This is a genomic window from Xenorhabdus kozodoii (assembly GCF_002632875.1).
Lineage (GTDB): Bacteria > Pseudomonadota > Gammaproteobacteria > Enterobacterales > Enterobacteriaceae > Xenorhabdus > Xenorhabdus kozodoii.
In genome coordinates this window covers 1-55,151 of the sequence record NZ_NJCX01000005.1, presented here as the reverse complement: position 1 = coordinate 55,151, position 55,151 = coordinate 1, and the positions used below count along the sequence as shown (strand labels likewise).

Sequence of the window (55,151 nt, the reverse complement as noted above, 5' to 3'; positions counted from 1 at the left end):
CGCATTTTATCTGATGTCTGCTCTCAGGGCTGAATTGCGTCAATTGGCCTGGTTTGAACAACAAGGCATTCCATTACCCAATTTAGCGGAGCTGCTTGATTTAGTGGCATTAGGCACAGTCGCCGATGTTGTTCCCCTCGATACCAATAACCGCATTCTGGTATACCAAGGACTTAATCGCATTCGAGCCGGACGCTGTTGTGCCGGGATACAGGCGCTGCTCGAAATTTCCAAACGGGAATCGACAAAACTGGTAGCCAGTGATTTGGGGTTTGCATTAGGACCCAGATTAAATGCCGCCGGTCGGCTGGATGATATGTCTGTTGGGGTGGCGTTATTGCTGACCGATGATAAGGTACAAGCCCGCCAGATTGCTTGTGAACTGGATGCACTGAACCAAACCCGTCGGGAAATTGAACAAGGCATGCAGCAAGAAGCCTTGCAGATTTGCGACAAAATCGAGCGCACTCATACTCAGCTCCCTTATGGACTGGCTATTTACCATCCCGAATGGCATCAGGGGGTCGTGGGTATTTTGGCCTCACGCATTAAAGAGCGCTTCCACCGTCCCGTTATTGCCTTTGCTCCGGTGGGCGATGGCACGTTGAAAGGCTCAGGGCGTTCCGTAAATGGTTTACATATGCGCGATGCACTTGAGCGTCTTGATACCCTGCATCCAGGGCTGATGTTGAAGTTTGGCGGACATGCGATGGCGGCGGGATTGTCGATTGAACAAGACAAATTTGACCTCTTTCAGCGCTGTTTTTCCGGGCTGGTGGCAGACTGGATGGATATCAGCCAACTTGAAGGTGTGATCTGGAGCGACGGTGAATTAGCATTGGAAGAGTTATCGCTGGACATTGCCGAAATTCTGCGTGAGGGCGGCCCATGGGGGCAGGCATTTGCGGAGCCTGTTTTTGATGGCAAATTCAAGCTATTGCAACAACGCCTCGTGGGTGAAAAGCACCTGAAAGTCATGCTTGAACCATTAAATGGCGGACCCATGTTAGATGGCATCGCATTTAACATTGATGTCAGTCGTTGGCCGGATAATAGTATCAAAACGGTAGAATTGGCCTATAAACTGGATATTAACGAATTTCGCGGTCATCGTGATGTTCAGCTTTTGATCCAGCATATTTGGCTCGATTGAATGAACTGAGATATTCGAGCGCAGCGCAGCCAACTCAGCCAATAACAAGGCGGCAATTTAAAAGATGAAGGGTATAAACCCTTCGATAGATCCGTTACAATGCACGGTTCGAAAATATCCATGCGACCATCGTTTATTCAATAATACACAACGTATAAGACACGAAATATGTTTGAAATTAATCCGGTAAAAAATCACATTCAGGACCTGTCTGAGCGGACAGCCGTTCTGAGGGGGTATCTTTGACTATGATGCCAAGAAAGAACGCCTAGAAGAAGTCAATGCTGAACTCGAACAGCCTGATGTCTGGAATGAACCGGAACGGGCACAGGCGTTGGGTAAAGAACGCTCATCACTTGAAAGCATCGTAGAAACCATCGATCAGTTGACTCAAGGGTTAGAAGATGTAAACGGCTTACTGGAATTGGCCGTTGAAGCTGATGACGAAGAAACCTTCGATGAAGCCGTCGCTGAATTGGCACAGCTCACAGAGAAATTAGGCCAACTTGAATTCCGTCGCATGTTCTCTGGCGAATATGACAACGCAAACTGCTATCTGGATCTTCAAGCGGGATCGGGGGGTACAGAGGCACAAGACTGGGCCAGCATGTTGATGCGCATGTACCTGCGTTGGGCAGAATCCAAAGGCTTCAAGACAGAGATTATTGAAGAGTCTGATGGTGACGTTGCGGGTTTGAAATCTGCCACCATCAAGATCATTGGTGAATATGCTTACGGTTGGTTGCGTACAGAAACGGGTGTTCATCGCTTGGTACGTAAAAGTCCTTTTGATTCAGGTGGTCGCCGTCATACATCATTCAGCTCTGCCTTTATCTATCCAGAAGTGGATGATGATATTGATATCGAGATCAACCCGGCTGATTTACGCATTGATGTATACCGCGCTTCTGGTGCGGGTGGTCAGCACGTTAACAAAACCGAATCGGCAGTACGTATCACCCACGTACCGACGGGTACGGTAACCCAATGTCAGACAGACCGTTCTCAGCATAAAAACAAAGACCAGGCGATGAAACAGTTGAAAGCGAAACTGTACGAACTGGAAATGCAGAAGAAGAATGCAGATAAACAAGCAATGGAAGAGAACAAATCGGACATCGGTTGGGGCAGTCAGATTCGCTCTTACGTTTTGGATGACTCCCGCATTAAAGATTTGCGTACTGGCGTAGAAACCCGCAATACACAATCTGTGCTGGATGGGGATTTGGACAAATTCATTGAAGCAAGCCTAAAAGCTGGCCTATGAGGAACTAAAATGTCGCAACAACAGCAAGGTGCTGAACAGGCTCCTGATTTAAATAACGAACTGAAAACCCGCCGTGAAAAACTGGCTGCTTTGCGCAGCAACGGCATTGCTTTCCCAAATGATTTTCGTCGCGAAAACATTTCCGCAGATCTGCATGCAACATACGATGCCAAGACTAAGGAAGAACTGGAAGCGCTTGACATTGAAGTGACGGTTGCGGGTCGCATGATGACACGTCGCATCATGGGCAAGGCATCTTTTGCCACCCTGCAAGATATGGGCGGTCGCATTCAGATCTACGTTTCCCGTGATGACTTGCCGGAAGGCATTTACAACACTCAGTTCAAGAAATGGGATTTGGGTGACATTTTAGGCGCACGCGGTAAGCTGTTCAAAACTCAAACAGGCGAACTATCCATCCACTGTACTGAGTTGCATCTGCTGACTAAGGCATTGCGCCCACTGCCGGATAAATTTCACGGCTTGGCGGATCAGGAAACTCGCTATCGCCAGCGCTATTTGGATCTGATCTCGAATGATGAATCACGCAAGACATTCCAGATCCGTTCCCGCGTGATGTCTGCATTACGCAACTTCATGACCAAAAAAGACTTCATGGAAGTTGAAACGCCAATGATGCAGGCGATCCCAGGTGGTGCAAGTGCGCGTCCATTCATTACGCACCATAACGCGCTGGATATCGACATGTACCTGCGCATTGCGCCGGAACTGTACTTGAAACGTTTGGTGGTCGGTGGTTTTGAGCGTGTTTTCGAAATCAACCGCAACTTCCGTAACGAGGGTGTCTCTCCACGCCACAATCCAGAGTTCACCATGATGGAACTCTATATGGCTTACGCGGATTACCAAGATCTGATCGTCCTGACCGAAGAACTGTTCCGTACGTTGACCCAAGAAGTGCTGGGTACAACGTGGGTGAAATACGGTGAACAGGAATTCGATTTTGGCAAGCCTTTTGTCAAGATGACCATGAAAGAAGCAATCTGCAAATATCGTCCAGAAACCAATATGGCCGATTTGGATGATATGGACAAAGCGGTTGCTATCGCGAAATCCCTGGGGATTGATGTTGAAAAAGGCTGGGGCTTGGGTCGCGTTCAGTGTGAAATCTTTGAAGAAACCGCGGAAAGCCACCTGATTCAGCCGACATTTATTACAGAATATCCGGCAGAAGTTTCTCCGCTGGCACGCCGTAACGATGACAACCCATTCATAACTGATCGTTTTGAATTCTTCATCGGTGGTCGTGAAATTGGTAACGGCTTCTCGGAGTTAAACGACGCGGAAGATCAGGCAGAACGTTTTGCAGAGCAGGTTCGCCAGAAAGATCAAGGTGACGACGAAGCGATGTTCTACGATGAAGACTACGTGACGGCACTGGAGCATGGCTTACCGCCAACAGCGGGTTTAGGAATTGGTATCGACCGCATGGTGATGCTGTTCACTAACAGCCATACCATCCGTGACGTTATTCTTTTCCCGGCAATGCGTCCTCATAAATAATCATTTTTGATTAATATCAGTGAAACGCCCTATCCGGTTAATCAGACAGGGCGTTTTTACATTCATCAAACAGGCTTAAACAACTGGCTGAAATATAGACAGATATTAACGATATACTGCTTGCTGAGATTCAGTAAGGGGTATATATTTGACGCCATCACTTCGTTGATGCGGGTGTAGCTCAATGGTAGAGCAGAAGCTTCCCAAGCTTAAGACGGGGGTTCGATTCCCCTCACCCGCTCCAAATGAACATTTCTTAAAATCCCTATTACCTTATCGTGCATTTCTTCGGATTTTGAATAACTGATAGTTTCTCTATTCAGCCTTTTTATTCGAGTACGCTGGGTTAAATTCGTGCTCTCTATACGCTGGATAAATTTTGGTCATGCTTCATCCTTATAAAGCTGGAAGCATATCACTAACTATTTAATACATGACCCAATGAATGGGTTGTTATCATAAAGCCAGAAAATAAATACAACTAAGGACTGTAATCCTAATATCTAATACAGTAACGGTATCATTATTTGTTGTGCTTTAATAAATTCAGTTACTAATGATTAAATCAACCCCAACATCAGAAACTATAAATAACTGATATTCATTTCTGATGTTGTGATGGTTTTAGACAAACGTTTTACCATTCTCCATAAGGGTACTCTTTCCCCTTGATAAAGGATTTTATTTCCTCAGAATATTCACCATAGCCATCAGGATGGTTTGTTTTATCTTGGCATACCGTCATCTTATCGCCAGAAACGGATTCACCTGTAGAGACCAACATATTATTGCCGTCATTTTTACTATAACCCCGTAACCAAGCCTTGGCGGTTCCACCTGGAGCCAGGCCAATAAATAGCGTATCACGATAGAATATGCGATCTTTAATCAAGTGCCCGGCAGAAGGTTCTCTCATCAATTTTCTGACATCGGGCGTAAAAATAAATTTTGTCTGATAGGTTTTTTTATCGATCACCGAATCCCAGCAAACCAATAATGACTGAGGTAGGGCTTCACCGTGATTTTTTACGGCACTGCTAATTCCCCCTGCCTTTTTATCCCATCTGTCTGTGCTGCTAAAGTCTGAATTGGCACCATCAGGCATAAATTTTTGTACGATATAGTCATCTTCATCCCAAAACTGGACAAAGCTGATGCTGGCGTAAAAATATTTCGGCGTAACGAATTTAAATTCCCACCTGTTATAGGGAAGTGGCTCACTGTGACGTACAATCGGCTTGTAATTCACCACACGGTTTTCTGAATATCCAAACGCCTTAGCAAGCTCTGTAATGTATATATAAGCCAATCCCCCTAATATCAGCAGGACATGTCCTATGATAATGAATAAAATTAATATCTTTCTCCTCATTTTGAAATATCCTTACCGTTTTTATCAAAAATATAGCAGAATCATATTAATATGATTCTGCTATATGAACTATTGGCGGACACATGCCACAAGGATTGGTTTAACAGGCTGCCACTCTCCCCACAGTTTGCGCTATGCCTGGGCACAGGATGCTTTGCATTTTTACCAACAATATAGGCTAAATAAGATATCAAAATCGTAAGGATGCTTTTTCTGGGTCAGGTAGTTCAACGGATTGAATATGTGACTTATATTTTTTTATATTCCGCAGGCGTCGCTGCAACCAATTTTTTGAAGTTTCTATGAAAGTGGCTTTGGTCATAAAAACCTAATTCAGTTGCTACAGACGCTATATTCATTCCTTGCTTCAAAAGTACTTTTGCTTCATTAATGCGCATTGCGATTTGCATCGCATGTGGAGTAATACCATATGCCTTTCGAAATGCGTGGATAATATGATATTCACTCAATTGAGAGTGAACAGCAATATCCTTTATCGATATATTGCTTCGGAAATTTTCACAAATATATTCATACGCCTTAGATACATTATCTTTTGGTACAAATTTCTCTAAAGGTATGGAATTGGACTGTGAAAACAGATTGGAAAAAAAAGAGATGCTTTCTTCTTCCGTTTTCATTTTGTCTTTATCAAGAATAATTGTGTTGGCTAATTCTTGAAACTGTATATAAAGTTTTGGAGAATCGGTATGATTAATTGAGAACGGAATAAAATTTGTTACTCTTTCACCTATAACCATCGATTGCACATAACCTAACCATTTGGGACATACATACAACATTTTGTAGCTCCAATTTGTATCTGGTATTGGGTTGCATGAATGAACCTCCAGAGGGTTAATGATGACAAGAGAACCTTTTTGTATTCTACGCTTAATATTACTATTGAAGTAATCACTATAACCACAATCTACAGCTCCAATGGAAAATTCTTTATGAGTGTGTTTCCCGTAACAGGCTTTCGAGTTTTTAGAAGAGCGTAGCTCAATGGGTACTGCGCTCGAACGATAGAATTTTTGCTTGGTCATTTGTGTTCATACCCTTCCAGGCGCTGTTGATGTTTTGTGAGGGATTATTAAACAGTAAGATGATTTGATATAATTACTTTCGCCAAAAAACGACCCGATCTCACCATCATGCCGCGGATCATGTTAACACAGATTTCCATTGGAATAAGTTATCTGCGTTAATGCACGGAAGTATCGTCCGCGCTCACCAATATAGTGCAGGAGTGGCTTCAGATGATGATGGGGCTATTGGCAAAAGTTGTAGAGGATGTTCAACCAAAATCCATTTGATAATCGATAGTTATGGCTTACCTGTTCAGTTCGCCAGAGTTAAACACTTTAGTGCAATAGCAACAGGATACGATAAATTTGAACGGAATTATGCCAGTATGTTGGCACTGGCATTTATCATTATCTGGTTACCAATGTGGGTTGAATGGATGATGATCTTAAAACATCAGCAGCCCTAACTTGACATAAAAAAAGTATATACGACCGTAATTGCTAACAATAAGCCCATCGTGAGATTGAAAAGCTTATAATGTTTAGGTATGTCCAAAACTGTCCTAATCGTTATTCCCAAAATAGCCCATGCTGAAAGTGATGCATAACAGACAATAAAAAAAATCGCACAAAAAAGGAGTAGTGTATTAATCTCTGCATCGTGACTATTAAAAACAGATATGCCTGCTAAAGATACAATCCATGCTTTCGGGTTAAGCCATTGGCACATTATTCCTTGTATAAGGGATGGAGCACGGGTATCTCGTTCACTCTCATCACCGATCATTGGGTTTTGCATAGCAACTTTATATGCCAGGTATAACAAGAAACAGCCTCCTATATAGGTAAGTATTTCGGTTAGATATGACACCTCATTTATAACTTGAGCTAACCCAAAGCCTAGTAAAAATAGAATCGATACAAAACCAATTGTAGCACCGGTGATATGTGGGATAGTTCGAATATATCCGCAATTGGCTCCGGTAACTGTCGCTATTATGTTTACAGGTCCTGGCGATATAGAAGTTACAAGGGCAAAAACTGCCATTGCAATTAATTGAGACATAAGATTCTACCTCCTAAAAATCAGTTACTTCTCCAGAACCATTAATAAAGCGATGTTCTTGCAAATCTATTGTAGAGTCATATATTCTTTTATTTGTACCTAAAATTATTTGTTCCACATACTCAGAGGCGAGTTCAAAAGTATCAAAAAGAAGTATGTCTAAGGGGCCTCCAATTAAGTTGGTCAGATATTTCGCTGCTGATTGACTGCTTGTTCCTTCAGGTCCAAGAGTCGCGATGGAAGTGATTTTTTGGGGAGTCCTAATCCAAAAGTTATCCGTGTTAAATATCATCTCATAATTCTCTTAAGTTAAATTGACATTAACGATATTCCTACCTAAATGTTAAATATTGCACAAAATTGTTGTTTATATACTAGTCGCCTTTCAAGATGCGTCTTATATCTCCCCGCGCAGCGGGGAGATATAAACACTCTCATTGGCTTACAAACTGCAACTTGAAGTTGGATTGGTATATAATTACGAAAGATAAGAGTCTTGAATCTATTTCAAGATATCCTGAAACAATGGGGTACATATTCAATCCGTTGAGATACATGGGATGAGATTGCTTAGTTGGTCATTTGTGGGAACAAAAAATCAACGCTGGCTCTGGTATGCCTGGGAATCCCCACCTGAAATGAATAGTGACCTATGTTTTTGGCAATCGCAGTAGAAAAGCGTTAGACACGCTACTTGCTCTCTTATCGCCCTTTACTATTTTATCGCCCTTTACTATTCGGTTTTACTGCACGGATGATTATGTTGTTTATGACAACCTTCCCGGGGAAGCTCATTTGACTGGAAATAACCATTTAATCCCTGACCAGCAAGCCTATGTGAATGTTGATATTTCCCCGCGCAGCGGGGAAATATCAGACGCCTTTTGAAAGGCGATGGGTATATAACCAGGGATACGCCTTTTAATCAATTTGTAATGAGTCAGGTATTATTTTTTATCAGCAAGCATATGGTATGAAACGGCAATACCTGCGGCCTGACCAGCAAGGGAAGGTTCATCGCTGGCTAAGTACAGCCCTGAAATATAGTGTCCATCAACAGCATATTTTCTGTATTTTTTCGCGTAGCGCTCGCCGATCCTGAGTTGGCGCCCATCGCTTAACGTAAATAATGCCTCATCAACAGCACCATTGCCCCATACTTCTAATCTTTCGATAACACTCTCATTTAGCTCAATTGAGTCCGTTTCTGATGTGACTGTGCCAAGTGTATAAGATGATCCGTTGGTAAAGGTGACCTTAATTCCCCCCACTCTGGGGGCATTCCCAATTCTTCGTACATAGCCAAGCAATGATTTTATTTTATTGTACTTACCGCCAATTAAAGCTGGCTTGAAAGGCTCTTGCATTTGGTCATCTTCGGTCAGAGCCTGAATTCTCGTTTTGTTCGTGGGACGATCAAATACCGTTGAATAACTAATGGTTTTAGGATAGAAACCACTATTAAGGCTATTATTTTGCAGATGTTCAATGGTTTCAATACACTCTAAACCGTGTAACAGGCAATATCCTCTGACGGACAATAAATTATTAGTGACGCTCGCCGCGGTTGAGGTGTTGATGGCATTATCATATTCTCTTTCATACATCGTATGAATATAGTTCCTGGCTCTGTCAACCAATTTGTCGATAAGCTGTTTTAACTCATTGACTTCAATATCGGTCAGCCCAATATCATTTTTCTTCTCGATCCCCATTTTCCAATAAGGGATCTGCAACATAACCGTGTTCGTATACATCGGCAAAATTTGATAGTTTGTTTTATTATCAAAAGACTTAAATTTCTCATCGATACTCACCAGATATCTGGCCAGGAACATATAGGCATCATGACTTTCTTGACTGCCTGGCGAGGTTTCCAACATGTATTGTACATGCTCCATTTTTCCTTTGATCTCTTGTATATCGCCATTAAGTATTCCTTTAATCGTATTTAGCTGGGCATTCTCGATCATCTGCTCGACTTTTTGGAGAATTTGCTCCCAAGTATTATCTTTCTGTTGGGGCCAAAATAATCCTAGCAGGAAGGACATTGCGGAACCTACGACGGGAATAAACCCTACGCCACCAATAATGGCATCCTTGATGAGTGAGGACATATCCCATTCATAATCGGGGGTCGATACTGAATAAGGCGCGATAAGCATGATATCAGTTTGTACAGGCAATGTTTCTTTTTCAGATACATTAATCAGAGTGGTATTCATAATTTTATTCTACCTTAATTCCTTCGTTAAATAATGTTTTATACCCGTCGTCTTTCAAGTTGCCGCTTTGTTGGCTGCGCTCATTCACCCCAGTCACAGAGTTATCTATGCTCCTGGGGGTTCATTCCCTTGCCGCCGCGCTGCATCTTGAAATCCATAGGGTATAGACTGATAGTTATGCAATGAAAATCAATTAGGTATAGATTTTATATTGTTACTTATTATATCCCGTCACAAAGGCGCGTTTATCGGTATCGTTATAAATGACGACTTTGCTGTAATATAAAGAATTGCTTGGTGATTCTAATATGCCATCTTCCCCGGCTTTGACGATGATAGAGGAATATTCGAACCATTGTGATGTGAAAGAATGGGACCAATAAAAAACGGCCCTAACTGATGAAGCCGGGCCTGAATTGGCTACATAGTAATTAGGGCGTGTTTCGGGAATAATCGGTGTATCAATCCTTGTTGCTTCAATAGAAGAGCGTGGCTCTATTGTCATATCCCTATAAGGATTGACGGTAAGAGGTTCTGATTCAGGTGTATTTGTATTGTAAGTGAGTGGGACTGGCGTTTCTCCGTTATTCGTGATGACGGTAACGGTACTGCTATTTATATTGATATTGATTGTACTCATAAGATGTTATCCTTTTTTAAAGGTTTGTTAGAATATAGCCCTGTGTTTTTATTGATATTATTGGGAATAAATCCATATATCATGACGAAATGTATTTTAAACCTATTTACATGATGTGATAAAATATAAAAAATGTAAGTTTGGGTTAAAAATTATATCGCTTATTGAAATGATGTTGTTAGTATTTTAATATGGATAATATTTATCAATGGGTATGGGTAAATAATGGCTTGTATGTTTTAAATAAGATTGTTAATTTTATTGGTGTAAAATATAAATAGTTGTTGGGTTAATGATGAAAGTTTGTTTCTATAAATAAATAATAATGTCATTCAATATAGCCCAATATCATTGGGCTAATGGTCATACTTATAGACGAACGTTAAGCGATCGTATTTTGATATATACCCGTCGTCTTTCAAGTTGCCGCTTTGTTGGCTGCGCTCATTCACCCCAGTCACAGAGTTATCTATGCTCCTGGGGGTTCATTCCCTTGCCGCCGCGCTGCATCTTGAAATCCATAGGGTATAGATCCCAGCGGTTTCCATAAATATCTTCAAAAACGACGACCATACCATATTCTTCTTGCCGAGGCTCTTCACAGAAATGGACGCCATATCATCTACGACGATAGCAACGTAACCCATACATCTTTTCTGTGTTCTCATGATATCCCTACTTTTTGGCTTAAAAAATTACAGCATGCGGGTGCCTAAATTCACATTTCTTTCTGGCTGGATAAGGACAGTACCTTGTTCGTCACAAACGGCGGCCAATACCAAAACTTCGGATTTAAATCCTGCCACCCGCCTTGGGGGAAAATTCACTACTGCCAGTATTTGCTTACCGATTAGTTGTTCTGCCGTGTAGTTTTGGCATATTTGGGCAGAGCTTTGTTTTTCGCCGATATCACTGCCAAAATCGATATAAAGTTTATAGGCGGGTTTGATGGCTTTCTCATTTTTTTCTGCTTTGATAATTTTGCCAACGCGAATGTCGAGTGACATAAAAGAATCCATTGTTGCAGGTTCGAAGTTCATATCTGTCATAGTGGTAACTCATTGTTTAAATTATGTTATCCAGAATAAAGGGAAGGTGACAGAATGGCTAGCGAAAAGTGATATCAACTGATTAGCGAACACCCCCCGCAATCAGCCTAACTTGGTGGATTTTCGGATAGTGCCTAGAAATTTTCTTTTGATGCAGCCACCAACGCAGGTAATTTGCGTCATGGCGATGGGAATCGAATAACAGGCCGACGACACTGCCGCTATGGGCAACGTTCAGGCCATAAATCCCCGTCTGTTCGGCTAAATCCCGTAGTGGGTCAAAACAGGGTTTCGGTAATAGCGATTGGCTGGCGATGGCGCTCAATGTGCAGGCTTCCCCAAGGCGATAATGATCATGGCGCTGGTTTGCGGTACAAAATTGCCGCCATGCTTGCTGGAGTAACGGGGCGTTAGCCCGCAGTTGTGAGTGATGAACCTGTTGATGATAGGCTTTTGTCAAAATGGTTTTCGGACTTTCCAGCAGCAAAATATCGATATCCGGTTGCCAATCGAAGGGAATCTGGGTCTGGGCGGTGAGATGATCGAACAGCGTTAATGGTTTGAATATCGTACTGTCCGTTGGCTCCAGTTTGACACAGAGTTGCGCCAGCTCGGTGTGTTCCAGTGACTTACCCAATAATCTGGCGGTGGCCTGGGCGGTAGCGGCAATATCCGCCGTGCTGCTGGCCATGCCTTTGGCGATCGGAATGGTCGATTGATACTCAATACGCAGGCCAAACGTGAATTCTGGCGGTTCCTGCCAGTAATCCAGCAGTAAATTGACTATCTGGCGCATACGTGGTCGCTCATGGGGTATCGGCACACCTTCACTCACGGAAACACAACTAAACCAGTCGATTGGACAGGAAATTAACTTTTCTCCCCCAAACAGCCATCCTTGGAGCAGTTCTCCGCAGGAAGCGGGGCAAGCGGCTTCAGCCACAGGTAAAAACCTGTTGCATCGCTGCGATCAGGCGCTGATTTTCCCACTCACTGCGTACCGCTATGCGATAGTAACATTCGTCCAATCCGACATAATGTTTACAATGGCGAATTAATAACCGATGCTTAAGTAAAGTGCGCCATAAATCGGGTTTATCACAGTGGAAGAACAGAAAATTAGCCGATGGTGGCCAGACAGTCAGTTCAGGGAAGGTTGAAAGCTGAGTCCAGAGATAATGTCGTTGTGATGCTAGCCATTGGTGTGTCGCCGCAATATAGTCATGCTCATCAAACAACATCTCACCCACCCGCGCGGCAAACGCATTAATTGACCACGGTTCACGTTGATTTTTTATTTCTGTAATTCCCGCTGTATTTCCGCTGACTAAATAGCCTAAACGTAACCCAGGGATGGCAAAAAATTTTGTCATTGAACGCAATATATAAAGCTGTTTTGTTGCTGCCAGTTGCGGTATCAACCCGCGGTTATCCGGTAGAAAATCAATAAAAGATTCATCGACAATCAGTGCGATCCCTTGACGCTCGCAATATTCCACCAGCGATTGCATAAACTGCGCATCTGGCATTAATCCGGTGGGATTGTTGGGCGTGGCGATAAAAACACAATCGACTTGAATTGTGGAGAGGGTATCCAGCAGGCGCAAGTCAGGTTGAAACCCGGCTGCTTTGGTTAATGGATAGTCGATAATTTTTGTGCCAATGTGCTGCAAGGCACGTCGATATTCGGCAAATCCTGGGGTAAGAAGCAACGCTCGTTTGGGCTTGAGATAACGGGTGACGGCATAAATCAGCTCTGTTGCACCATTGCCTGCGATGACCGAGGCGTCATCGCATTGATGGGCCTTTGCAATGGCCTGATGCAAATGGCGATATTCCACATCAGGATACTGTTCGATCGCGGAGAGACTATTTTTGATCAATGCTTTGACCCGTGCCGGTGCACCCAACGGGTTGATATTGGCACTGAAATCAATCAGTTCATTGGCAGGAAGGCCATATTGCTCAGCGATGCCAATGATATTGCCGCCATGTTCATGTCCCCTCATGGCATTGCTCCGTGAGGGGCACTTTCACTGTCGAAGGAGGCCGGAAAGTGGGAGGGAAGGCGAGGATTGCCCCCAGATTAACCACATCCCCAATCACAATCAGTGCGGGCGCATGCAGATTTTTCTCTTCTGCTTTTACTGCCAGGGTTTCCAGCGTACCGATAACACTTTGTTGTTTGGGATGGCTGGCGTACATGATCACCGCCGCAGGCGTGGTGGGGGATTTGCCGTATAACATCAATTGTTGGCAGATCTCCATCAGGCGGGTCATCCCCATTAGGATGATTAATGTACCTTCCAGTTGGGCGAGTATTTTCCAATCCTGTTGCTCGTTACCTTGGGAAGTATGCCCTGTCACAACATGGAAACTTGATGCGTAATGACGGTGGGTAACGGGGATGCCGGCATAGGCCAATCCACCAATTGAGGAGCTGATCCCTGGGACGACTTCAAATTTGATGCCATGCTGTGCCAGCACTTCCGCTTCTTCCCCACCGCGGCCAAACACGTAGGGATCACCGCCTTTTAGGCGCACAACCTGCTTGCCTGCCTGCGCCTGTCTGACCAGAATTTGGTTAATCTCTTCTTGTGGGATGGGGTGGTAATGATGTTCTTTTCCAACATTAATCATTTCACAATGGTCTGGCGCCTGAGCAATAAGCTCAGGATTGACGAGACGGTCGTGGACAATAACATCCGCAGATTGAATACAGTGCAACCCTTTGACGGTGATTAAACTCGCATCCCCAGGGCCGGCACCCACTAACCACACATTGCCTTTATTCATTGGATTACCTCTATGGGTTGAAAAATATGCTTATAGGGTGATAAACAATTTGTTTTTTTATTTTTATTCAAAGTAAATTCTGCTTTATATACCCGTTTACTTTCAAGATGCGTCTTATATCTCCCCGCGGCGCGAGGAGATATGAACACTCTCATTGGCTTGCAATCTGCAATCTGCAACTTGAAGTTGGACTGGTATATATTTTATTGCTTTTTTGATGGTCTTTTTCTTGTTCTTATAAATAACACCATGGCAATTTCAAGATTTTTATAATTATTACTTCAATGTGGGATAAGTAAATTTGATTTATATCAACATTCTTATTTTTAAACATTGATCATTTTTAAATTGAAATTTGTTTTCCATTGAAAATATTCACCGATCTAAAAATAACTTTATTATATCAAGGGTGATTATTTTGTTTTCATTTCAAATAAACCATTTAAATTCAATTAATTATGTATTGATGTTTGATTGTTGTTCTTATGGTGGTGTATTAATTTTTATTTTATTTAAAACAAAAATAATTTCAAAAAACAATAATCATGAACAAGATCACAAAAGTCATAAAGGCGGTTTTTATAAAGATAAAAAATGTGTATTTTGAAAATAAATGCATTTCACTGTTTTGTTTTTATACGAAATTAGTTTTTTGTTATTATTGATGGTGGTGTTATTTGTGGAATATTAATTGTTCTTTCAGTTATGCACTAAAAACCTTTTATTTGATAAATATCAATGAATGAGAATGTGAATTTCAGGTTCTAATATAAATGCAGGTTTAAAACGAATACCAATTTAAAATTAATACCCATTGTATACCAATCCAATTTTAAGTTGCCGTTTGCAAGCCAATGAGAGTGTTCATATCTCCTCGCGTCGCGGGGAGATATAAGACGCATCTTGAAAGACGACGGGTATAAAACCAATACAGGATTTAAATGTTTTGGGGTAATCACATGCGACAGAAATATGCTTTTGTCATTGCAGGTACAGGCAGCGGTTGTGGTAAGACCACCGTTGCGCTGGGCATCATGCGAGCCTTGATGAACCGTTCACTGCGGGTACAGCCATTTAAAATCGGACCGGATTATCTGGATGGTGGCTGGCACCGTGCTGTCACGGGAGTCGCTTCGCGTAATCTTGATGCGTTTATGCTCCCTGAATCCATCCTGAATGGTTTGTTTAACCAGGCCATGACTGATCAAGATATCGCCGTTATTGAAGGGGTGATGGGGTTATATGATGGCTATGGTACAGATCCCAACGATTGCAGCAGTGCGGCGATGGCAAAGCAGCTTGGTTGTCCGGTGGTTTTATTGGTGGAGGGTAAGGCGGTTTCTACATCGATTGCAGCGACGGTCATGGGATTTCAGCAATTTGATCCGGCCGTCAATATCGTGGGTGTGCTTATTAATCGCGTCAATCGGGATAGCCATTTCCAGTTACTGAAACAGGCGATCGAAGGTTATTGCGGTATTCCTGTTTTGGGGCGGCTCCCGGTTATGCCAGAGGTTAGCCTTCCATCCCGCCACCTTGGGTTGATCCCGGCGCAAGAACACGTTAGCCAGCGTGAAGCATGCTGGTCTGGCCTGGCCCAGCAGGTCGAAGCCTCAGTCGATTTAGATCAGTTGCTGGCATTAACCCAGCTATCTGCCTTGCCAAAAGGCGATATCGATTCCCTGATTGACCCCACTATGGGGCAAGGTTTGACGCTGGCGCTGGCAGAAGATGAGGCATTCCACTTTTATTACCCCGATAACCTGCTGTTATTGGAAAAAGCCGGTGTAACCATCAAACGTTTCAGCCCCTTGCATGATCACCAGTTACCGGCATGCCAGATGATCTATCTGGGGGGAGGATACCCTGAAATTTATGCCCAAACGTTATCTTCTAATGGCGCTATGCATGCAGAACTTCATCGGGCGCAGCAAAAAGGCATTCCCATTTATGCGGAATGCGGTGGCTTGATGTATCTCGGCGATGCCCTGATTGATGCCGATGGCGTGCGGCATAACATGGTGGGATTGATTGCGGGTGAAAGCCAAATGGGAGATCACCTGCAACGCTTTGGTTACTGCGAAGCGACGGCGATGTGTGATACGCCTTTGGTTGCCAAAGGCGAAACATTGCGCGGGCATGAGTTTCATTATTCAGATTTTATGACGACCCAGACGCCGGTTTTTCAGTGCGTCAAAGGGGCAACAGGAACATTCAAAAAAACGCAAAAAAGCTGGCTGGGCGGTTACCAGAATGGCAATACCCTGGCGAGTTATCTGCATATTCATTTTGCCCAACGCCCCCATTTACTCCAGCGCTGGCTGATGATGGCACGGAGGCGGTTATGACGGTCTTACTCTGGTTTGCGGCTTTTCTTCTGGATATGAAATGGGGTGATCCGCCTCATTGGCCGCATCCGGTGCGCTGGATAGGGCGGTTTATCAACCAAACTGAGCGGCTTATCCGCCGGATTAGCCAAACTGAAACCGGCCTGAAATGGGGCGGTGTCCTGTTGTGGCTGGCGGTCGTGGGCGGCGTCTGGCTGGCGAGCTTTTGGGTTTTGCGATTGGCCTATGCGGTGGCGTTCTGGTTGGGGTGTCTGGTTGAAATTTGGCTGATTTATACCGTGCTGGCAGGGCGAGGCTTGGGTGATGCGGCAAATGCAGTTTATCAGGCATTGCATCAGGGGGATTTGGACGCCAGCCGTGAGCAGCTTGGCAACATTGTCGGGCGGGATACCGCCCAATTACAAGCGCCACAAATCAGCCGTGCCGCGATTGAAACCGTGGCAGAAAACAGCGTGGATGGCGTGATAGCCCCGTTATTCTTCTTGATGCTGGGAGGTGCCCCACTGGCGATGGCCTATAAGGCCATCAATACCCTCGATTCAATGGTGGGCTATAAGACCCCCCGTTATCGGGCGCTGGGGATGTTTTCAGCGCGGATGGATGATGTGGCGAATTGGCTGCCGGCGCGTTTGGGCTGGCTTTTGCTGGCACTGGCCGCGAAATGGCAAGGGTTGGATTTTCGTCAGGCACTGCGCATTGGCTGGCGTGACCGCTATCAACACAGTAGCCCCAATAGTGGTTGGCCGGAAGCAGCGATGGCAGGGGCATTGGGTATCCGTCTTGGTGGGGCGAGTGTGTATTTTAACCAGCGTGTCGAGAAGCCGTGGATGGGTGATGCAAGGCGCGAAGTCACGCCTGACGATATTCCGCTCGCTGTCCAAATAATGATGGTGGCATCCGTGATGGCGCTCTTGTTGTTTGCGCTGCTGCATAGCCTGATCCGTGTGACGGGATAAGAGGGAAACAACATGAACAATTACATTCGGCAACCCCAGCAGATTGAAAAAAATAGCTTTGACATCATCAACCGGCTCATTGCCACATCGCGCCCTGATTACCGTTTTGGGGATGCGGATCAAGAAGCGGTGATCAAACGGGTGATCCATACCACGGCGGATTTTGACTGGCTGGATATTCTCTATTTTTCCCCCGCGGTCTTGCACCAGATTCGAGACGGTATCTTGCAGGGCTGTACCTTATATACCGATACGACAATGGCGCTATCTGGCATCAATAAAACGCGCTTGGCGCAATACGGCAGTGAATGTCGTTGTTATGTCAGCGATCCCCGCACTATTCAAATGGCAAACGCCCAGCAAATTACCCGTTCAATGGCCGCCGTTGATCTGGCTCTGCAAGAGCCGGGAAAGAAGATTTTTGTCTTTGGCAATGCCCCGACAGCCCTGTTTCGTTTGATGGAGCATCAAGTTGCCCCGATTGCCGTCGTGGGTGTACCCGTCGGGTTTGTGGGGGCAGAGGAATCCAAAAATGCCTTGATCAAGAGCGGATTAAGTTGCATTGCCGCAAAAGGGCGCAAGGGGGGCAGCAATATTGCCGCCGCCATTATCAACGCCATTTTGTATCGGATGCCGGAGGTCAAGCATGAATGAGATCAATGAGATAGAAGCCAGTGGCCTGGGGACGGTTTGGCATCGGGGAAAGCAGTATCGCAAGGGTTACACCACCGGATCTTGTGCTACCGCCGCGGCCAGAGTGGCGGCATTGATGATCTTGCGGCAGCAGATTATTCATCAGGTTTCGATTACCACCCCTTCTGGCGTCAGCCTGATATTGCCTGTTGAACGTCCTTTGGTTGAAGGCCAGCAGGCAGTTGCCGCCATCCGCAAAGATGGTGGCGATGATGTCGATGCAACCCACGGCATGTTGATTTTTGCCCGTGTCTCCCTGAATGACAGCGGCGTGATCACGCTGGATGGCGGTGAAGGCATTGGCCGGGTAACGCGCGTCGGGGTGGGTTTACCGATTGGCTGGGCGGCCATCAATAAAACCCCGCGGCACACCCTTGAAGAAGCGGTGCGGGAGGTGATTGGCCCACACCGTGGTGCCGATATTGTCATCTTTGCCCCTGAAGGCGAAGAGCGGGCGAAGCGAACCTATAACGACAGATTGGGTATCAAGGGGGGCATTTCGATTATCGGTACGACAGGCATTGTCACGCCGATGTCGGAAGAGAGCTGGAAGCGCTCTCTGGCGCTGGAATTGGAAGCCAAGCGTGCTAATGGATTGGATCGCATTATTTTTGTGCCGGGCAATCACGGTGAGCGTTTTGTCAGCCAGCAATTGGGTATTGATGCGGTTTATGTCGTCACCATGAGTAATTTCGTCGGCTATATGTTGCAAGAAGCGGTGCGTTTGGCGTTCCGCCATGTGGTGTTGGTCGGGCATGTCGGTAAATTGGTGAAAATCGCCGCCGGCATTTTTCATACCCACAGCCATATCGCTGATGGCCGGATGGAAACATTGATCGCCAATCTGGCCTTGATGGGCGCTCCTTTCGAACTGATCCAGGCCGTAGACCAGTGTGATACCACCGAAGCGGCTATTGAGTTAATTGCAGAACAGGGCTGGCAGGGCGTGTACCCGCAAATTGCCCAGAAAATCTGCGAACGTATTGACCAAATGCTGCGTTTCGCTAACGGCCGGCCGCAGTGTGATGCCATTTTATTCTCCTTTGATAACCAGATCCTGGGCTGCAATCGGCCTGTGGGCGAGATAGTGCAGGATTTTATGGAGGGTTGCCGATGATCACGGTTGTGGGTATTGGCCCCGGTGCCGCTGCAAACCAAACCTTGGCTGCGTTGGCTGCGATCAGGCAAGCGGAAGTGTTGGTCGGAGGAACGCGCCATCTCGCCGAATTCCCCCATTTCCGTGGTGAAACCCGTCGATTGAATGCGGACATGGCGGGCTTGATGCAGTGGCTTGAACAGAACCAGCCGCGGCAAATTGTTGTGCTGGCTTCGGGTGATCCCCTCTTTTATGGCATCGGCAAGCGGATTACTGAGCACTTTTCTGGATTGTGCGCTGGGGGGGGAAAACAAAATATCCGCATTATCTCTGGCATCAGTTCGATCCAATATTTGTGTGCCCGGATTTTGCTCGATATGAACGACATTTACCTCACCAGCAGCCACGGGCGCCGGCCCGATTTTGGGTGGCTACTTCAACACGAAAAAATTGCCATGGTAACGGATGAGGTGATTGGCCCTTACCAGATTGCGCAAGAAATTGTGGCACGGGGGCAACGGCGCCGCATGGTCATTGGTGAAAATTTATCTCAGGAACATGAGCAAATTATCTGTTTGAACGCGGAACAGGTTGTGCAACGTGGCGATAGTCATTATGGCCTGAATGTCGTGGTGATCCTCAATGAAAGATGAACTGTTTTTGCGCGGTCATCGCATCCCAATGACCAAAGAAGTGGTGAGGGCGCTGGTATTGGCGCGTCTGGAGCTGGAAAAAGCCTGCCGTTTTATCGATGTGGGTGCGGGGACTGGCAGCGTCAGTATTGAAGCGGCATTGCGCTATCCGGCCTTGGACATCCTCGCCATTGAGCGTAAGGAAGAGGCCTTGTCATTGCTGGCGGAAAATAGTCGGCATTTTGGTTGCCATCAGATCCGTATCCAGTCGGGTACTGCCCCGATGCCATTGGATAACACCGCAGATGCCATTTTCATTGGCGGAACCGGCGGGTATCTGACTGCGCTCATTGATTGGGCGTTGCGGCACCTGAATTCAGGTGGGCGTTTAGTGATGACGTTCATCCTGTTGGAAAATTTCACCCAAGCATTGTCGCACCTGAAATCCTGTCGGGTGACAGCGCTTGATGGACGTGAAATCCAGGTGGGAAAGCTGGTGGCATTAGGGCAAGGACATTATTTCAAACCCAACAATCCCACTTATTTGTTGTCCTGCCAGAAAGATGTTGGACAAGAGGAGCACTCATGAATGTTGAACAGACAGATAACGGCAGTTTTGATCCTGAAAAAGTGTGGTTTGTGGGGGCGGGACCGGGGGACAAGAGCCTGATCACCCTGAAAGGCTACCAATTATTACGCCAGGCTCAGGTCGTCATTTATGCCGGTTCACTGATTAATCGGGAATTGCTGGACTATTGTCGTGCCGATGCGCAATGCCATGACAGCGCAAGACTGACGTTGGCGGAAATCACGGAATTGATGGTGAGTGGCGTACAAGCGGGCAAGTTAGTGGTTCGCCTGCAAACGGGTGATTTGTCGCTGTTTGGCTCCCTGCGTGAACAGGTTGAAGCACTGGCCAATCACGGGATTGGTTTTGTCTCTGTGCCCGGAGTGAGTTCGTTTCTTGGCGCCGCCGCGCAGTTGGGGGTGGAGTACACCGTACCTGAAATTGCGCAAAGTTTGATTATCACCCGTATGGAAGGCAGAACGCCGATGCCGCCACGGGAAACGCTGGAGGCTTTCGCTGCCCACCAAACGTCAATGGCCATCTTCCTTTCGGTACAGAATATCGCGGAGGTTGTTACGCGTTTGGTTCAGGGGGGCTATACGCCGGAAACCCCGGTTGCCGTGGTTTACAAGGCAACCTGGCCAGATTGCCAGAAGGTGCGGGGAACCCTGGCGACGATTGCTGAACAGGTACGCAGCGCCGGTATTCGGAAGACGGCACTGATCTTGGTCGGCGCTTTTCTGGGGGAAGCGTATCACTTCTCGAAATTGTACGATGCGAGGTTCAGCCATGAATACCGTAGCGTCTGACGCGGTGTTACCCAGCACGATACTACCGAACGCAATAACGCCGAACAAAGAATATGCCTTGTTTTGCCTGACCGAAGGGGGCATGGCATTGGCTCGTCGTCTGCGCGCCCATTTGGCGATGGATTGTTTCGCTTCCCCTGAATTGCTGGAAAGTGAATTTAAGGAGGCCGATAGCGGGGTGATGGCGTTTGAAGGGAGCTTTGCCAATACGGTACGCAAGGTCTTCACGCAATACCGTGCGTTGATCATGATTGGCGCGACAGGGATCGCTATTCGGGTTATCGCGCCTCTGCTCAAGGACAAAATGACCGATCCGGCGGTGGTCGTGCTGGATGAAAAAGGGCAGTTTGCCATCAGCCTATTGTCGGGGCATATGGGCGGCGCGAATAAGCTGGCACAACGGATCGCCGATATTCTCGACGGTCAGGCGGTGATCACCACGGCAACCGACGTTAACCAGCTCTCGGCTCTGGATCTGCTGTCCCAACAACTGGATGGAAAAATGGACAATTTCCGGGACAACGTGAAAACCGTCAATCAAATGCTGGTCAATGGCAAGCGAGTGGGGATTGGGTGGCACCCCAACTTGAAGGATGAAAAAGATCGCTATGACACCCGTGGATTCCTTCCCGTCGATACCTTGGCGGCACTGCCTGAACTGGATGCCCTGGTATACGTCAGTTATGAGCGAACCCATCCGGTGCTGACCATCCCCACGTTTAAATTGGTTCCCCGCCGTATCGTGGCCGGTATCGGATGCCGGCGTGGGGTGGAAGCTGAACGGCTGGCCGCATTATTGGATCGCCATCTGGCAGAGCACAACCTTGAACCTTTGGCGCTAAGGGCGATCGGCAGCATCGAATTGAAAAAAAACGAGCCAGCGTTAACCCGATTGGCACAAGAGCGGCAAATCCCATTCCAAATTTTCTCTGTTAATCAGCTCGCCCAATGTGAACAGGCGTTCCCGGCCTCTGAATTTGTCCGAAAAACGGTGGGCGTAGGCTGTGTTTCCCAACCGGTGGCCTGGCTAATGAGCCAAGGGCATTTGGTTGGTCATACCCTGCGTGAGCAGGGCGTCACCATCACATTAGGAGTATTGCATCCATGTTAACGGTCATTGGAATTGGTCCCGGCAGCGAAGCCATGATGACGCAAGAAGCGATTGCTGCCTTGAAAGCGGCTGACATCGTGGTGGGTTATAAAACCTATACCCATTTGGTGAAGCCCTTGGTGGGCGATAAAGAAATTATCAAAACCGGCATGTGCAAAGAGATTGAACGTTGCCAGACGGCGATTGAACTCGCTGAACAGGGCAAAAATGTGGCGGTCGTGTGTAGCGGTGATGCGGGCATTTATGGCATGGCTGGCCTGATCCTGGAGTTGGTTAGCCAGCAAAAGCGCAATGTCGACGTTCGGCTGGTGGCGGGCGTAACAGCGAGTACGGCCTGTGCCGCCTTGCTTGGGGCGCCGTTGATGCATGACTTTTGCCATATCAGCTTAAGCGATCTGCTCACACCGTGGGCAGTGATTGAAAAGCGGGTACAGGCCGCGGCAGAAGCTGATTTTGTTGTTTGTTTCTACAATCCCCGCAGTCGTGGACGGGAAGGGCATCTGGCACGGGCATTTTCCCTGATGGCGCCGTGGAAATCGGCAGCAACTCCCGTCGGGGTGGTGAAAGCGGCAGGGCGCAAACATGAGGATAAGTGGCTGACGACGTTTGCGGCAATGGATTTTTCCCGCGTGGATATGCGCAGCCTGGTGATCGTGGGTAACCAGTCAACTTACCTGCGTGATGGGAAGATGATCACACCGAGGGGGTACAGGTTATGACACGGCCGCTGATCCACATTTTTGGCGGCACGAGCGATGCCCGCCAGATTTGCGTGATGATGGATATTGCCGGCATAGATTATGGCTTATCCGTGGCGACACCGGCGGGAGCGCAGCAGGCGACGGGGCTTCGCGGTGAAATTGTGATTGGCAGGATGGCAGCCGAAGAGATGGCCGACTATCTGCAAGAACGCGGGGCGAAAAGGGTGATTGATGCCTCCCATCCTTATGCCGAGCAGCTAAGCCAAAACATCGTCAGCGCTTGCCGGAAATTGGGGCTGCCTCTCATTCGTTATCTCCGTCCCAGCGATATTGATGCGGTTGAACATCCCCTTATCCACAAGGTGGCAACTCTCCAACAGGCGTGTGAAGTGGCCGCCAATTTAGCAAACCGTATTTTGCTGACCACCGGCAGTAAACAATTGGCGGATTATGTCGCTCAGTTGAAAGGAAAAACCGTGCTGGCGCGTGTATTGCCGACCGCAGACGTTTTGGCGATGTGTGAGTCTTGTGGTTTGTCCGTCGATCAAATTTTTGCCCTGAAAGGCCCATTCAGTGCCGATTTTAACCGGGCATTTTATCAGTTTTGTCGGGCGGAAGCGGTCATTACCAAAGAGTCTGGCGAGCAAGGGGGTTTTAAGGAGAAAGTGGAACCCTGCCTGTCCCTTGGGCTGCCCTGCATCGTGATCTGCCGCCCAAGGCAGCAATTTGTCGGTGAGGGGATCACTCAGGCCAATGGATTGGCAGAGATGGCACAGTTATTGGCGAATGTTAATCAATAGACCAATAAGGAAAAGCGCAATGAAAAAAGCATTATTGGTGATCAGTTTTGGCACCAGCTATCCCGAAACGCTAAGAAACAACATTGAAGCCTGTGAACAGCAATTGGCCGCCGTTTTTTCGGACAGGAAACGCTTTCGAGCCTTTACCTCCGGCATGATTATTCGCAAATTGCGTCAGCGCGATGGCATTCACATCGATACGCCCCACGATGCCCTGACCCGACTGTATCACGCCGGTTACCACGATGTGGCTGTCCAATGCCTGCATATCATTAATGGCGATGAATATGAAAAAGTGCTGCGCGAGGTTGAGAAATTCCGCCCGCGTTTTCGGCGGCTGGTATTGGGCGCCCCGTTACTGAGCCATTTTAATGACTATTTGCATTTGATGCGGGCACTGCGCCACCAGCTTCCCCGACTGGCAGAGGGGGAATGTGTCGTCTTTATGGGACACGGTACAACACACCCTGCTTTTTCTGCCTACGCCTGCCTGGATCACCTCATGAGCCATGACCATTTTCCGGCGCGGGTCGGGGCGGTTGAAAGCTATCCCGAACTTCCCCTGCTCATAGCGGGATTAAAACAGCAACAGATCCGCAAGGTTTATCTGATGCCACTGATGCTGGTGGCAGGCGATCATGCCATCAACGATATGGCTTCCAATGAAGAAACGTCCTGGAAATCACAGTTGGAGCAAGCCGGGATTGTCGCGATCCCCCGATTACAGGGATTGGGGGAGAATCCGATGATTCGGCAGATGTTTATCGATCACCTTGCCCATGCACTGCGTGATCAGGAGACAATCGAATGAACGAAACAGTAAATGCAGGAAAGCTGTATGTGATGGGCGTCGGTCCAGGTGCCAGTGACCTGATCACTGTCCGGGCAGCGCGTATTCTGTCCGGGCTTGATGTGATCTATACCCCGACGGGCAAAAAAGGGACTCAAAGTCTCGCCCACGCCATTATTGAAGAATACCTTGCGCCGAAAACCGAGGTTTGCACTTACCATTTTTTAATGAAAGCCGATCTGACAGCCAAAAAAGCGGTGTGGGATGACGTGGCACACGCGTTGAAAAATGAAGTGGCTAATGGCAGGAAAGTCGGTTTTATCACGTTGGGCGATCCGATGCTGTTTAGTACATGGGTCTTTCTCTTGCAACGGCTGGTATCGGGAGCGCGGGCTTTGCCTGCGTGGCTGGAGATTGTGCCTGGGATCACCTCATTTTCTGCCATTGCCGCAGCCAGTGCGATGCCACTGGCGATGGAAGATCAAACTCTGGCCGTCATTTCCTGTACCGCTGCCGAGGCCGTGTTAGAGCAAGCATTACTCAACCATGACTGCATTGTCCTGATGAAAGTCTATGCGCGTTTTCCCCTGATCCGTGACCTGTTGCATCGTCACAATCTGTTGGAACAGGCATTGATGATGACGGATGCCACTTTGCCGACTGAACAATGTTGGCGCGATCTCGCCACACTGCCTTTCAGTGAAAAAGAGTGGAAGTCAGCGTTGTCTTATTTTTCAACCATTCTAGTGAATAAAAACTGGCAATTATCGAGGTGAGTTATGCAACAGAGACTGACGAAATTTTCGTTATCGGGTGCCATTATTGCACTGCTTTTTGGCCTGCTTTTGGTGATGGCACCACAAGAGGTTTTTGCTATGCATGTCATGGAGGGATTTTTACCGCCCATGTGGGCGCTGGCATGGTGGCTGGCTTTTCTGCCTTGTCTGGCGATGGGACTAGTCAGGTTACGCCAAATTGTGCAGGAAGAGAGTCACCAAAAAATCTTACTGGCACTGTGTGGCGCCTTTATTTTTGTTCTTTCTGCCCTGAAAATCCCTTCCGTAACCGGAAGCTGTTCACATCCAACCGGCGTGGCGTTGGCGGTGATTTTGTTTGGTCCTTCCGTGGTGGCGGTACTCGGCGCGATTGTCCTGCTGTTTCAGGCCTTATTGCTGGCACACGGTGGTATCACGACACTGGGCGCTAACGGTATGTCGATGGCAGTGATTGGGCCATTGGTCGGATACTTGATATGGCGCTTCTCCTGCAAAATGGGAATGCGCAAAGATATCGGCGTCTTTCTCTGCGCCTTTGTGGCCGATATTGTCACTTATGCGGTGACTTCCATTCAGTTAGGTGTCGCTTTCCCGGATCCACAATTGGGGATGGGGGCGGCAATCCTCAAATTTATGGGCATTTTCTGTATGACCCAACTACCTATCGCCGTGGCTGAGGGGTTACTGACCGTCCTGATTTACGACCAGCTGGTGAAAAGACAACTCATTCAGGCTCGCAGTTTCTAAGGAGTGTGCAAGATGAAAAAGACATTGATATTACTGTCCCTGGTTGCGGCGCTATGCATTATCCCCTTTTTTATTGAGCACGGTGGGGAGTTTGGCGGGGCAGATGGTCAGGCAGAAGCGCAAATCATGGAAATCGCCCCGCATTATACGCCGTGGTTTGAATCCTTGTATCAACCTGCCAGCGGTGAAATTGAAAGCCTGTTGTTTACCTTGCAGGGCAGCCTGGGAACTGCCGTGATTTTCTACATTCTGGGTTATTATCACCGTCATCGGAAAGATCATGATCGGAATAGATAAACTCAGTTACCAGAGCCGTTGGCGAGATAAAGATCCCAGGGCGAAATTCGCCCTGTATCTGCTGTTTATGACCTTGGCAATGGGACTTTCTCCGCTATGGCAAGCGGTGTTGTTGGTTGGGCTTGCCACTTTTACCTGCTATCTGCTGCGGATCAGTTTGCGGCGCTACCTGACATGGTTGTTGATCCCGTTGGGGTTTTTGGGGGTTGGCCTGGTTGCCATTGTGTTGTCTGCCAGTTCGCAACCGGAGGATCTGCTGTGGGGGATTCGGATTGGGCAATATGGGGTTGGCATTGATCCGCAAGGGGTGCAGATAGCTAACCAAACGCTCTGGCGCAGTCTGGCTGCATTATCGGCAACATTTTGGTTCATGATAAATATGCCCTTTGAGCAGATGATCAAGTTACTTAAGTTTTGCCGCGTTCCCCATTTGTTGATCGAACAAATCCTGCTGACGTGGCGTTTTATTTTTATTTTTCTGGAAGAAGCGATAGCGATCCACCATGCGCAATCATTACGCTTTGGCTATCGCACGATGCGAACGAGTTACCGATCGCTGGCCATGTTGATCAGCATGTTATTTGCACGGGTGATCAGCCGTTATCAGCAAATGAGTGTGGCGTTGGAACTCAAGTTGTATCAAGGCGATTTTCATTTATGACGGTGAAACATGGAATGCGATCTGGCTGGATCGGAAAAACAGGGGGAGGGCAAGATGTTAGAAACGCGTGCACTGTATTTCAATTATCAGGATGAACCCGTCTTGAAAAATTTAACGCTGGATTTTAGTCGTTATCAGGTCACCGGCATTATCGGGGCGAATGGTTGTGGTAAATCAACTTTACTGATGAATCTTTCCGGCATCTTGCGTCCACAAAAAGGGGCGGTTTGGTGGAATAACGCCCCGATGGATTACAGCAAAAATGGCCTGATGGCTTTACGCCAGCGTGTTGTCACGGTGTTCCAAGATCCTGACCAGCAAATTTTTTATACCGATATCGAAAGCGATCTCGCTTTTAGTTTGCGCAACTTAGGTGTTGAGGAAACTGAGATACAGCGCAGGATCGAATATGCGTTGGCACGGGTGGATGCCCATACTTTTCGCCATAAACCGATCCAATATTTGAGTTTTGGTCAGAAAAAGCGGGTCGCTATTGCAGGGGCACTGGTGATGGAGTTTGATTACCTGTTGCTGGATGAACCCACCGCAGGGCTTGATCCCGCAGGACGCCAGCAAATGTTGGCGATTATCAGCACGATAGCGGCCGAGGGGAAACGGATCATCATTTCCAGCCACGACATAGACTTAATCTATCAAATCTGTGATGGTTTATATGTGCTGGCAAATGGGGAGATGATTAGCGCCGGCAAACCGGAAACGGTATTACTGCAAAAAACAGCACTGGAACAGGCGGGATTGGCGCAGCCGTGGCTGGTGAAAATACACCGTGAAGCCGGATTACCTCTGTGCAAGACCGAGCAGGCGCTTTTCTCTGCTCTTGCCAACCTTATTCCGAACAAAGGCGGCCAGCCTGAAACCACTCACGGTGACACAAGGGAGAAAATAGAATGACATTATCGTTGATGATCCAGGGGACGGCCTCGGATGTCGGCAAAAGTGTGCTGGTGGCAGGGTTTTGCCGGATATTTGCACAGGATGGTTACCGCTGTACTCCCTTTAAATCACAGAATATGGCGCTGAATTCTGGGATCACTGCCGATGGCAAAGAGATGGGGCGGGCCCAGATATTTCAGGCGGAAGCCGCGGGGATTGCGCCGGATGTGCGTATGAACCCGGTATTGCTGAAACCCACCAGCGATCGCAAATCCCAGGTGGTTTTTATGGGAAAAGTGCTGTGCAGTATGAATGCGGTGGAATATCACGAATATAAGCCCCAGTTGCTCCGGCAGATTTTGATGGCCTATAACGGATTGGCCGCAGAAACGGACATCATGGTCTTAGAGGGCGCGGGCAGTCCGGCAGAGATCAATTTGCGTGATCGCGATATCGTCAATATGGGAATGGCCGAATGGGTGGATGCCCCAGTCATTCTGGTGGCAGATATTGATCGTGGTGGTGTGTTTGCCGCTATCTACGGCACATTAGCCTTGCTTAAGCCGGAGGAAAAATCCCGTATCAAAGGGGTGATCATCAATAAATTTCGCGGTGATGTATCGTTGTTGCAATCCGGGATCGCCCAGATCGAAGCCTTGACGCAAGTCCCGATATTGGGGGTATTGCCGTGGCTGGATCTTGATCTGGAAGATGAAGACAGCGTGGCTTTGCAGGTGGGGAAATATAGTCAGCGGAAACAGAAAACCGAAGATGATCTGGATATTGCCGTTATCCAATACCCCCATATCGCCAATTTCACGGATTTTAATGCGCTGGCGGCTCAGCCGGATGTGCATTTGCGTTATGTCCGTGAACCCTCTGAGCTTCGGGGAGCCGATCTGGTGATTCTCCCTGGCAGCAAGAATACCTTGGGCGATTTGGCATGGCTGAAAACCCAGGGGTTTAATCAGGCCATTCTCACCGCCCAACAGGAAAATGTGCCGATTATTGGGATCTGCGGGGGTTATCAGATGTTGGGCAAGCAAATTGTGGATGGGGTGGAATCCGGCTTAACCCAAATGGCAGGTTTAGGGTTATTGGATACGGAAACCGAATTTGCCAGCGAAAAACAGACTGCACAGGTGAGGGGTGTCGTGATGCCGGCATTATCCGGTATGCTGGCATTATGCAGCGAGCAACCGATTGTGGGTTATGAGATCCACATGGGCACCACCCGGTTGGGTCAGCAAGCCACACCTTTTGCCAAAATGCACTTGCACAATGGCGAAGAAAAAATCGGGTTTGATGGTGCGGTTTCTCAGGATGGGTTGGTCATGGGAAGTTACTTGCATGGTTTGTTTGATCAAGGCACGTTTACCCGTTCACTCCTCAACCAATTACGTATAAGAAAAGGCTTCGTTCCACGGGAAAATGTGGCCTTCAATTACCGCCAGCACAAAGAGAAGCAATTCAATAAGTTGGCTGCCAGTATGCGTGAGCATCTGGATATCGCCCGAATTTATCAATTCATGCATGAGCACAAACCCAGTGGAGTGATGCCATGATTGTGGTGACCGGCGGCGCTCGCAGTGGCAAGAGTACCCACGCTGAACGTCTGCTTGCTAAACAGTGTGAACAGGTATTGTATATCGCAACGGCACAGGCGACGGATGACGAGATGACGGCACGTATTGAGCGACATAAACAGGCACGTCCGGCACATTGGCGCACCTGGGAAGGCTACCAAAATTTAGGCTCGGTGATCCGCCAGCATCGCCAATCCCAAGAGGGGGTTATACTAGAGTGTGTGACCACATTCATGGCTAACGTGTTGCTTGACTTATCGGGAGGGGCGTCACCCGATGAACTGGATTTTTCATCATTGGAGGTGGTGATCCACCATCAGATCGATGACGTGATTGATGCTTGCCTAATGTGTCCGATGCCGGTGTATTTGGTGACCAATGAGTTGGGCATGGGCATTACACCCGAAAATCGGTTGGCTCGTCATTTTGTCGATATTGCCGGACGCGTTAACCAAAAGTTAGCCCAGGCTGCGAAAGAAGTCTGGCTGGTGGTTTCAGGTATTGGAGTGAAGATCAAATGAAACTGCACCTTTTTTGGGCCATGCTACAGTTTATGACACGGTTTCCGATCCCCGAAAAATGGGCGGAGGGGGTTGATTTTCGCCAATATTGGCGCGGTGTCCCTTATTTTCCATTAATTGGCCTGATTGTGGGTGGCCTGGCAGGCCTGGCATCCCTTGCTATCAGTCAATCGGGCGGCGGGATGGATCTTGGTGCGATGGGTTATGTGTTGGTTTTGGCTTTGCTGACGGGAGGGCTACATTTAGATGGATTGGCGGACACCTGCGATGGGCTTTTCTCCTCCCGCCGGCGCGAAAAAATGCTGGAAATTATGCGCGATAGCCGGCTTGGCACTTATGGTGGTATCGGGTTAATTTTCTGCATTCTGTCTAAAACATTAGCGGTTGTTGAATTATCTTATTATCCCCCCCTCTATTTGCTGGCCTTGCTGACCTGTGCATCGATTGTCGGGCGTACTGCCGTGGTGCTTTTAATGTATGCGCAACGGGATGCCCGTGAAAGTGAAGGGATGGGAAGCAGCTATATTGGCCGAATAACCCCTTCTGCAACGGCGCTAACCCTGTTGATAGGTATTGTATTGGTGATGGTATTGGGAAACTGGCAAACCTTATCCGCAATGATGGTGTCAATGTTGGTGGTTTATGGGCTTGCTCTCTACTTCAATTATCGTCTTGGCGGACAAACCGGCGATACGCTGGGGGCGGCGATTGAGATAGGGGAAGTGGTTTTCTTATTGGCAATGGTTTGGCAATAGTTGGATAAATATGACACTACAATCATTGATTGACGCGATCCAACCCTTGGATCGGGGAAAGATGGCCAAAGCCGCGCAGCACATTGACAGTCTGGTCAAGCCATTGGGAAGTCTGGGGCGCCTTGAAGCACTGGCGATACAATTAGCCGGGATGCCAGGTATTTTGGGACTGCAAAACCTGCAAAAAGAGATCATTGTCATGTGCGCTGATCACGGTGTCTATGACGAAGGCGTGGCGATTTCACCGAAAACGGTCACGGCGATACAGGCACGCAATATCCTGAAAGGGTTAACCGGGGTTTGTGTGCTGGCGAAAAACAGCGGGACACAGGTGCTGCCCGTGGATATTGGCATTGATGGTGATCCTATCGAACACATGTTGACCCTTAAACTCGCACGGGGCTGCGGCAATATCGCCAAAGGCGCAGCGATGGCGTATGAACAAGCTGAAATGCTGTTATTGGCTAGCGCGCAACTGGCGCAACAGCGTATTGCGGCAGGCATAACCGTATTGGGGGTGGGTGAGCTGGGGGTTGCCAATACGACAGCGGCGGCCGCGGTTATCAGCGTGCTGACAGGCAGTGATCCCCATGATGTGGTTGGATTAGGTGCCAATTTGCCGCCTGAACGGTTGGTGCATAAACTGTCTATTGTCCGGCAGGCGATTGCCATCAACCAACCGGATAGCAACAACGCGATTGATGTGCTGGCAAAAGTGGGCGGATTTGAGTTGGTCGGCATGGCTGGCGTGATCCTGGGGGCGGCGGCTTGTGGCGTGCCGGTCGTCCTTGATGGCTTTTTGTCTTATGCGTCAGCATTGGCAGCCTGTCAGATATCGCCAATCGCGCGGGATTATTGCATCCCTTCCCATATGTCGGCAGAAAAAGGCGCAGCGCTGGCGCTCCAGTTTTTGCATTTACAACCCTACTTGCATTTAGCGTTGCGCCTTGGTGAAGGCAGCGGTGCGGCGATTGCCATGTCACTGATTGATGCAGCCTGCTCGATGTATTGTCATATGGGGAAACTGGCAAGCAGTGGGATCAGCTTACCTGAGGTAAAAAAGTTGCATATAAATACTTTTTCATCATAGTAAGACACTGAGTTTTATGATGAACCCTGACACTTCGCGGTGCGAGGCGTCAGGGAGTGTCCTATCATATTGAATTTTTTTTATAAAATACGGACTTGAATTCAAGATGGGATTTATTTCCAGTTAAAGCAAAACGTCTTTTTTTCACCGGTTTGTTTCATTATGGCACCTAATTTTTGTGCATCATCATTATTATAACTGACCGTATATTTATAATTGTCGCCATCGTCATTAACTGCGGCAATCCCAAGGGAATAAATTGTACCATTGACAAGGACGTAAAGGTTTTTCTTCAGTAAATTTATCACATTTTGATAATGATCTTTATTCGCGGATACTCTCAAATATAAAGTGCAGTGTTGAGCTTCTTCCCAACAGAAGTAATAGAAATATAAGATATTTTCAATATCGATTTGATTTTGGCATTTCGTTAACGCCCCGAAAGGGCGTATATTAATATCACTAAACTCATCATCGGCAAGGTATCCCCAACCTTGACTGTAATTACGATTAAACACGCTATATCCTAATATAAGATCAAAAGACAACATACAGCGTAATTCCCAATCACACGCGACCATATCTTTCGGCGCAGGAACCCAGGGTGAGATGCTTCCGTCGGTATCTGACTGCTGAATATAGATAATATCACCGGCATCGTCGTATTTTGGGATAAGGTATACATTAGCGGGCCAACTACCGCGCCCCACGAGTTTATTCAAGTATGCTTGGATCATTGCCCACGGGAATGAACCTATTGGTGCGGCGACATCATTTTCAATTTCGACTGTGGTTTTAACCTTAACTTTGAATTGATCAGGGGAAAATGAACATTTCTTATCTTCTGCCTTATTGTTTTCAGACATAAATCCCTCACTTATTATTCGTAAAAGTTCAAGATAATTTCATTTCGCAACTAAATAACCAGTTAATATTACACATGTTAGTTTTTTATCTCAAATAAATGGCATTAAATAAAATTAATACGCATTAAGTTATTGTTGTGCATTATAAAATTTTGTGAATTTAAGGAAGGGTATGGTGATTGTCAGGTAAGTTAACTGTGTGGGTAATATGAAATTTATCCCAGCCCTTACCTGATATTCATGTTTATTTGATATATACGAATCCAACGTCAAGTTGCAGGTTGCAAACCCATGAGAGTATTTATATTTCCCCGCTGCGCGGGGAAATATCAGGCGCATCTTGAAAGGCGATGGGCATATGAAATTAAATTATCGTAAAGGGATCGGTTGTTATTTAATTTTAGATAAAATTGAGGGCAACAAAATGGTGTTCTTTGCGTAAATAATCCAATGATATTTCTGGGGTTTCGATGACTTTTATAATCGGGATAGCTAAGCCAAAATCATTTTCGGCGAAGTAATCAAAAACAGATTTCCCATTACCTGTCATGGCTTTTTCTGCAATATCGGCAATTTGTCTGGCAGTTCCAGAGATAGGTTCACCGAGCAACATTGCCCCTTTGATTGCTTTGACGGGGGTCGTGACATAAACAAAGGCAACGGTTTGTTTTCTCCTGAATTTTCGGCGAAATTCGTATTTCTTTTTACCGGATAAAACGGTTTTCCAGCCGATATCATGTAAGCTTAAAACAATATAATCTTCGGGTGTGAGGTGATATTTTTTCGTGTCGATTTTCATAAGGTGATTCACTCCACCGTGATTGATTTTATGTGATTGGTATCAATCTGTTACTCTTTTTCTCAATTGATCTTTTACCACTTTACCATTGGCATTGCGCGGTAACGTTAAAAAAGTATAGCCTTTGGGACGCTTATATCGTGCTATGACGGTACAAATATAATCATCTAACGCTTGCGCCGTTATTGAGACATTTTCGTCGAGTTCAATAAAGGCATGGGGAACTTCTCCCCAGTAGGGATCGGGCTTTGCCACTACTGCGGCCGCTAACACACCGGGGTAACTGGACAGGGCATTCTCCAGTTCAAGGCTGGAAATATTTTCGCCGCCGGAAATAATGATATCTTTTTTTCTATCAATGATTTTGATATAGCCATCAGGATCGACGACCGCCAGATCACCGGTATAAAACCAGGGGTTGGTTACCTCCGGTGTCACATGACGCACAGGATCATAAGCCGCCACAATATTACCGCGGATCGCAACCTCACCCATGGTTTTGCCGTCAAAAGGAACGTCCGACTGGGTATTGGGATCAATCACGCCCACCTGCCCTTGTAAGTTAGAAACAATCCCCTGACGCATACGTTTTAAAACTTTTTCTGATCCTGATAATGCCTGCCATTCATGTTTGTTTTCACAAACCACCACCGGGCCGTAAGTTTCCGTTAACCCGTAGACATGCGTCGCATTAATCCCGACCTCATCCAGCAATGAAAATAGACTTTCTGTCGGTGGGGCGCCGGCAATCAGGCCATAAACGCGATCCCCAAAATGCTTGCCCGCTTTTTGCGTTATCTTGCCTAATGAATAGTGAATAATTGGGGCGCCACAATAGTGGGTGACGTTATTTTCCAGCATCAGTTGCATTGCTTCTTCGGCATCAAATTTCCTGATACAAACGTGTGTCCCCGCGCGAGCTGCGATTGTCCACGGAAAACACCAGCCATTGCAGTGGAACATCGGAAGCGTCCATAAAAAGATCGGGGTTCTGGGCATGTCCCAATCCAGGATATTGGAAATGGCATTTAAAAATGCACCGCGATGGGAATACACCACCAATTTAGGTTGCCCGCTGGTGCCCGACGTGGAATTGATGCTGATAGCCGCTTGTTCGTCAATTTGGATAAATGACAGTGCCTTTGAGGCGTGTTCGGTGACCAGTAATTCGTAAGGTATCATTTCATGTCCAGCCGGAGGGAGAGGAATAGCGGAACGCTCTTCATCAACAATAATTATCTTAACTGGATTATTGAAAACGACATTATTTAATAGTGAAAGATAACTTTTATCGATAATTAATATTTTGGGCTGTAATTTTTCAAAGATAAAATTTAATGTGGCGGCATCTGTTCGGGTGCTTAAAGCATTGAGAATACCGCCAGATAAAGGAACGGCAAAATGTAATTCAAGTAATTCATGAATATTGGGTAAAAGGGCTGAAACGACGCTTCCCTTATCCATCCCCATTTGCTGGAGAGAGACGGCAATCCTTTCACAACGATTGGCATATTGGCGCCAGGTCCAACGCTGTTTTCCATCAATGATGGCGATATCATTACCATTGCTTAATACTGCTCTTTTGAGAAACAAAAGCGGCGATAATGCTGTGCCGGTATATTCATTTAAGAATGAATTATCGAGAACCATACTCTTCACTCCCTATTATTATCGTTAATAAAATTGTTATGCACTTTAAAAGTAATCGCTGGCAGCAGAATAAGCAATGTCAGGTAAATTGAAGGTCGGGTTATTTTATTTCAAATTTACATGCAAATAATCTGAGTTTATTTTATACCAATCTAACTTCAAGTTGCCGTTTGCAAACCAACGAGAGTGTTTATATCTCCCCTACGCGGGGAGATATAAGACGCATCTTGAAAGGCGATTGGTATATATGCAGTTTTTGTTTATTAAACTTGATAAAGTCACCGATTGAAAATAGATTGGGGAATTCTATTTAGGATAATAAACAATACTCCCCACTAACACAAAAGGAAAAATCATGTTCAATTTAGCGGGAAAAATTGCTTTTATTTCAGGTGGAACCAAAGGTATTGGCAAGGGAATTGCCAAGGTATTGCAACAAGCGGGGGCTGTGACCATTATTGCGGGTACGGATAAAATAAAAGGTGAAGCAATAGCTAAAGAGTTGGCCGTTGATTTTATTCCCCTTGATGTGACTCACCAAGCGGCCTGTAAAAGCGTGATTGATCAGATTGTTGAAAAGTATGGCAGGCTCGATATTTTGTGTTCCAATGCCGGCATTTTTCCACAGCATTATCTTAAGGATATGACTGCGGAAGATTGGGATTTAGTGCATACCGTTAACCTTAAAGGGACATTTTTTCTGGTGCAAGCGGCATTGAATGTCATGGAAAAGCAGCGTTATGGGCGTGTTGTTATCACGTCATCAATAACGGGAGAGGTGACGGGCATTCCCGGCTATAGCCACTATGGTGCCAGTAAAGCCGGGCAATTAGGGTTTATGCGCAGCGCAGCGTTGGAATATGCGGGGCAAGGGATCACCATTAATGCAGTGATGCCCGGTATGATCATGACGGAAGGATTAACATCATTTGGTGATGAATTCCTTAGCCATGCGAAAAATATGACACCTATGCGGGCTTTGGGGACGCCGGAAGATATTGGTTATGCGGCCTGTTTTCTGGCTTCTGATGAAGCGAAATATATTACCGGGCAAACGATTGTGGTTGATGGGGGGCAGGTTTTGCCGGAATTGCCGGAAGCCTGATTATTGACAAATATTGTCGCAAGGCAGTAGAAAAAGTAAGATGTCCATCAAATAAACACAGGGAGAGGGATTTATTCTCTTCCTGATTTTTTATCGTCTCAATCAGGTAAGAAATATTATGTCACTGAATTACGAGCGTAAACCGCTTCCACTGCCAAACGGAAACACGAAAGTCTTGCTGCATTCATGTTGTGCGCCCTGTTCTGGGGAAGTCATGGAAGCGATGTTGGCATCAGGAATTGATTTCACAATATTTTTCTATAACCCGAATATCCATCCCCTGAAAGAATATGAATTGCGTAAAGATGAAAATATTCGTTTTGCGCAGCAGATGGGGATTCCTTTTATTGATGCAGATTACGATCGTGATAATTGGTTTGAACGCGCGAAAGGCATGGAAAATGAGCCTGAACGTGGTATTCGTTGCACAATGTGTTTTGATATGCGTTTCGAACGAACAGCGCTTTATGCCCATGAACATGGTTTCTCTGTGATCACCAGCTCACTGGGTATTTCACGCTGGAAAAATATGCAGCAGATCAATGAGTGTGGTGTTCGCGCCGCTTCCCGTTATCCTGACTTAATGTATTGGGAATATAACTGGCGCAAAGGGGGTGGCTCTGCGCGCATGATAGAAATCAGTAAGCGTGAAGCGTTCTATCAGCAGGAATATTGTGGTTGTATTTATTCGCTTCGGGATTCTAACCGTCATCGTCTGGCTACCGGCCGTGAAAGAATTAAATTAGGCACGGTCTTTTATTGTGCAGATAGCAAGAAAAAAGAGGGTGAATCGCATTAATTTTCAGTAAAAAAAAGCCTGCATGGAAGCAGGCTAACGTTACGGCAAATATAACAATCCCTGGTGGTGACTTCGTAGAGCTTAGTCGGATTAGCCCTAAACAGTGATGAGTCACCATGACTATAGGTGAGATGAGATACCGGCGTCCAATGGGTTGCACAGATCAATAAGGGGAGATTGATCGATAAAAACGATCAGTCAAGATTTGCCTGTTGTGAAAAGCGTGAAGTTGTCCGTCAATGAAGCGTGATTGTGGCTTTTCAGTTTGATCTAAAACACATACATCAAACTGAAAAACCGGGTTGTTTATGGCACTAATGGCGAGTCGTTAAATGGGGCATCAATCCTTGCCGTATCTGGCGCGGTTAGGTGTATAACCAAAACGTCGGCGATAGCTTTGGGTGAAATAAGATTGGCTGGAAAAACCCGATTCCAGTGAAATATCAGCAATACTCATTTCGCTATTGAGTAATAACTGATGGGCGTAAAGAATACGTTGTTCACTGATCCAAGCCTTGGGCGAGGTGCCATAAACACTGTTAAAAAGTTCCTTAAAAGAAGTCAGCCCCATACCGAACTCGCGTGCAAAGTCATTCAATTTCCATTCCTTGAGGTAATGGGCTTCCATAAATGTTTGCAGGCGTTCTACCTGACGGTTGCTTAATTTCCGCAGGATTGACATTAACAACGCGCCCTGTTTACCCAAAGAAAGCATTAATAATAACTCTTCAACTCTTAATTGAATCAACGCCTGAGGGGAATCATGCGCCAGCAAGTTAGCCAATCCGCGAATACTTTCCGTTAACAAGGGAAATGGGTTAAACGGAATCAACCGGTAAGCAGGAAATTCCCGTCGTTCTATCTTGCTTAATAATGTTCCGAAACGTTGTAAAAAACGACGTAAAAACTCCATGTGTAATGGCAACCATAATAGCTGGCAACTTGGTGTATTCGTTTTGGCAGCATAGTTTCCGGGATGGGTAAAAAGGATCTCATTTGATTTGATATGATACGTGTTTATGCAATCTTTCCACACCATTTCGCCATCAAGTAAAATATATAATCCCCGTTGTTTATGCTCCAGCGTATTGAAATCAGGCATCGTTAATTGGATAGTACAAATATTCTTTTGATTTAAGTCCGTCATCCTTTTCATTTAATATCCCTAACCTTCCCTATTGTAAGTGATCATTTTCTGATGAGTGCGTGGTGTGTTATTTTATTATTGAATGAGCGTTGGTATTATATAACTAAATAAATATTTGTGTTAGGTTTAAGTGTAATTTTTTATGCTTGTAATTATTAATGGCAATGCGAGTTTGATTTTTTAATCACAATATTTTTGTTGTGGTTTACATTATCAAAATATTGATAAATATATACGCATTAAACTTCAAGTTGCAATTTACAACACGATATGAAACCTGATTTCTCCCCGCAAAGCGGGGAGAAATCACACGCATCTTGAAGTTAGATTGGTATATAACAGTCCAACTTCAAATTGTAGATTGCAAGCCAATGTGAGTATTTATATCTCCCCGCGCCGCGGGGAGATATAAGACGCATCTTGAAAGGCGACTGGTATAGTGATATCGGTTTCTTTTTCCTTGTTGCGCGAGGAATAAGGAAGTGACCTCTAATGTTGATATCTTATTGATATATCTATTGGCTGAACTATTTAAACTATTGTGTAACAAATGATCGCAAGTGGCTTTATGGCTCTGGTAGGGTGCTTGTTTATTAATGTTTTGCATTAATTGTTAAGTAATTATTAATTTATTTGTTTTATTTATATTAAAAACAGGCAATTAAATTTATCTTTAATTGGTTTTATTATTTAATAAATATGAGATAATTCAAGGGAAAACCAGAAGATTGAACTCTGGCAGAGGCTTTATCCGTGTAATAAAGCTATAAATACCTCTGTTATAGCTTCGTAGATTGTTTTTTATACTTGTACAATGCTAGGATCTGCTGACGCAAGCTGTTTCTATTACCTGCTAGGGCATATTCACAGATATATTTGCTGATGAAATATAAGAAAAAACCAAGAAATGAGAATAATATGAAAAAGTATCGTTTTTCAGATAACGCTTTTTTATGCAGTGTATGGCTCCTTTGGGGAATTGCATTGGGACTGTATCTGTATGGCGCTCATTTTAGTTGCACCATAACAGCAATTTTATCTTTTTTAGCCTTAGTGTTTTACTTTATGAAAATTAAATTGAGAATAAACGCTATGTTTGGAAAAAAAAACACCGAGACAACTGTTGCCAGATCGGCAACCCCTGTTATTGGCATCAAGCCTGAAGAAAAAAAACTACCGGAAGCCGAGATCCGTCCCAATACCATCGTCGCAAAAAACTCTGTATTTAAGGGTGATATCGAAATGGAAGGGGATATCCAGATCTGGGGTAAAGTGATCGGTAATATTCGCGTAAAAGGCGGTGCCATCCGGATTATGCATGCCGGTAAAGTGGAAGGTGAGTTAAATGCGCCTGAAATTATCATTGATGGCCATGTTGAAGGTACGTGCTGTGCGGAAACATTGGACATCCTTGAGCATGGCGAGTTACGGGGCATTAGCCGTTGCGGTAGTATGTCAATCCGACGTGGCGGGCTGTTTTTTGGTCAATCTGAACAGGTTGAAAATAAGAAAAAATCAGAAATGGAACGTGTTGTTCCCATTAAAGATAATCAAGCAGAGAAACCAAAAGCAAAAAGCCACGCTTAAAAATTGCTGATAAAATAAAACGGCCGGGAAATGGGTATGATTTTCCGGCCGTTTTATTTTTATAACCTGATATTTCAGGGTTACAAGGAGACGTTATGGTTGTCGAATTGGAAACAGCAAGATTGACGCTTCGTGGCTGGAAAACAGAAGACAGGGAACCTTTTTTTCACCTGAGCCGCAATCCAGCAGTGATGGAATTTTTTCCTAACAGACTGACTAAAGCGCAGAGTGATACTTTTATCGATAATTGTATTCACAAGTTTGAAAAGCAGGGCGGTTGGGGATTATGGGCGGTTGAATTAAAACAGAGTGGTCAATTTATGGGCTTTGTAGGGCTGAATATCCCGAATATCGAATTTCCATTCTCGCCTGTTGTTGAAATAGGTTGGCGGCTGGATAAGCCATTTTGGGGGCAAGGCTATGCTTGTGAAGCCGCCCGTAGCATTCTTGGCTTTGCATTTACGGAAATCGGGCTGGAAGAAGTTGTCGCTTTTACCACAGCGTCCAATTACCGCTCAGAGAACGTTATGAAAAAATTGGGCATGGTCAGGGATGAAAAAACCTTTATGCACCCAGGCTTGAAAGAAAATCATCCATTGAGGGAACATGTCCTGTATCGGCTGTGTCGTTCAGATTTTGCGTGAGAATGCCTGAATGTCATCAAGGTTATCCTGATGGATAGATAACCTTGATGGTAACTTCTTATGCTATTGCCTGGATATGACCAGAGCAACGCGGCCGATGAATTTGATATCACTGATTGCGCAATCAAAAGTGACGTCGCTATCACTGACTCTAATTTTGCTGATTGGGATTTTGGCAATCTTTTTAACACTGTGCATCCCTTCAATATCCACCAGCCATAAGCCATCTTGAATATTATCTTCCTGGGTATCCAGCAGATACCATGAGGCGCTATCATCAACAACCAGCGGATTTTTGAGTTCCTTGGAAATCAATTCGTTATCCAAAATCACCGGGCTGGCCTCATTGAGCTTACCGCCCGATAATTTTACACGAGAGATGGATGGGGCAATAATATCTTCCAACCGTTCCGTTTTTTTACCGCTTTCTCCATCTGGAAACATTTCTCCCTGGCCTGTGCTCAACCACAGCAGTGAAGCGCCAGTTTCGAGATTACACTGGATGATCCAATCCGCTGGAAAACTATCACGAAGGTAGCGGTTAGCCATCGTGCTTTTGGATACGCCCAAATGGTCACTTAGGGCCTGGCGCGATTTAAATCCATACGCTCGGACAAGGCGTTCAATAGCAGGTCTTCCCCCACTATCCGCCCCCATTTTGATCTCAATATTGGTATTTTTCATTGACAGTACAGATAAGAGCTATTAGTATCCCACAAAGTTCTCAATATGAGATCTTGAGTGAGTCCGAATTGGTTAAGCTGAAAACCATTGAGGGATATTGCATCATGGAAGCCCAGATTTCAATCTTTATGCCTGATATCAAAATATTTCAGGAATGTCATTGAGGATAAGTAGAGGGTTTACGATGGCGAGAACCGTTGGAAATCACAGGGCATTGTTGAGGATCGTGTTGTAGGAAGATGTTGAGGGAAAATATGGCGAATATTGAGAAAGAAAAATTTGCCCAAATTAACCTCGGCCAGCGGCTGGAAGGATTAAATCACCTGTCGAGGATTAGGGCGACATATTGGGGGGACAATGAAAAGGAATTAATTCGGTTTTTTACTGATATGCGTGACAAAAGAGACGATTACTACGAACAGAATAAACGGGCGCTGGCGGCCATTTTCTATTTGGCGAATATCCCGCGCTCCCGCCACGATAGTGAATTCAGCCATTTTACCCAAGCGGAAAAACAGGCGCTGATCAAGGCGATGAATCATATCAAGGTCGTGGTCAGCCAGTTTCCGAAGTACCTGACACTACCGAATTAATTACCGTTTTCCAAACACATTCGTTTTCGAACATATGGCATGAGTGCGCCAGGCGCTTGTACGTCCTTAATAGGGTGAAATTGATGGATCGTGACATTACCACTTATAAACAAAACAGCGATTATTTGATACAAGCCGCAATGTTCCAGCCAAGCATACCGCAGGGTGTTTCAATGGCAGAGCGCTTGCTATGGGAAGTCAACGCGGAAGATCATCAATGGCGTCACCAATATATAGGGCAAATGCCGGATTTTCTGGCGAAGTATTTCAGCCATCGTTATATCGATATTTTTAAGCGCTCAGGCCGCCGTGATGCCAATACTTTTCTGAGAAAAGCGGTTGGGCAGAATGTCTTGCCGAGATTACAGTTGGTAAAAGAAAGATACCCGTTTAGCCATGTAATTCCCGGTATCAATGTTTCGGGGATGGCGCCTTTTCCTTTTATTGAACCACTGGAAAATGTGGCAACCCATGATCGCAAACAACTCCTGAAACTTGCTCATGACATTGCCATTTTTATTTCCGGCAATTATGAGCACTATGCTTCGCGTGTTTCCCCAAAAACCACGTCAACGTCTGACGACTGCACAGACGAGGCAGTTTCCCGTGTCGTTAAATTGTATCGACTGCTGGCAAAACTGACGTTGCAATGTGGCACGTATCCCCCTTATTGGCAGCGTTTCAATGGGGGGCGCAAGAAACCCTCCGTCGATCAACTCTGCTCTGGCATGTTGCGTATGATGTCTTCCCGCTGGTGGTATTTTCGCTTAAAGCGCCTGCGTGATATCCAGTCTGAACATATGGCCATTGCCGTAGGGCAGGTACAGCAAGCCGCTTCTCCTTATGTTTCACGCCAGGCATTGCGGGAATGGCTGGAACAAAAACGGCGCAATCGTGAATTTTTCAAACATTTTGATTTGGAAAATGAAGAGGGGGAGCGAATTTCACTGGCAGAGACGGTTGTTCATAGCAATGCCAATCCTGCGATCCGACGTTGTGAATTGATGGTCAGAATGCGTGGTTTCGAAGATATTGCCAATAAAATGAACTGCGTTGGCGAGTTTTATACCATCACGGCGCCGGCAAAATATCATGCTGTCCAGCATAAGGGTGGATTTGTCAAATCCTGGAATGGCGCGACGCCGCGCGATACCCAACGTTATTTATGCCGTGTCTGGGCAAAAATTCGGGCTGCGTTGGCACGGTCAGGGATCAATGTATTCGGTTTCCGTGTGGTGGAGCCTCATCATGACGGCACACCCCATTGGCATATGGTGTTGTTTATGTTGCCGGAGTATTTACAGCAAGTCAGAAGTCTCCTTGAACATTACGCCTGTCAGGAAGAGCAGGGAGAGTTACAGGATGATGAAGCGAAAAAAGCCCGTTTTGATTATCGGGCGATTGATCCCAGTAAAGGCAGTGCCACCGGCTATATTGCCAAGTACATTTCCAAAAATATTGATGGCTATGCGTTAGAAGAGGAAAAAGACCATGAAACCGGTGAATTCCTGCGCGATATGGCAAAATCGGTGACTGCCTGGGCGAGCCGTTGGCGTATTCGCCAATTTCAACAGATTGGTGGCGCCCCGGTTTCAGTTTGGCGCGAATTGCGTCGGCTCAGGCAAGTGCGCCTGCCTGATCACAAGATAAATTCGGTGTTGCAGGCGGCAGATGAAGGGAATTGGGTCGCTTATACCCAGGCACAAGGCGGGCCTTGGGTTTCACGTCGCGATTTAGTTATTCGCTTATCTTACAAAAATATCCCTTTTGGTAGCCCTTATGGTGAAGATGTCCAATCCATACAAGGTGTGACCTCCCCTTTTTTGTCCCAGGCCGAATTTATTTGTACGCGAATTCACCAATGGGCTATTGTGCCGAAATCAGAGCCAACAGTGGCGCCTGAACGGATTGTTTATAAAAGAGACAAAAAATTGACCTCTTGGAGTTCTGTCAATAACTGTACGGATGAACAGAAAAGTAGCAAAATAAAGCGTGATATAGACCGTAGAATTGTCATAGCAGAAAAATCAGTCAAATTGGCAAATATTTCTGCTAAAACCACCATCCATAGTGACTAACTATCAAATTTACTGACCAGAAACGGTAAAAATTACTTTAAATTTAATCTTATTACGTGTACTGTATGTATATACAGTTACTTATATGGAGGCAGATAGATCAGTGGAATCTCTTATGGAATCATTGGTAGCGCAACGTATCAATTTCATTGCTCGAATGGCGACAAGTTGCGAATGCAATCATGCGGAAGACAAAGAGCTGGCACTGGTTTGGATAGCGGAGCTATCTGCGCCTTATGAAAAAAGGGTTAACGGTTACCAGGGGAGACAGGAAAGTCATCTGTTAGGTAATGAGGTGGGTAGCAACGGAACAGAATGTTAAAGAATTCGGCTTTAATAGAGGAATAGATTTGGCAGGAGGAAAAAGATGCGAGTAGAGATACTTTTCGATAAACGCGCTAATATTTCTGAATCAGTCATGTCTTCACTGGAAAGTGAACTAAAAAAGAGAATATTACCACACTATCCTGATACAAATTTTAGAATTGAAATTAGCAGTAGCACCTCCGTAAGAGTGACAGGGACTAAAAACAGCAGTGAACATGACCATATGATGGAACTTATTCAAGAAGTTTGGGAGGATGATAGTTGGCAATTTGATTAACGCTGACATCCACCAACAGATAGCATTTCATTGTCATAAAAGATAATAGAATAGCCAGGGGCGGGAAATGATTTCCCGCCCCTGGCTTATTGGGCATTGAACAAAATGGCTCTTCATTTGTACTGCTTATCTGACAATCCCACCGCATTGAAGCATTTCACTCACTATTTGATCATAACTCTCCGTTTTACTAGCTGATTTCTGCACAGAAAAAGGAAAGAGTATGCAAGTTATCGCACAACAAAATGAAACAGTGGATGCCATTTGCTGGCGCCATTACGGCCGTACGTTGGGAATGACTGAGCGTGTATTGCAGGCAAACCCTGGATTGGCTGATTTTGGCGCCGTGTTGCCTCATGGAACGAAAGTTGAAATGCCAGAATTTATGCCTGCCGCCAGCAAACCCATTATCCAGCTTTGGGATTAAGGGGGAGGCTGAACGAGTTTGTTGGGAATGAATACCATAAAAAAGGTGCCGTTAATTGTGAGCTTAGTCATTGGCGGAAGCCTCGGCTGGTGGGGGCATCGCTCCCTGTTTCTCAGCGAACTGGCGAACGTGAAACAGCAACAGGCTACACAACTTGTTGCTATCAACCAAAAAGCCAGTTCAGAAACGTTGGCCGCTATTCAGCAAATGAAAGAGGCACAACATCGGGCGGCACAATTGGATGATTACTATTCAGGAAAATTAGCCCATGTCACCGAAGAAAACGCCGCTTTGCATGCTGACATTACTGCTGGTCATCGGCGGGGGCAAATCGCCGCCGCCAACCTTGCTACCTGTCAGCTCACCCAAAACCGAGATACCCGCCCCCGCAGCGTGGGCGATGGAACCCAAATCGAACTCACTGCAAAAGCTGGACGCACTATTTACGATATCCGAACCGGCATCCTTAGGGACCAAGCCAAATTAGACTATTTACAACAGTATGTACGTGAAGTTGTTCGGCAATGTAAAACAGAATGATCGCAGTGTATTTCAGCGCCGTTCAACTCCATATAAAAGACCAAAAGACCTTCTTTTATTCTTGGGAAGGTCTTTTTATTTTATTGATTTAAAATGATTTTTATCTGCATTTGTATGCTGCTTCCTACAAACCCAGTTTGATGTCCAGCCTGCTTTTTCATGGCATCCTTACGTCATGAACACACAACTCACTGAACTGATGCGCTTATTGCGCAACCTGATCCGAACCGGCGTCATTACCCAAGTGGATACCACCAAGGGCATGTGCCGAGTCGCGACAGGCAATCTTGAAACCAACTGGCTGCACTGGCTGACATCCAGGGCGGGGAACGCCCGCACATGGTGGGCACCCAGTGTCGGTGAGCAGGTTTTAATTCTGTCCATAGGCGGAGAGCTGACCACCGCCTTTGTATTGCCTGCGATTTTTTCAGATGAGTTTCCGGCGCCATCAACATCACCCGAAGCGACGCATATTCAGTTTCCGGATGGTGCCGTGATGGAGTATGAACCGCAATCGGGTGCCTTGACTGTAACGGGTATTAAAACCGCGACAGTGAATGCGTCGGATTCTGTCCATATTACCGCGCCGGAAATCACCTGTGTTGCCAGCACCCGAATTACGCTGGATACACCGGAAGTCATCTGTACGCAGCTAATGAGCACCGGCAACTTGATCGTGCGCAACGGCGGCAAAATGACGGGCAATATTGAACACACCGGAGGCACATTCAGTTCCAACGGCGTGGTCGTGGATTCCCATAAACACACCGGCATCAGGTCAGGCGGTGACACATCAGGAGGCCCCGTATGATGTACCTGGGCATGGATCGGCAGACGGGTCGAGAGTTGACAGATTTGTCTCATCTCCGGCAATCCGTCAGCGATATTTTATTAACCCCCGTGGGCAGCCGTATTGCGCGTCGCACCTACGGCTCTTTACTGCCTGAACTGATTGACTGGCCGCAAAATTCCGCGCTCCGACTTCAGGTCATGGCGGCAAGTTTTACCGCAATCAGCCGTTGGGAGCCACGCGTGACGTTGACCGCCATCACGATGGAAACCCTACAGGACGGCAAAATGGTGGTGGATATTACGGGTACTTATCATCAATCCGCCAAGGAATTTTCACTGTCTATTCCGGTGAGTCATTCCCGATGAGGTAATCAGTTATGCCAACAATCGATTTAAGCCAGTTGCCACCACCGGATGTGGTTGAGCCACTGGATTATGAACAACTGCTGGAAGAACGTAAAAGAGGCTTGATCTCGCTCTATCCAGCAGATCAGCAAGAAGCCATTGCGCGAACGTTGCAACTGGAATCAGAACCTTTGGTCAAGTTGCTGGAGGAGAACGTTTATCGCGAATTGCTTTTGCGTCAACGGGTTAACGAAGCTGCCAGGGCGGTGATGGTCGCCTATTCAACCGGCAACGATTTGGATCAGTTGGGCGCGAACAATAACGTTTCCCGCATGGTGTTGCGTCCTGCGGATAACTCGACCGTACCACCGACGCCCGCGGTCATGGAGTCTGATAACGACTATCGCGTGCGCATTCCACAGGCGTTTGAAGGCTTGAGCGTTGCCGGCCCGGTCGGTTCGTATGAATACCACGCCCGCAGTGCAGATGGCCGTGTTGCAGATGCCTCGGCAATCAGTCCGTCACCGGCTAACGTCACCGTGACCATAATGTCGCGGGAAGACAAGGGGGTCGCTTCCAAGGCGTTGCTGGAAATCGTCGAAAAAGCGCTGAACGATGAAAACGTACGTCCGGTGGCGGATCGCCTGAAAATCCAGTCAGCGAATATTGTGGAATATGAAATTGATGCGGTGCTGTACATCTTTCCAACCCCAGAATCAGAGCCTATCCGCAAGGCGGCAGAGCAGCGGCTGAAATACTACGTTGAAGCACAACACCGTCTGGGGCGTGACATTCGTTTGTCCGCGATTTATGCCGCCCTGCATGTGGAAGGTGTCCAGCGTGTAGAACTGAAAGCGCCGTTGAAAGACGTCGTACTGGATAAAACCCAGGCATCTTACTGCACCAAAACCATCCTGACGATGGGAGGTTCGGATGAGTGATCGCCTTCTGCCGATGGGCTCAACCCCGCTAGAACTGGCCGCGGCCAAAGCCTGTGCTGAATTGCAGAAGGTCAGGGTTCCGTTACGCGAGCTATGGAACCCGGACATTTGTCCAGCCTCACTTCTGCCTTACCTGGCCTGGGCGTGGTCAGTCGATCGCTGGGACGAAAATTGGGCTGAGAGCACCAAAAGGGACGTGATCAAAAGCTCATTGTTTCTGCATAAACATAAAGGAACGATTGGTGCGATCCGGCGCGTTGTCGAGCCACTGGGTTATCTCATCCGCGTAAAAGAGTGGTGGCAGACCAACGATGCGCCGGGCACCTTCCGGCTGGACATTGGTGTACTGGAAAACGGCATCACCCATGAAATGTTCGAGGAGCTGGAAAACCTGATTTTTGATGCGAAACCCGTGAGCCGGCATTTGATTGGGTTGGACATCAATCTCGATACACGCGGTGAATATCACTATTCAGCGGCGACTTACAGTGGTGATGAACTGACTGTTTACCCTTATTTTCCTGAACAAGTAACCGTATCCGGCTCAGAAATTGTGGGCGCGGGCGTACATATTATTGATGACATGAGGATTAGACCATGAGTACCAAATATTTTGCGCTGCTGACGCAGTTAGGCGCAGATAAGTTGGCAAATGCGGCGGCATTGGGGACTAAAATTGAAATTACCCATATGGCCGTGGGTGATGGTGGTGGTAGCTTGCCAACCCCGGATACCAAGCAAAGCAAACTGATAAATGAAAAGCGTCGTGCCGCGATTAACACGCTGAGCATCGATCCGAAAAACATCAACCAAATCATTGCAGAGCAGGTTATTCCTGAAAACGAAGGTGGCTGGTGGATCCGTGAGATCGGCTTGTTTGACAAAGATGGCATTTTGATTGCTGTAGGTAACTGCGCGGAAACCTACAAACCCCAATTGCAGGAAGGTTCCGGCCGCACCCAGACCATTCGCATGATCCTGATTGTCGGCAGCGCTGACGCGGTGACACTAAAAATTGACCCGTCTGTGATTTTGGCGACACGTGAATATGTAGATGATTCCATCCAGAAGCACGCAAATAGCCGTAACCATCCTGAGGCGACGCTGAAAGAGAAAGGATTTGTGATCCTGAGCAGCGCAGTGGACAGCCATAGCGAAACGCATGCAGCAACCCCGAAAGCGGTGAAGGCGGCATATGATTTTGCGAAGGCGGCGGATAATAATGCCAATGGCCGCGTTCCGGCAGGTCGCAAGGTGAATGGCAAGGCATTGTCGGCAGATATTGCTCTGAATTCAGGTGATGTCGGGGCGTATAACAAGCTGGAAACCGACACTCGCGTTAAAGAAGCTAAGGATGCGGCTAAGGCCGCGAATGATAATGCCAATACTCGCGTTCCTGCTACCCGCAAGGTAAATGGAAAAGCATTGTCGTCGGATATTGCGCTAAACTCAGGTGATGTCGGTGCGTACTCTAAGGGCGAAACCGATGCCAAAGTGAATGAAGCGATAAAACAGGCAAATGCCGCGAATGCTAATGCAAATACTCGCGTACCTGCTACCCGCAAGGTAAATGGAAAGGCTTTGTCGGCGGATATTGCGCTAAACTCAGCAGATGTAGGTGCGTATAACAAAGCTGAAACTGATGCCAAAGTAGGTGAGATTAGATCATTAGCTAACACCGCAAACCAAAATGCGGCTAATGCAAATAATAACGCCAATACCCGTTTGGAGAAAAACAAGAACGGGGCGGATATTCCAAACAAAAACGAGTTTGTGAAAAACCTCGGTTTAATCACAGCGGGACAGGGTTCCGATAATATGATTTTTTACGGTCCTAATGGGATGAAAATGCAGGTGTTCAACCGGACAGTCACCAGTAGTTTGAATGTGAATGGAGCCGAAAGCACTCGGATAACATATCCTGAAGCGTTTCCCGGTGGCGTGTGGGGAGTATTTTGTACCAAATCGACCTATGTGCAGGTAGCAGCGTCATGTGAGCGGGTCACGAATACCGGTTTCCAGTGCGTCACTCTAAGCGTGTCTCCCAGCGCAAAACTTTCTAATGTTGTTTTTCTGGCCGTAGGGTGGTGATATGAAATTTAATTATGCGTTTAGCCCAGCGAATAAAACATTTTATTCATATCGCTGGAAATCTGAGTTCGACGAATCAGGGACATGGCCGTCCGATGCTGTTGATGTTTTTGATGATGTTTTTCAGAAATATTCATCAAATCCACCATCGGGGATGATGTTGGGCGTTGATATCCATAACATGCCTGAGTGGGTTGAAATTCCGCCACCACCGCCGCCAACCCCAGAACAGCTACAGCAACAGGCTGAATCCCAAAAACGCCAACTATTGAAAACCGCCGGTGAGAAAATTGATATCTGTCAGGACGCCGTTGACCTCGATATGTCCACCGACGCCGAAAAATCTAAATTAACCGCTTGGCGTAAATACCGGGTGCTGCTCAATCGGGTGGATTGCACAACCGCGCCCGATATCCAATGGCCGGAGCAACCGGAGTGAATACAGGGGCGCATGCCCCTGATTGTTATTCTGGCGCTTTCGGCCAGTCAATATCTGGTGCTGCCGAACAGTCTATGCGGTTCAGTAGCACACAGTACCGTTTCCACGCTGTCAGCTCCGTTTGTTCTGCGTTCGTCGCCATTTGTAGATCGACTGCGTATTGGAGTGGGGCTATAGCATTTGATGCCTGCGTCATTAGGTGCCGCTTTTCCCGTTCAGCTTGTTGTTGCAACTCTTCTGTTGTTGGCGGAGGGATCTCGCCCCATGCGGGTAGTCCGTTATCCCCTGCTATGAGTATTTTGTCCGTGCGCGGCCTGTTTGCCATAAATTCCAGATAAACAGACTCGCCAACCTCGATACCATCATCCGGCCACGTCCCGGCGTCAATATAAAATTGTTGCCAATCAATGGGATAAAATGCGTTATTTTTTGCGCTATAAACGTACATATCTCACCTCAATATCCTATTGCGATCCACGTACATGCCAAATCGCTTTTCAAAAATGCAGATCCTGTGAAAACAGCACAACCCACCACAAACTCCGCGAGTGAGGTAGGATGCGCCAGCGCCACTTCAATATACGGTGTTGCACGGGGATCTGTACTGATAGTCACCGCGCACGCAGCTGTGGTAAATGGCCGCAAGAATTTCACTAATTGGCCATCAGTGTATGTACCACTACCCCATTGAATAATGACCCCGTTCGATTTATCCCGATACCAACCAGCACTGCCGAACAACACCTCGGTCGTCGCCGGCGGCGGGTTATTTGGACTGTAAACCCGGTTACTACCCGAATCATAAATAGCGTTGGCTGACACATAGCCAGTCACATCGACATTCCCATTGACGACGCCCCCTTTTTTAGAGTAAGCACCAATGTCATCGGGTGTGGGTTTATTTACTGGGCTGTAAACTCTCCGGCCCCCTGATTCATACACCCCTACACCGGAAATATACCCAGTAGCATTCACATCCCCGTACACAGTTCCGCCTACTTTGGGGTAAGCATTTCCCGCCCTATCCACCGTATCCGATAAACCGAGGTTTTTCAAAACTCACAGATCCTTACGATCCAAGCCAAGATCCCACTTCCTAACCCCTGAAAATCCAAAACCAATAACAAAATAAGCCACTTTAGCCTGTCAAAAAATAACCAAAAGCTAGAATTACACTGAATAATACCTAAAAGGATAAATTTTAGGCTAATTAGAGGTTAAAAAACAAACAAAATAAGGTTGTTATTTAATCAATTCAAGATTGATTCCCAGCAAACCACCTAATTTCACCAAACCAACCAAAACCGATTAAAAACAACTTAACATATTGATTATAAACAAAAATACAAAAACACCTTTGTACCCTGTACCACACACCGCCAATCGAATGATTTCCTCCGTCCAATCCGCCAATATATCAGCACACCTTAACAGGAGAGAACGCTAATATGGCACAAGATTATCATCACGGAGTCCGTGTACAGGAAATCAAAGAAGGTACACGCACCATCACCACCGTTAGCACCGCTATCGTGGGTATGGTCTGTACTGCACCTGACGCAGACGAAAAAACATTTCCATTAGACACACCAGTATTACTGACTGACGTTATGAGCGCCATTGGTAAAGCCGGTAAAGAAGGCACGCTGGCCGCATCACTGAAAGCAATCGCAGCACAGGCACAACCTGTCACTGTCGTGGTTCGTGTGGCTGAGGGCGAAACAGAAGAAAAAACCAGTAACAACATTATCGGTGACGTTACGCCAGAAGGTAAGAAAACGGGTATGAAGGCACTGCTCGCTGCGCAAAGCCAACTCGGTGTTAAACCTCGCATTCTGGGTGTTCCGGGTTTGGATTCACAAGCTGTGGCTGCTGAACTGGCCTCTATTGCCCAGCAACTGAAAGCAATGGCGTATGTCAGCGCTTATGGCTGCAAAACCATCGAAGACGTCTTCAAGTATCGCAGGAACTTTGGTCAGCGTGAACTGATGCTGATTTGGCCTGATTTCCTGAGATGGGATAAAGGTGATGTTATTGCACCTGCAACGGCTTATGCACTGGGCTTGCGCGCCAAAATTGACGAAGAGACCGGCTGGCACAAAACCCTGTCCAATGTGGGGGTTAACGGCGTAACGGGCCTGTCTGCCGATGTCTTCTGGGATCTGCAAGCGACTGGAACTGACGCTGATCTGCTGAACCAGAATCATATCACAACACTGATCCGCAAAAACGGTTTTCGTTTCTGGGGTTCACGCACTTGTGCTGGCCCTGATTCTGATGAGTCACTGTTCCAGTTCGAAAGCTACACCCGTACCGCCCAGGTTCTGGCTGACACCATGGCTGAATCTCATATGTGGGCTATCGATAAACCGCTGACGCCATCACTGGTGCGCGACATTATCGAAGGCATTAATGCCAAGTTCCGTGAACTGAAAGCCGGTGGCTACATCATTGACGGTCGTTGCTGGTATGACGACAAAATCAACGATAAGGACACCCTGAAAGCAGGTAAATTGACCATCGATTATGACTATACCCCTGTACCGCCACTGGAAAACATGATGTTACGCCAGCGCTTTACAGATAATTACCTGATGGATTTCGCGAAAAGTATCAATAAATAAGGGGCTAACTGATGGCATTACCTCGCAAACTTAAATACCTGAATTTGTTCAATGACGGCTACAACTATCAGGGGATCGTGGAAGAACTGACGCTTCCTAAATTAAGCCGCAAACTGGAAGCCTACCGCGGTGCTGGCATGAATGGTAGCGCAATGGTGGATCTGGGGCTGGATGAAGGCGCACTGGATGCGGAATTTACCCTGGGGGGCGTTGAAGCTCAACTGTACAAACAGTGGGGCATCGCGAAAGTCGATGGTGTCATGCTGCGCTTTGCTGGCTCTTTTGAGAGTGAAGATAACGGTGAAGTGGTTGCAGTCGAAGTTGTGATGCGTGGTCGTTTCCAGGAATTCGATCACGGCACTTATAAACAAGGTGATAACACCCAGACCAAAATCACTGCCAAAAACACTTATTTCAAACTGACATGGAATGGTGAGGAATTGATTGAAATCGACACCATCAACATGGTTGAGAAAGTGGGTGGGGAAGATCGTCTGGAGCAGCATCGCCGCGCTATCGGTCTTTTTTAATCGCTTCTTTTAGCCATTAACTTTTTTAAAACTTATTTCCTGCCCCATCAGTGGTTGAATTATCCCTGCTGGGACAGGCTTCTAATCGGATAAACAAGGTTGAACCATGACAGAAACACTGAATACTCAAAATGACGATCTGCGCACCATTGAATTGGAAGCACCACTGGCGCGAGGCAACGGCGAAATCACGGAAGTGATGGTACGCAAACCTAACAGTGGTGCGTTGCGCGGTGCACGTTTACAGGCACTGCTGGAGATGGATGTGGATTCTATGCTGCTTGTCCTGCCGCGTGTGACCACCCCCGCATTGACCAAAAATGACCTGATGATGATGTCACCGGGTGATCTGATTAATCTCAGTGTGGAGGTGGTCAATTTTTTGTTGCCGAAGTCGGTCAAGTCCGATTCCCAGAACGATTAACTGTTGATGAATTGGTGGCGGATATCGCCACCGTTTTTCACTGGTCCCCGGCAGTAACAGATGAAATGTCACTATCGGAACTATTGGACTGGCGACATCGGGCCATTTTAAGAAGTGGTGCAGAAAATGAGTAACATACAGTCACAGCTCAACAAGGTATTGAGTGCCGTTGGAAAGCTGACCCGTTCCTTTAAACCTTTTCAACGGCATCATAAAAAACTGGAAGTTTCAGTCGATAAAATTCATAACCAGTTTAAAAAGCTCAATAAGACCGTTGAGAGTTTAAAGCCTATCGTGGGTTATGCGCAGGAAACTGCGCGTATACGTTCAGATCTTAAAGCCTATAATCAAACTATTAAACAGTCTTTGTCTGCACGGCAAAATGCAACTGGAATAGTTCAAATCAGCGCTGCCAGCCAATCAGCCAATATTATCCAAACGACACAAAATAGTAGACAGGAAAATTCATCCAGTAAAAAAAATGAATTTAACCTTGGTGTAACGGGGAATATGACTAACAATTTTTCATTGTTAGATAAATTGGTCATTAATATTAATCCTAGGATAACCATTTTATTTGGCATGCTGAATAAAATTAATGGGGTTTTGAATTTAACTGCTGGCTTTGTCAAAGTCACATTCCAAACACTAATTAATCATGTAAAAATATTTGGCAATATTGGTATAAAAGCATTTGATTCTTTAAAAGTCAGTTTGAATATATTTTCCCTGCTGGGAGTTCAGGCATTTGTTGAGTTAAGAGCCAATCTGAACTTTTTTATGCAACTGGGGGTGCAGGCTTTTATTAAAATAAGGGGAAGTCTGAACTTTTTTATCCAGTTGGGAGTTCAGGCATTTGCTGAATTAAGAGCCAGTTTGAACTTTTTTATGCAACTGGGGGTTCAGGCTTTTATTAAAATAAGGGGAAGTCTGAACTTTTTTATCCAGTTGGGAGTTCAGGCATTTGTTGAATTAAGAGCCAGTCTGAATGCTTTTGTGCAATTAGGAATTCAGGCTCTGAATAAATTAACATCTCCTTTGGATGTCTTTGTTCAATTGGGACTAAAAGCGTTTGAAGAATTAAAAGCCAGCCTGAATTTCTTTGCACAATTGGGTATTCAGGCATTGGATAAATTAAAATCCAGTCTGGATGTCTTTGTTCAATTGGGACTGAAAGCGTTTGAAGAATTAAAAACCAGCCTGAATTTCTTTGCACAATTGGGTGTTCAGGGGCTGGATAAACTGACCGCGCCGCTGGATGTCTTTGCGCAGTTGGGAACGCAGGCGCTGGATAAATTGAAGTCCACACTGGATGCCTTTGTGCAGCTAGGCGTTCAGGGGCTGGATAAACTGACCGCGCCGCTGGATATCTTTGCGCAGTTGGGAACGCAGGCGCTGGATAAATTGAAGTCCACACTGGATGCCTTTGTGCAGTTGGGCGTTCAGGGGTTGGATAAACTGACCGCGCCGCTGGATGTCTTTGCGCAG

The 55,151-nt window shown here is 46.4% G+C and carries 60 protein-coding genes, 1 tRNA gene and 5 pseudogenes (1 of these 66 running past the window's edge); 48 read left to right on the top strand and 18 right to left on the bottom strand.

What is annotated here, in order from left to right; genetic code table 11:
* From recJ to Xkoz_RS04405, 4 genes are all read left to right on the top strand, one after another.
* On the top strand, positions 1–1,153 hold the 3' portion of the coding sequence (recJ, locus tag Xkoz_RS04420) for a single-stranded-DNA-specific exonuclease RecJ (protein ID WP_099140944.1). The gene continues 581 nt to the left of window position 1, outside the view; only the last 1,153 of its 1,734 coding nucleotides appear in the window; its start codon lies off the left edge, out of view; the stop codon is at positions 1,151–1,153.
* 168 nt (positions 1,154–1,321) lie between these two features.
* Positions 1,322–2,420 (top strand): peptide chain release factor 2 gene (prfB, locus tag Xkoz_RS04415; RefSeq protein WP_099140943.1). Its coding sequence is split into 2 segments (ribosomal slippage): positions 1,322–1,396 and positions 1,398–2,420, totalling 1,098 coding nucleotides; the frame shifts between segments, so codons are not numbered across the junction.
* A gap of 9 nt (positions 2,421–2,429) precedes the next feature.
* Entirely contained in the window at positions 2,430–3,944 is a 1,515-nt protein-coding gene (lysS, locus tag Xkoz_RS04410; protein WP_099140942.1) for a lysine--tRNA ligase, read from the top strand.
* Positions 3,945–4,114: 170 nt separating this feature from the next.
* Positions 4,115–4,188, top strand: a tRNA-Gly gene (locus tag Xkoz_RS04405).
* On the opposite strand, the pseudogene Xkoz_RS04400 reads toward Xkoz_RS04405, so the two are convergent.
* Positions 4,154–4,324, bottom strand: a pseudogene (locus tag Xkoz_RS04400) (IS1 family transposase); the annotation flags it as partial. The gene Xkoz_RS04405 and the pseudogene Xkoz_RS04400 overlap by 35 nt on opposite strands.
* Positions 4,325–4,581: 257 nt before the next feature.
* Positions 4,582–5,316: a DUF2931 family protein gene (locus Xkoz_RS04395; protein ID WP_244183391.1), complete on the bottom strand. Its 735-nt coding sequence runs from the start codon at positions 5,314–5,316 to the stop codon at positions 4,582–4,584.
* Between the two features lie 64 nt (positions 5,317–5,380).
* Here Xkoz_RS04395 and Xkoz_RS04390 point away from each other — a divergent pair.
* Positions 5,381–5,482: pseudogene (locus tag Xkoz_RS04390) on the top strand (integrase domain-containing protein); the annotation flags it as partial.
* 82 nt (positions 5,483–5,564) lie between these two features.
* Here Xkoz_RS04390 and Xkoz_RS04385 read toward each other — a convergent pair.
* The gene (locus Xkoz_RS04385; protein ID WP_099140941.1) at positions 5,565–6,365 is read right to left on the bottom strand and encodes an AraC family transcriptional regulator; all 801 of its coding nucleotides are present in this window, start codon (positions 6,363–6,365) and stop codon (positions 5,565–5,567) included.
* Between the two features lie 128 nt (positions 6,366–6,493).
* Here Xkoz_RS04385 and Xkoz_RS04380 point away from each other — a divergent pair.
* Positions 6,494–6,814, top strand: a pseudogene (locus tag Xkoz_RS04380) (hypothetical protein); the annotation flags it as partial.
* On the opposite strand, the gene Xkoz_RS04375 reads toward Xkoz_RS04380, so the two are convergent.
* Together Xkoz_RS04375 and Xkoz_RS04370 are read right to left on the bottom strand one after the other, a co-directional pair.
* The gene (locus Xkoz_RS04375; RefSeq protein ID WP_099140940.1) at positions 6,811–7,413 is read right to left on the bottom strand and encodes a LysE family translocator; all 603 of its coding nucleotides are present in this window, start codon (positions 7,411–7,413) and stop codon (positions 6,811–6,813) included. The pseudogene Xkoz_RS04380 and the gene Xkoz_RS04375 sit on opposite strands and share 4 nt — an antisense overlap.
* Before the next feature lie 13 nt (positions 7,414–7,426).
* Positions 7,427–7,705, bottom strand: coding sequence for a hypothetical protein (locus tag Xkoz_RS04370; RefSeq protein ID WP_099140939.1), 279 nt, complete (start codon positions 7,703–7,705; stop codon positions 7,427–7,429).
* A gap of 283 nt (positions 7,706–7,988) precedes the next feature.
* Here Xkoz_RS04370 and Xkoz_RS25520 point away from each other — a divergent pair.
* Positions 7,989–8,217: pseudogene (locus Xkoz_RS25520) on the top strand (IS1 family transposase); the annotation flags it as partial.
* A gap of 143 nt (positions 8,218–8,360) precedes the next feature.
* Here the strand turns inward: Xkoz_RS25520 and Xkoz_RS04360 are convergent.
* The 6 genes from Xkoz_RS04360 to cobA all read right to left on the bottom strand — a co-directional run bounded on the left by Xkoz_RS04360 (position 8,361) and on the right by cobA (position 14,123).
* The gene (locus Xkoz_RS04360; RefSeq protein ID WP_099140937.1) at positions 8,361–9,638 is read right to left on the bottom strand and encodes an insecticidal delta-endotoxin Cry8Ea1 family protein; all 1,278 of its coding nucleotides are present in this window, start codon (positions 9,636–9,638) and stop codon (positions 8,361–8,363) included.
* A 214-nt stretch (positions 9,639–9,852) separates the two neighbouring features.
* Entirely contained in the window at positions 9,853–10,278 is a 426-nt protein-coding gene (locus Xkoz_RS04355; protein ID WP_099140936.1) for a JHE-like toxin PirA, read from the bottom strand.
* Between the two features lie 695 nt (positions 10,279–10,973).
* Positions 10,974–11,327, bottom strand: coding sequence for a tRNA-binding protein (locus Xkoz_RS04345; protein ID WP_099140935.1), 354 nt, complete (start codon positions 11,325–11,327; stop codon positions 10,974–10,976).
* 82 nt (positions 11,328–11,409) lie between these two features.
* Positions 11,410–12,270: a GHMP family kinase ATP-binding protein gene (locus tag Xkoz_RS04340; protein WP_099140934.1), complete on the bottom strand. Its 861-nt coding sequence runs from the start codon at positions 12,268–12,270 to the stop codon at positions 11,410–11,412.
* Entirely contained in the window at positions 12,263–13,336 is a 1,074-nt protein-coding gene (gene cobD / locus Xkoz_RS04335; protein ID WP_099140933.1) for a threonine-phosphate decarboxylase CobD, read from the bottom strand. Before cobD ends, Xkoz_RS04340 begins: the two co-directional genes overlap by 8 nt.
* Entirely contained in the window at positions 13,323–14,123 is an 801-nt protein-coding gene (gene cobA, locus Xkoz_RS04330; RefSeq protein WP_099140932.1) for a uroporphyrinogen-III C-methyltransferase, read from the bottom strand. Before cobA ends, cobD begins: the two co-directional genes overlap by 14 nt.
* Before the next feature lie 959 nt (positions 14,124–15,082).
* Between cobA and Xkoz_RS04320 the strand changes: the two genes are divergently transcribed.
* The 20 genes from Xkoz_RS04320 to cobT are packed head-to-tail and all read left to right on the top strand — an operon-like array spanning position 15,083 to position 31,954.
* Entirely contained in the window at positions 15,083–16,471 is a 1,389-nt protein-coding gene (locus Xkoz_RS04320) for a cobyrinic acid a,c-diamide synthase CobB (RefSeq protein WP_099141117.1), read from the top strand.
* Positions 16,468–17,427 (top strand): adenosylcobinamide-phosphate synthase CbiB, encoded by a 960-nt coding sequence (cbiB, locus tag Xkoz_RS04315; RefSeq protein ID WP_099140930.1) that lies wholly within the window; start codon positions 16,468–16,470, stop codon positions 17,425–17,427. The genes Xkoz_RS04320 and cbiB overlap by 4 nt, the downstream gene beginning before the upstream one ends.
* A gap of 12 nt (positions 17,428–17,439) precedes the next feature.
* Positions 17,440–18,081 (top strand): cobalt-precorrin-8 methylmutase, encoded by a 642-nt coding sequence (locus tag Xkoz_RS04310; RefSeq protein ID WP_099140929.1) that lies wholly within the window; start codon positions 17,440–17,442, stop codon positions 18,079–18,081.
* Positions 18,074–19,237 (top strand): cobalt-precorrin-5B (C(1))-methyltransferase CbiD, encoded by a 1,164-nt coding sequence (gene cbiD, locus Xkoz_RS04305; protein ID WP_099140928.1) that lies wholly within the window; start codon positions 18,074–18,076, stop codon positions 19,235–19,237. Before Xkoz_RS04310 ends, cbiD begins: the two co-directional genes overlap by 8 nt.
* Positions 19,234–19,869, top strand: coding sequence for a cobalt-precorrin-7 (C(5))-methyltransferase (locus Xkoz_RS04300; RefSeq protein ID WP_099140927.1), 636 nt, complete (start codon positions 19,234–19,236; stop codon positions 19,867–19,869). The genes cbiD and Xkoz_RS04300 overlap by 4 nt, the downstream gene beginning before the upstream one ends.
* Entirely contained in the window at positions 19,859–20,437 is a 579-nt protein-coding gene (locus Xkoz_RS04295) for a decarboxylating cobalt-precorrin-6B (C(15))-methyltransferase (protein ID WP_099140926.1), read from the top strand. Before Xkoz_RS04300 ends, Xkoz_RS04295 begins: the two co-directional genes overlap by 11 nt.
* Entirely contained in the window at positions 20,434–21,225 is a 792-nt protein-coding gene (locus Xkoz_RS04290; protein ID WP_099140925.1) for a cobalt-precorrin-4 methyltransferase, read from the top strand. Before Xkoz_RS04295 ends, Xkoz_RS04290 begins: the two co-directional genes overlap by 4 nt.
* Positions 21,206–22,336 (top strand): cobalt-precorrin 5A hydrolase, encoded by a 1,131-nt coding sequence (gene cbiG, locus Xkoz_RS04285; RefSeq protein WP_099140924.1) that lies wholly within the window; start codon positions 21,206–21,208, stop codon positions 22,334–22,336. Before Xkoz_RS04290 ends, cbiG begins: the two co-directional genes overlap by 20 nt.
* Positions 22,330–23,055 carry a precorrin-3B C(17)-methyltransferase gene (locus Xkoz_RS04280; protein ID WP_099140923.1) on the top strand — a complete coding sequence of 242 codons (726 nt, stop codon included), beginning with the start codon at positions 22,330–22,332 and terminating at the stop codon, positions 23,053–23,055. The genes cbiG and Xkoz_RS04280 overlap by 7 nt, the downstream gene beginning before the upstream one ends.
* Complete coding sequence (locus tag Xkoz_RS04275) at positions 23,052–23,837, top strand: cobalt-precorrin-6A reductase (RefSeq protein ID WP_099140922.1); 786 nt, start codon at positions 23,052–23,054, stop codon at positions 23,835–23,837. The genes Xkoz_RS04280 and Xkoz_RS04275 overlap by 4 nt, the downstream gene beginning before the upstream one ends.
* Before the next feature lie 19 nt (positions 23,838–23,856).
* A complete protein-coding gene (gene cbiK / locus Xkoz_RS04270; protein WP_099140921.1) occupies positions 23,857–24,648 on the top strand; it encodes a sirohydrochlorin cobaltochelatase in 792 nt (263 codons plus the stop codon).
* Entirely contained in the window at positions 24,645–25,403 is a 759-nt protein-coding gene (locus Xkoz_RS04265) for a cobalt-factor II C(20)-methyltransferase (RefSeq protein ID WP_099140920.1), read from the top strand. Before cbiK ends, Xkoz_RS04265 begins: the two co-directional genes overlap by 4 nt.
* 3 nt (positions 25,404–25,406) lie before the next feature.
* Positions 25,407–26,150 (top strand): cobalt ECF transporter S component CbiM, encoded by a 744-nt coding sequence (cbiM, locus tag Xkoz_RS04260; RefSeq protein WP_099140919.1) that lies wholly within the window; start codon positions 25,407–25,409, stop codon positions 26,148–26,150.
* A gap of 12 nt (positions 26,151–26,162) precedes the next feature.
* Positions 26,163–26,447: an energy-coupling factor ABC transporter substrate-binding protein gene (locus Xkoz_RS04255; RefSeq protein WP_099140918.1), complete on the top strand. Its 285-nt coding sequence runs from the start codon at positions 26,163–26,165 to the stop codon at positions 26,445–26,447.
* Positions 26,431–27,108 (top strand): energy-coupling factor ABC transporter transmembrane protein, encoded by a 678-nt coding sequence (locus Xkoz_RS04250; RefSeq protein ID WP_099140917.1) that lies wholly within the window; start codon positions 26,431–26,433, stop codon positions 27,106–27,108. The genes Xkoz_RS04255 and Xkoz_RS04250 overlap by 17 nt, the downstream gene beginning before the upstream one ends.
* 54 nt (positions 27,109–27,162) lie before the next feature.
* Positions 27,163–28,020, top strand: a complete 858-nt coding sequence (locus Xkoz_RS04245; RefSeq protein ID WP_099141116.1) for an ATP-binding cassette domain-containing protein — start codon at positions 27,163–27,165, stop codon at positions 28,018–28,020.
* Entirely contained in the window at positions 28,017–29,567 is a 1,551-nt protein-coding gene (locus Xkoz_RS04240) for a cobyric acid synthase (RefSeq protein WP_099140916.1), read from the top strand. Before Xkoz_RS04245 ends, Xkoz_RS04240 begins: the two co-directional genes overlap by 4 nt.
* The gene (gene cobU, locus Xkoz_RS04235; protein WP_099140915.1) at positions 29,564–30,109 is read left to right on the top strand and encodes a bifunctional adenosylcobinamide kinase/adenosylcobinamide-phosphate guanylyltransferase; all 546 of its coding nucleotides are present in this window, start codon (positions 29,564–29,566) and stop codon (positions 30,107–30,109) included. The genes Xkoz_RS04240 and cobU overlap by 4 nt, the downstream gene beginning before the upstream one ends.
* Positions 30,106–30,864, top strand: coding sequence for an adenosylcobinamide-GDP ribazoletransferase (gene cobS, locus Xkoz_RS04230; RefSeq protein ID WP_099140914.1), 759 nt, complete (start codon positions 30,106–30,108; stop codon positions 30,862–30,864). Before cobU ends, cobS begins: the two co-directional genes overlap by 4 nt.
* A 10-nt stretch (positions 30,865–30,874) precedes the next feature.
* Positions 30,875–31,954: a nicotinate-nucleotide--dimethylbenzimidazole phosphoribosyltransferase gene (gene cobT / locus Xkoz_RS04225; protein ID WP_099140913.1), complete on the top strand. Its 1,080-nt coding sequence runs from the start codon at positions 30,875–30,877 to the stop codon at positions 31,952–31,954.
* A gap of 113 nt (positions 31,955–32,067) precedes the next feature.
* Here cobT and Xkoz_RS04220 read toward each other — a convergent pair whose 3' ends face one another.
* The 3 genes from Xkoz_RS04220 to Xkoz_RS04210 form a co-directional block, all read right to left on the bottom strand.
* The gene (locus Xkoz_RS04220; RefSeq protein ID WP_099140912.1) at positions 32,068–32,820 is read right to left on the bottom strand and encodes a Thoeris anti-defense Tad2 family protein; all 753 of its coding nucleotides are present in this window, start codon (positions 32,818–32,820) and stop codon (positions 32,068–32,070) included.
* Between the two features lie 400 nt (positions 32,821–33,220).
* Positions 33,221–33,619: a hypothetical protein gene (locus Xkoz_RS04215; protein ID WP_099140911.1), complete on the bottom strand. Its 399-nt coding sequence runs from the start codon at positions 33,617–33,619 to the stop codon at positions 33,221–33,223.
* A gap of 42 nt (positions 33,620–33,661) precedes the next feature.
* Positions 33,662–35,269 (bottom strand): AMP-binding protein, encoded by a 1,608-nt coding sequence (locus tag Xkoz_RS04210; protein WP_099140910.1) that lies wholly within the window; start codon positions 35,267–35,269, stop codon positions 33,662–33,664.
* Between the two features lie 355 nt (positions 35,270–35,624).
* Between Xkoz_RS04210 and Xkoz_RS04205 the strand changes: the two genes are divergently transcribed.
* Both Xkoz_RS04205 and Xkoz_RS04200 read left to right on the top strand, forming a co-directional pair.
* The gene (locus tag Xkoz_RS04205) at positions 35,625–36,374 is read left to right on the top strand and encodes an SDR family oxidoreductase (RefSeq protein WP_099140909.1); all 750 of its coding nucleotides are present in this window, start codon (positions 35,625–35,627) and stop codon (positions 36,372–36,374) included.
* Positions 36,375–36,492: 118 nt separating this feature from the next.
* The gene (locus Xkoz_RS04200; RefSeq protein ID WP_099140908.1) at positions 36,493–37,173 is read left to right on the top strand and encodes an epoxyqueuosine reductase QueH; all 681 of its coding nucleotides are present in this window, start codon (positions 36,493–36,495) and stop codon (positions 37,171–37,173) included.
* 340 nt (positions 37,174–37,513) lie between these two features.
* Here the strand turns inward: Xkoz_RS04200 and Xkoz_RS04195 are convergent, their stop codons facing one another.
* Entirely contained in the window at positions 37,514–38,329 is an 816-nt protein-coding gene (locus Xkoz_RS04195; protein ID WP_099140907.1) for a helix-turn-helix transcriptional regulator, read from the bottom strand.
* A gap of 873 nt (positions 38,330–39,202) precedes the next feature.
* Here Xkoz_RS04195 and Xkoz_RS04190 point away from each other — a divergent pair.
* Together Xkoz_RS04190 and Xkoz_RS04185 are read left to right on the top strand one after the other, a co-directional pair.
* A complete protein-coding gene (locus tag Xkoz_RS04190) occupies positions 39,203–39,907 on the top strand; it encodes a bactofilin family protein (RefSeq protein WP_244183390.1) in 705 nt (234 codons plus the stop codon).
* A gap of 95 nt (positions 39,908–40,002) precedes the next feature.
* Positions 40,003–40,551 (top strand): GNAT family N-acetyltransferase, encoded by a 549-nt coding sequence (locus Xkoz_RS04185; RefSeq protein WP_099140905.1) that lies wholly within the window; start codon positions 40,003–40,005, stop codon positions 40,549–40,551.
* A 63-nt stretch (positions 40,552–40,614) separates the two neighbouring features.
* On the opposite strand, the gene Xkoz_RS04180 is transcribed toward Xkoz_RS04185, so the two are convergent.
* Positions 40,615–41,235: a phage repressor protein CI gene (locus Xkoz_RS04180; RefSeq protein WP_099140904.1), complete on the bottom strand. Its 621-nt coding sequence runs from the start codon at positions 41,233–41,235 to the stop codon at positions 40,615–40,617.
* Positions 41,236–41,489: 254 nt separating this feature from the next.
* On the opposite strand from Xkoz_RS04180, the gene Xkoz_RS04175 reads away from it, so the two are divergent.
* The 12 genes from Xkoz_RS04175 (at position 41,490) to Xkoz_RS04120 (ending at position 50,085) form a co-directional block, all read left to right on the top strand.
* Complete coding sequence (locus Xkoz_RS04175; RefSeq protein ID WP_099140903.1) at positions 41,490–41,828, top strand: DUF5347 family protein; 339 nt, start codon at positions 41,490–41,492, stop codon at positions 41,826–41,828.
* Between the two features lie 83 nt (positions 41,829–41,911).
* Positions 41,912–43,906 carry a replication endonuclease gene (locus Xkoz_RS04170; protein WP_099140902.1) on the top strand — a complete coding sequence of 665 codons (1,995 nt, stop codon included), beginning with the start codon at positions 41,912–41,914 and terminating at the stop codon, positions 43,904–43,906.
* Positions 43,907–44,021: 115 nt separating this feature from the next.
* Positions 44,022–44,228, top strand: coding sequence for a hypothetical protein (locus tag Xkoz_RS04165; protein WP_099140901.1), 207 nt, complete (start codon positions 44,022–44,024; stop codon positions 44,226–44,228).
* Between the two features lie 45 nt (positions 44,229–44,273).
* Entirely contained in the window at positions 44,274–44,510 is a 237-nt protein-coding gene (locus Xkoz_RS04160; protein WP_099140900.1) for a DinI-like family protein, read from the top strand.
* A 223-nt stretch (positions 44,511–44,733) separates the two neighbouring features.
* Complete coding sequence (locus Xkoz_RS04155) at positions 44,734–44,937, top strand: tail protein X (protein WP_086110225.1); 204 nt, start codon at positions 44,734–44,736, stop codon at positions 44,935–44,937.
* 27 nt (positions 44,938–44,964) lie between these two features.
* Positions 44,965–45,477 (top strand): lysis system i-spanin subunit Rz, encoded by a 513-nt coding sequence (locus Xkoz_RS04150; protein ID WP_099140899.1) that lies wholly within the window; start codon positions 44,965–44,967, stop codon positions 45,475–45,477.
* 175 nt (positions 45,478–45,652) lie between these two features.
* A complete protein-coding gene (locus tag Xkoz_RS04145) occupies positions 45,653–46,288 on the top strand; it encodes a phage baseplate assembly protein V (RefSeq protein WP_099140898.1) in 636 nt (211 codons plus the stop codon).
* A complete protein-coding gene (locus Xkoz_RS04140) occupies positions 46,285–46,635 on the top strand; it encodes a GPW/gp25 family protein (RefSeq protein ID WP_099140897.1) in 351 nt (116 codons plus the stop codon). The genes Xkoz_RS04145 and Xkoz_RS04140 overlap by 4 nt, the downstream gene beginning before the upstream one ends.
* 11 nt (positions 46,636–46,646) lie before the next feature.
* Positions 46,647–47,555 carry a baseplate assembly protein gene (locus Xkoz_RS04135; protein ID WP_099140896.1) on the top strand — a complete coding sequence of 303 codons (909 nt, stop codon included), beginning with the start codon at positions 46,647–46,649 and terminating at the stop codon, positions 47,553–47,555.
* Positions 47,548–48,156, top strand: a complete 609-nt coding sequence (locus Xkoz_RS04130; protein ID WP_099140895.1) for a phage tail protein I — start codon at positions 47,548–47,550, stop codon at positions 48,154–48,156. Before Xkoz_RS04135 ends, Xkoz_RS04130 begins: the two co-directional genes overlap by 8 nt.
* Positions 48,153–49,646 carry a phage tail protein gene (locus tag Xkoz_RS04125; RefSeq protein ID WP_099140894.1) on the top strand — a complete coding sequence of 498 codons (1,494 nt, stop codon included), beginning with the start codon at positions 48,153–48,155 and terminating at the stop codon, positions 49,644–49,646. Before Xkoz_RS04130 ends, Xkoz_RS04125 begins: the two co-directional genes overlap by 4 nt.
* 1 nt (position 49,647) lies before the next feature.
* Positions 49,648–50,085 (top strand): tail fiber assembly protein, encoded by a 438-nt coding sequence (locus Xkoz_RS04120; RefSeq protein ID WP_099140893.1) that lies wholly within the window; start codon positions 49,648–49,650, stop codon positions 50,083–50,085.
* 25 nt (positions 50,086–50,110) lie between these two features.
* Here the strand turns inward: Xkoz_RS04120 and Xkoz_RS04115 are convergent, their stop codons facing one another.
* Together Xkoz_RS04115 and Xkoz_RS04110 are read right to left on the bottom strand one after the other, a co-directional pair.
* Positions 50,111–50,533, bottom strand: coding sequence for a tail fiber assembly protein (locus tag Xkoz_RS04115; protein WP_099140892.1), 423 nt, complete (start codon positions 50,531–50,533; stop codon positions 50,111–50,113).
* A gap of 8 nt (positions 50,534–50,541) precedes the next feature.
* On the bottom strand, positions 50,542–51,141 hold the full coding sequence (locus Xkoz_RS04110) for a gp53-like domain-containing protein (RefSeq protein ID WP_099140891.1): 600 nt from the start codon (positions 51,139–51,141) through the stop codon (positions 50,542–50,544).
* 392 nt (positions 51,142–51,533) lie between these two features.
* Here Xkoz_RS04110 and Xkoz_RS04105 point away from each other — a divergent pair, with 392 nt between their 5' ends.
* The 5 genes and pseudogenes from Xkoz_RS04105 to Xkoz_RS04085 form a co-directional block, all read left to right on the top strand.
* Positions 51,534–52,709 carry a phage tail sheath protein gene (locus Xkoz_RS04105; protein WP_099140890.1) on the top strand — a complete coding sequence of 392 codons (1,176 nt, stop codon included), beginning with the start codon at positions 51,534–51,536 and terminating at the stop codon, positions 52,707–52,709.
* 11 nt (positions 52,710–52,720) lie between these two features.
* The gene (locus Xkoz_RS04100) at positions 52,721–53,239 is read left to right on the top strand and encodes a phage major tail tube protein (protein ID WP_099140889.1); all 519 of its coding nucleotides are present in this window, start codon (positions 52,721–52,723) and stop codon (positions 53,237–53,239) included.
* A gap of 106 nt (positions 53,240–53,345) precedes the next feature.
* Positions 53,346–53,663 carry a phage tail assembly protein gene (locus tag Xkoz_RS04095; protein WP_074020973.1) on the top strand — a complete coding sequence of 106 codons (318 nt, stop codon included), beginning with the start codon at positions 53,346–53,348 and terminating at the stop codon, positions 53,661–53,663.
* 14 nt (positions 53,664–53,677) lie between these two features.
* Positions 53,678–53,797, top strand: coding sequence for a GpE family phage tail protein (locus Xkoz_RS04090; protein ID WP_010845423.1), 120 nt, complete (start codon positions 53,678–53,680; stop codon positions 53,795–53,797).
* A pseudogene (locus tag Xkoz_RS04085) lies at positions 53,790–55,151 on the top strand (phage tail protein); the annotation flags it as partial. The gene Xkoz_RS04090 and the pseudogene Xkoz_RS04085, both read left to right, overlap by 8 nt.

What these genes read in the sequence shown, in the direction of transcription:
- Xkoz_RS04360 (WP_099140937.1), bottom strand. Translation starts at nt 9,638, where the DNA reads ATGAATACCACTCTGATTAATGTATCTGAAAAAGAAACATTGCCTGTA.
- Xkoz_RS04395 (WP_244183391.1), bottom strand. Translation starts at nt 5,316, where the DNA reads ATGAGGAGAAAGATATTAATTTTATTCATTATCATAGGACATGTCCTG.
- cbiB (WP_099140930.1), top strand. Translation starts at nt 16,468, where the DNA reads ATGACGGTCTTACTCTGGTTTGCGGCTTTTCTTCTGGATATGAAATGG.
- Xkoz_RS04290 (WP_099140925.1), top strand. Translation starts at nt 20,434, where the DNA reads ATGAATGTTGAACAGACAGATAACGGCAGTTTTGATCCTGAAAAAGTG.
- Xkoz_RS04320 (WP_099141117.1), top strand. Translation starts at nt 15,083, where the DNA reads ATGCGACAGAAATATGCTTTTGTCATTGCAGGTACAGGCAGCGGTTGT.
- Xkoz_RS04200 (WP_099140908.1), top strand. Translation starts at nt 36,493, where the DNA reads ATGTCACTGAATTACGAGCGTAAACCGCTTCCACTGCCAAACGGAAAC.
- Xkoz_RS04375 (WP_099140940.1), bottom strand. Translation starts at nt 7,413, where the DNA reads ATGTCTCAATTAATTGCAATGGCAGTTTTTGCCCTTGTAACTTCTATA.
- Xkoz_RS04185 (WP_099140905.1), top strand. Translation starts at nt 40,003, where the DNA reads ATGGTTGTCGAATTGGAAACAGCAAGATTGACGCTTCGTGGCTGGAAA.
- Xkoz_RS04100 (WP_099140889.1), top strand. Translation starts at nt 52,721, where the DNA reads ATGGCATTACCTCGCAAACTTAAATACCTGAATTTGTTCAATGACGGC.
- Xkoz_RS04115 (WP_099140892.1), bottom strand. Translation starts at nt 50,533, where the DNA reads ATGTACGTTTATAGCGCAAAAAATAACGCATTTTATCCCATTGATTGG.
- cobD (WP_099140933.1), bottom strand. Translation starts at nt 13,336, where the DNA reads ATGAGGGGACATGAACATGGCGGCAATATCATTGGCATCGCTGAGCAA.
- Xkoz_RS04145 (WP_099140898.1), top strand. Translation starts at nt 45,653, where the DNA reads ATGAACACACAACTCACTGAACTGATGCGCTTATTGCGCAACCTGATC.
- Xkoz_RS04245 (WP_099141116.1), top strand. Translation starts at nt 27,163, where the DNA reads ATGTTAGAAACGCGTGCACTGTATTTCAATTATCAGGATGAACCCGTC.
- Xkoz_RS04125 (WP_099140894.1), top strand. Translation starts at nt 48,153, where the DNA reads ATGAGTACCAAATATTTTGCGCTGCTGACGCAGTTAGGCGCAGATAAG.
- Xkoz_RS04280 (WP_099140923.1), top strand. Translation starts at nt 22,330, where the DNA reads ATGTTAACGGTCATTGGAATTGGTCCCGGCAGCGAAGCCATGATGACG.
- cbiD (WP_099140928.1), top strand. Translation starts at nt 18,074, where the DNA reads ATGAATGAGATCAATGAGATAGAAGCCAGTGGCCTGGGGACGGTTTGG.
- Xkoz_RS04300 (WP_099140927.1), top strand. Translation starts at nt 19,234, where the DNA reads ATGATCACGGTTGTGGGTATTGGCCCCGGTGCCGCTGCAAACCAAACC.
- Xkoz_RS04215 (WP_099140911.1), bottom strand. Translation starts at nt 33,619, where the DNA reads ATGAAAATCGACACGAAAAAATATCACCTCACACCCGAAGATTATATT.
- cobS (WP_099140914.1), top strand. Translation starts at nt 30,106, where the DNA reads ATGAAACTGCACCTTTTTTGGGCCATGCTACAGTTTATGACACGGTTT.
- Xkoz_RS04105 (WP_099140890.1), top strand. Translation starts at nt 51,534, where the DNA reads ATGGCACAAGATTATCATCACGGAGTCCGTGTACAGGAAATCAAAGAA.
- Xkoz_RS04255 (WP_099140918.1), top strand. Translation starts at nt 26,163, where the DNA reads ATGAAAAAGACATTGATATTACTGTCCCTGGTTGCGGCGCTATGCATT.
- Xkoz_RS04220 (WP_099140912.1), bottom strand. Translation starts at nt 32,820, where the DNA reads ATGTCTGAAAACAATAAGGCAGAAGATAAGAAATGTTCATTTTCCCCT.
- Xkoz_RS04210 (WP_099140910.1), bottom strand. Translation starts at nt 35,269, where the DNA reads ATGGTTCTCGATAATTCATTCTTAAATGAATATACCGGCACAGCATTA.
- Xkoz_RS04120 (WP_099140893.1), top strand. Translation starts at nt 49,648, where the DNA reads ATGAAATTTAATTATGCGTTTAGCCCAGCGAATAAAACATTTTATTCA.
- Xkoz_RS04190 (WP_244183390.1), top strand. Translation starts at nt 39,203, where the DNA reads ATGAAATATAAGAAAAAACCAAGAAATGAGAATAATATGAAAAAGTAT.
- lysS (WP_099140942.1), top strand. Translation starts at nt 2,430, where the DNA reads ATGTCGCAACAACAGCAAGGTGCTGAACAGGCTCCTGATTTAAATAAC.
- Xkoz_RS04155 (WP_086110225.1), top strand. Translation starts at nt 44,734, where the DNA reads ATGCAAGTTATCGCACAACAAAATGAAACAGTGGATGCCATTTGCTGG.
- Xkoz_RS04175 (WP_099140903.1), top strand. Translation starts at nt 41,490, where the DNA reads ATGGCGAATATTGAGAAAGAAAAATTTGCCCAAATTAACCTCGGCCAG.
- cobU (WP_099140915.1), top strand. Translation starts at nt 29,564, where the DNA reads ATGATTGTGGTGACCGGCGGCGCTCGCAGTGGCAAGAGTACCCACGCT.
- Xkoz_RS04205 (WP_099140909.1), top strand. Translation starts at nt 35,625, where the DNA reads ATGTTCAATTTAGCGGGAAAAATTGCTTTTATTTCAGGTGGAACCAAA.
- Xkoz_RS04310 (WP_099140929.1), top strand. Translation starts at nt 17,440, where the DNA reads ATGAACAATTACATTCGGCAACCCCAGCAGATTGAAAAAAATAGCTTT.
- Xkoz_RS04295 (WP_099140926.1), top strand. Translation starts at nt 19,859, where the DNA reads ATGAAAGATGAACTGTTTTTGCGCGGTCATCGCATCCCAATGACCAAA.
- Xkoz_RS04160 (WP_099140900.1), top strand. Translation starts at nt 44,274, where the DNA reads ATGCGAGTAGAGATACTTTTCGATAAACGCGCTAATATTTCTGAATCA.
- Xkoz_RS04265 (WP_099140920.1), top strand. Translation starts at nt 24,645, where the DNA reads ATGAACGAAACAGTAAATGCAGGAAAGCTGTATGTGATGGGCGTCGGT.
- cbiG (WP_099140924.1), top strand. Translation starts at nt 21,206, where the DNA reads ATGAATACCGTAGCGTCTGACGCGGTGTTACCCAGCACGATACTACCG.
- Xkoz_RS04135 (WP_099140896.1), top strand. Translation starts at nt 46,647, where the DNA reads ATGCCAACAATCGATTTAAGCCAGTTGCCACCACCGGATGTGGTTGAG.
- Xkoz_RS04165 (WP_099140901.1), top strand. Translation starts at nt 44,022, where the DNA reads ATGGAATCATTGGTAGCGCAACGTATCAATTTCATTGCTCGAATGGCG.
- Xkoz_RS04150 (WP_099140899.1), top strand. Translation starts at nt 44,965, where the DNA reads ATGAATACCATAAAAAAGGTGCCGTTAATTGTGAGCTTAGTCATTGGC.
- Xkoz_RS04240 (WP_099140916.1), top strand. Translation starts at nt 28,017, where the DNA reads ATGACATTATCGTTGATGATCCAGGGGACGGCCTCGGATGTCGGCAAA.
- Xkoz_RS04345 (WP_099140935.1), bottom strand. Translation starts at nt 11,327, where the DNA reads ATGACAGATATGAACTTCGAACCTGCAACAATGGATTCTTTTATGTCA.
- Xkoz_RS04095 (WP_074020973.1), top strand. Translation starts at nt 53,346, where the DNA reads ATGACAGAAACACTGAATACTCAAAATGACGATCTGCGCACCATTGAA.
- Xkoz_RS04275 (WP_099140922.1), top strand. Translation starts at nt 23,052, where the DNA reads ATGACACGGCCGCTGATCCACATTTTTGGCGGCACGAGCGATGCCCGC.
- Xkoz_RS04195 (WP_099140907.1), bottom strand. Translation starts at nt 38,329, where the DNA reads ATGAAAAGGATGACGGACTTAAATCAAAAGAATATTTGTACTATCCAA.
- Xkoz_RS04250 (WP_099140917.1), top strand. Translation starts at nt 26,431, where the DNA reads ATGATCGGAATAGATAAACTCAGTTACCAGAGCCGTTGGCGAGATAAA.
- Xkoz_RS04180 (WP_099140904.1), bottom strand. Translation starts at nt 41,235, where the DNA reads ATGAAAAATACCAATATTGAGATCAAAATGGGGGCGGATAGTGGGGGA.
- Xkoz_RS04385 (WP_099140941.1), bottom strand. Translation starts at nt 6,365, where the DNA reads ATGACCAAGCAAAAATTCTATCGTTCGAGCGCAGTACCCATTGAGCTA.
- Xkoz_RS04140 (WP_099140897.1), top strand. Translation starts at nt 46,285, where the DNA reads ATGATGTACCTGGGCATGGATCGGCAGACGGGTCGAGAGTTGACAGAT.
- cbiK (WP_099140921.1), top strand. Translation starts at nt 23,857, where the DNA reads ATGAAAAAAGCATTATTGGTGATCAGTTTTGGCACCAGCTATCCCGAA.
- Xkoz_RS04170 (WP_099140902.1), top strand. Translation starts at nt 41,912, where the DNA reads ATGGATCGTGACATTACCACTTATAAACAAAACAGCGATTATTTGATA.
- Xkoz_RS04130 (WP_099140895.1), top strand. Translation starts at nt 47,548, where the DNA reads ATGAGTGATCGCCTTCTGCCGATGGGCTCAACCCCGCTAGAACTGGCC.
- cobA (WP_099140932.1), bottom strand. Translation starts at nt 14,123, where the DNA reads ATGAATAAAGGCAATGTGTGGTTAGTGGGTGCCGGCCCTGGGGATGCG.
- Xkoz_RS04370 (WP_099140939.1), bottom strand. Translation starts at nt 7,705, where the DNA reads ATGATATTTAACACGGATAACTTTTGGATTAGGACTCCCCAAAAAATC.
- cbiM (WP_099140919.1), top strand. Translation starts at nt 25,407, where the DNA reads ATGCAACAGAGACTGACGAAATTTTCGTTATCGGGTGCCATTATTGCA.
- Xkoz_RS04355 (WP_099140936.1), bottom strand. Translation starts at nt 10,278, where the DNA reads ATGAGTACAATCAATATCAATATAAATAGCAGTACCGTTACCGTCATC.
- cobT (WP_099140913.1), top strand. Translation starts at nt 30,875, where the DNA reads ATGACACTACAATCATTGATTGACGCGATCCAACCCTTGGATCGGGGA.